This window comes from Burkholderia sp. Ac-20349, from assembly GCF_017104865.1.
In the GTDB taxonomy this organism is placed as follows: Bacteria; Pseudomonadota; Gammaproteobacteria; order Burkholderiales; family Burkholderiaceae; genus Burkholderia; species Burkholderia aenigmatica.
Genome location: NZ_JAAGPM010000048.1, coordinates 1 through 54,650, shown reverse-complemented (window position 1 = coordinate 54,650; position 54,650 = coordinate 1). Strand labels below are relative to the sequence as shown.

General features: G+C 67.6%; 47 protein-coding genes, 1 tRNA gene, 3 pseudogenes and 1 riboswitch. Of the genes and pseudogenes, 32 read left to right on the top strand and 19 right to left on the bottom strand.

Features of this window, described 5'->3' with window-relative positions; translation table 11 throughout:
- Positions 1-197: hypothetical protein (locus G3N61_RS40085; RefSeq protein WP_277405105.1), on the bottom strand; the 197-nt coding region annotated here is incomplete at its 3' end.
- Between G3N61_RS40085 and G3N61_RS17685 the strand changes: the two are divergent.
- The 5 genes and pseudogenes from G3N61_RS17685 to G3N61_RS17665 all read left to right on the top strand — a co-directional run.
- Positions 124-1,545, top strand: a pseudogene (locus G3N61_RS17685) (sensor histidine kinase N-terminal domain-containing protein); the annotation flags it as partial. The gene G3N61_RS40085 and the pseudogene G3N61_RS17685 sit on opposite strands and share 74 nt — an antisense overlap.
- Positions 1,546-1,771: 226 nt before the next feature.
- Entirely contained in the window at positions 1,772-3,430 is a 1,659-nt protein-coding gene (locus G3N61_RS17680; RefSeq protein ID WP_043190737.1) for an MFS transporter, read from the top strand.
- A 138-nt stretch (positions 3,431-3,568) separates the two neighbouring features.
- Positions 3,569-3,645: transfer RNA gene (locus G3N61_RS17675), tRNA-Met, on the top strand.
- A 535-nt stretch (positions 3,646-4,180) separates the two neighbouring features.
- Positions 4,181-6,409, top strand: a complete 2,229-nt coding sequence (locus tag G3N61_RS17670; RefSeq protein WP_205823202.1) for a hypothetical protein — start codon at positions 4,181-4,183, stop codon at positions 6,407-6,409.
- Entirely contained in the window at positions 6,378-7,328 is a 951-nt protein-coding gene (locus G3N61_RS17665; protein WP_205823201.1) for a hypothetical protein, read from the top strand. The genes G3N61_RS17670 and G3N61_RS17665 overlap by 32 nt, the downstream gene beginning before the upstream one ends.
- Positions 7,329-7,413: 85 nt before the next feature.
- Here G3N61_RS17665 and G3N61_RS17660 read toward each other — a convergent pair whose 3' ends face one another.
- On the bottom strand, positions 7,414-8,388 hold the full coding sequence (locus G3N61_RS17660) for a LysR family transcriptional regulator (protein ID WP_043190729.1): 975 nt from the start codon (positions 8,386-8,388) through the stop codon (positions 7,414-7,416).
- Positions 8,389-8,569: 181 nt separating this feature from the next.
- Positions 8,570-9,541 (bottom strand): GlxA family transcriptional regulator, encoded by a 972-nt coding sequence (locus G3N61_RS17655; protein ID WP_205823200.1) that lies wholly within the window; start codon positions 9,539-9,541, stop codon positions 8,570-8,572.
- Between the two features lie 117 nt (positions 9,542-9,658).
- Here G3N61_RS17655 and G3N61_RS17650 point away from each other — a divergent pair, with 117 nt between their 5' ends.
- Positions 9,659-10,342 (top strand): DJ-1/PfpI family protein, encoded by a 684-nt coding sequence (locus tag G3N61_RS17650; protein ID WP_089451221.1) that lies wholly within the window; start codon positions 9,659-9,661, stop codon positions 10,340-10,342.
- A 67-nt stretch (positions 10,343-10,409) separates the two neighbouring features.
- A complete protein-coding gene (locus tag G3N61_RS17645) occupies positions 10,410-10,721 on the top strand; it encodes a cupin domain-containing protein (protein ID WP_205823199.1) in 312 nt (103 codons plus the stop codon).
- 59 nt (positions 10,722-10,780) lie between these two features.
- Here the strand turns inward: G3N61_RS17645 and G3N61_RS39595 are convergent.
- A pseudogene (locus G3N61_RS39595) lies at positions 10,781-11,022 on the bottom strand (PAAR domain-containing protein).
- 400 nt (positions 11,023-11,422) lie between these two features.
- Here G3N61_RS39595 and G3N61_RS17640 point away from each other — a divergent pair.
- Together G3N61_RS17640 and G3N61_RS17635 are read left to right on the top strand one after the other, a co-directional pair.
- Positions 11,423-12,316: a LysR family transcriptional regulator gene (locus tag G3N61_RS17640; RefSeq protein WP_089451223.1), complete on the top strand. Its 894-nt coding sequence runs from the start codon at positions 11,423-11,425 to the stop codon at positions 12,314-12,316.
- Positions 12,317-12,549: 233 nt separating this feature from the next.
- Positions 12,550-15,657, top strand: coding sequence for a transglycosylase domain-containing protein (locus tag G3N61_RS17635; protein ID WP_205823198.1), 3,108 nt, complete (start codon positions 12,550-12,552; stop codon positions 15,655-15,657).
- Between the two features lie 34 nt (positions 15,658-15,691).
- Here the strand turns inward: G3N61_RS17635 and G3N61_RS17630 are convergent, their stop codons facing one another.
- Positions 15,692-16,039, bottom strand: coding sequence for a GFA family protein (locus G3N61_RS17630; protein ID WP_043190717.1), 348 nt, complete (start codon positions 16,037-16,039; stop codon positions 15,692-15,694).
- Positions 16,040-16,193: 154 nt separating this feature from the next.
- Between G3N61_RS17630 and G3N61_RS17625 the strand changes: the two are divergent.
- A pseudogene (locus tag G3N61_RS17625) lies at positions 16,194-16,453 on the top strand (DUF1272 domain-containing protein).
- Between the two features lie 27 nt (positions 16,454-16,480).
- Here G3N61_RS17625 and G3N61_RS17620 read toward each other — a convergent pair.
- Positions 16,481-17,113, bottom strand: coding sequence for an FCD domain-containing protein (locus G3N61_RS17620; protein ID WP_235995892.1), 633 nt, complete (start codon positions 17,111-17,113; stop codon positions 16,481-16,483).
- Between the two features lie 222 nt (positions 17,114-17,335).
- Here G3N61_RS17620 and dgoD point away from each other — a divergent pair, with 222 nt between their 5' ends.
- Positions 17,336-18,484 carry a galactonate dehydratase gene (dgoD, locus tag G3N61_RS17615; protein WP_043190713.1) on the top strand — a complete coding sequence of 383 codons (1,149 nt, stop codon included), beginning with the start codon at positions 17,336-17,338 and terminating at the stop codon, positions 18,482-18,484.
- Positions 18,485-18,643: 159 nt separating this feature from the next.
- Here dgoD and G3N61_RS17610 read toward each other — a convergent pair whose 3' ends face one another.
- Positions 18,644-19,576: a CopD family protein gene (locus G3N61_RS17610; RefSeq protein ID WP_205823197.1), complete on the bottom strand. Its 933-nt coding sequence runs from the start codon at positions 19,574-19,576 to the stop codon at positions 18,644-18,646.
- Between the two features lie 192 nt (positions 19,577-19,768).
- On the bottom strand, positions 19,769-19,957 hold the full coding sequence (locus G3N61_RS17605; protein WP_143331030.1) for a hypothetical protein: 189 nt from the start codon (positions 19,955-19,957) through the stop codon (positions 19,769-19,771).
- Between G3N61_RS17605 and G3N61_RS17600 the strand changes: the two genes are divergently transcribed.
- The 3 genes from G3N61_RS17600 (at position 19,956) to G3N61_RS17590 (ending at position 23,624) form a co-directional block, all read left to right on the top strand.
- On the top strand, positions 19,956-20,720 hold the full coding sequence (locus G3N61_RS17600; RefSeq protein ID WP_043190709.1) for a c-type cytochrome: 765 nt from the start codon (positions 19,956-19,958) through the stop codon (positions 20,718-20,720). The two genes, G3N61_RS17605 and G3N61_RS17600, sit on opposite strands and share 2 nt — an antisense overlap.
- 19 nt (positions 20,721-20,739) lie before the next feature.
- Positions 20,740-22,038: a cytochrome c gene (locus tag G3N61_RS17595; RefSeq protein ID WP_043190707.1), complete on the top strand. Its 1,299-nt coding sequence runs from the start codon at positions 20,740-20,742 to the stop codon at positions 22,036-22,038.
- A gap of 134 nt (positions 22,039-22,172) precedes the next feature.
- The gene (locus G3N61_RS17590) at positions 22,173-23,624 is read left to right on the top strand and encodes a DEAD/DEAH box helicase (RefSeq protein ID WP_043190706.1); all 1,452 of its coding nucleotides are present in this window, start codon (positions 22,173-22,175) and stop codon (positions 23,622-23,624) included.
- Here G3N61_RS17590 and G3N61_RS17585 read toward each other — a convergent pair.
- The 3 genes from G3N61_RS17585 to G3N61_RS17575 all read right to left on the bottom strand — a co-directional run bounded on the left by G3N61_RS17585 (position 23,618) and on the right by G3N61_RS17575 (position 26,989).
- Entirely contained in the window at positions 23,618-24,124 is a 507-nt protein-coding gene (locus G3N61_RS17585; RefSeq protein ID WP_089451228.1) for a hypothetical protein, read from the bottom strand. The two genes, G3N61_RS17590 and G3N61_RS17585, sit on opposite strands and share 7 nt — an antisense overlap.
- Before the next feature lie 70 nt (positions 24,125-24,194).
- Positions 24,195-25,022 (bottom strand): ferritin-like domain-containing protein, encoded by an 828-nt coding sequence (locus G3N61_RS17580; RefSeq protein WP_043190698.1) that lies wholly within the window; start codon positions 25,020-25,022, stop codon positions 24,195-24,197.
- A gap of 326 nt (positions 25,023-25,348) precedes the next feature.
- On the bottom strand, positions 25,349-26,989 hold the full coding sequence (locus tag G3N61_RS17575; protein ID WP_205823196.1) for a gamma-glutamyltransferase family protein: 1,641 nt from the start codon (positions 26,987-26,989) through the stop codon (positions 25,349-25,351).
- A gap of 222 nt (positions 26,990-27,211) precedes the next feature.
- Between G3N61_RS17575 and G3N61_RS17570 the strand changes: the two genes are divergently transcribed.
- The gene (locus tag G3N61_RS17570) at positions 27,212-27,991 is read left to right on the top strand and encodes a DeoR/GlpR family DNA-binding transcription regulator (RefSeq protein WP_006493999.1); all 780 of its coding nucleotides are present in this window, start codon (positions 27,212-27,214) and stop codon (positions 27,989-27,991) included.
- Between the two features lie 303 nt (positions 27,992-28,294).
- Positions 28,295-28,492: a hypothetical protein gene (locus G3N61_RS17565; protein WP_011353109.1), complete on the top strand. Its 198-nt coding sequence runs from the start codon at positions 28,295-28,297 to the stop codon at positions 28,490-28,492.
- A gap of 91 nt (positions 28,493-28,583) precedes the next feature.
- On the opposite strand, the gene G3N61_RS17560 is transcribed toward G3N61_RS17565, so the two are convergent.
- Positions 28,584-28,952: a hypothetical protein gene (locus G3N61_RS17560; protein ID WP_164462622.1), complete on the bottom strand. Its 369-nt coding sequence runs from the start codon at positions 28,950-28,952 to the stop codon at positions 28,584-28,586.
- 162 nt (positions 28,953-29,114) lie between these two features.
- Here G3N61_RS17560 and glpD point away from each other — a divergent pair, with 162 nt between their 5' ends.
- The 3 genes from glpD to G3N61_RS17545 all read left to right on the top strand — a co-directional run bounded on the left by glpD (position 29,115) and on the right by G3N61_RS17545 (position 33,043).
- On the top strand, positions 29,115-30,638 hold the full coding sequence (gene glpD / locus G3N61_RS17555; RefSeq protein ID WP_043190692.1) for a glycerol-3-phosphate dehydrogenase: 1,524 nt from the start codon (positions 29,115-29,117) through the stop codon (positions 30,636-30,638).
- Positions 30,639-30,742: 104 nt separating this feature from the next.
- Positions 30,743-32,245, top strand: coding sequence for a glycerol kinase GlpK (gene glpK / locus G3N61_RS17550; protein WP_043190690.1), 1,503 nt, complete (start codon positions 30,743-30,745; stop codon positions 32,243-32,245).
- A gap of 81 nt (positions 32,246-32,326) precedes the next feature.
- Positions 32,327-33,043 carry an MIP/aquaporin family protein gene (locus tag G3N61_RS17545; protein ID WP_011353113.1) on the top strand — a complete coding sequence of 239 codons (717 nt, stop codon included), beginning with the start codon at positions 32,327-32,329 and terminating at the stop codon, positions 33,041-33,043.
- A 185-nt stretch (positions 33,044-33,228) separates the two neighbouring features.
- Here G3N61_RS17545 and G3N61_RS17540 read toward each other — a convergent pair whose 3' ends face one another.
- The 3 genes from G3N61_RS17540 to G3N61_RS17530 are packed head-to-tail and all read right to left on the bottom strand — an operon-like array spanning position 33,229 to position 35,911.
- Positions 33,229-34,479, bottom strand: coding sequence for an FAD-dependent oxidoreductase (locus G3N61_RS17540; RefSeq protein WP_205823195.1), 1,251 nt, complete (start codon positions 34,477-34,479; stop codon positions 33,229-33,231).
- A 4-nt stretch (positions 34,480-34,483) separates the two neighbouring features.
- Positions 34,484-34,792: a non-heme iron oxygenase ferredoxin subunit gene (locus tag G3N61_RS17535; RefSeq protein ID WP_011353115.1), complete on the bottom strand. Its 309-nt coding sequence runs from the start codon at positions 34,790-34,792 to the stop codon at positions 34,484-34,486.
- 36 nt (positions 34,793-34,828) lie between these two features.
- On the bottom strand, positions 34,829-35,911 hold the full coding sequence (locus tag G3N61_RS17530; protein ID WP_205823194.1) for a fatty acid desaturase family protein: 1,083 nt from the start codon (positions 35,909-35,911) through the stop codon (positions 34,829-34,831).
- Between the two features lie 172 nt (positions 35,912-36,083).
- Here G3N61_RS17530 and G3N61_RS17525 point away from each other — a divergent pair, with 172 nt between their 5' ends.
- The 5 genes from G3N61_RS17525 (at position 36,084) to G3N61_RS17505 (ending at position 41,141) form a co-directional block, all read left to right on the top strand.
- On the top strand, positions 36,084-37,148 hold the full coding sequence (locus G3N61_RS17525) for a LacI family DNA-binding transcriptional regulator (RefSeq protein WP_205823193.1): 1,065 nt from the start codon (positions 36,084-36,086) through the stop codon (positions 37,146-37,148).
- Positions 37,149-37,316: 168 nt separating this feature from the next.
- Positions 37,317-38,339: a xylose isomerase gene (locus G3N61_RS17520; protein WP_205823192.1), complete on the top strand. Its 1,023-nt coding sequence runs from the start codon at positions 37,317-37,319 to the stop codon at positions 38,337-38,339.
- A 38-nt stretch (positions 38,340-38,377) separates the two neighbouring features.
- Entirely contained in the window at positions 38,378-39,205 is an 828-nt protein-coding gene (locus G3N61_RS17515; RefSeq protein ID WP_205823191.1) for a TIM barrel protein, read from the top strand.
- 71 nt (positions 39,206-39,276) lie between these two features.
- Positions 39,277-40,263, top strand: coding sequence for an inositol 2-dehydrogenase (gene iolG, locus G3N61_RS17510; protein WP_205823190.1), 987 nt, complete (start codon positions 39,277-39,279; stop codon positions 40,261-40,263).
- 191 nt (positions 40,264-40,454) lie between these two features.
- Complete coding sequence (locus G3N61_RS17505) at positions 40,455-41,141, top strand: HAD family hydrolase (protein WP_205823189.1); 687 nt, start codon at positions 40,455-40,457, stop codon at positions 41,139-41,141.
- A gap of 100 nt (positions 41,142-41,241) precedes the next feature.
- Here the strand turns inward: G3N61_RS17505 and ribB are convergent, their stop codons facing one another.
- The 3 genes from ribB to G3N61_RS17490 form a co-directional block, all read right to left on the bottom strand.
- Positions 41,242-41,952 carry a 3,4-dihydroxy-2-butanone-4-phosphate synthase gene (ribB, locus tag G3N61_RS17500; protein ID WP_011353122.1) on the bottom strand — a complete coding sequence of 237 codons (711 nt, stop codon included), beginning with the start codon at positions 41,950-41,952 and terminating at the stop codon, positions 41,242-41,244.
- Positions 41,953-42,070: 118 nt separating this feature from the next.
- A riboswitch (FMN riboswitch) is annotated at positions 42,071-42,219 on the bottom strand.
- A gap of 189 nt (positions 42,220-42,408) precedes the next feature.
- On the bottom strand, positions 42,409-43,110 hold the full coding sequence (locus G3N61_RS17495) for an XRE family transcriptional regulator (RefSeq protein WP_205823188.1): 702 nt from the start codon (positions 43,108-43,110) through the stop codon (positions 42,409-42,411).
- 218 nt (positions 43,111-43,328) lie between these two features.
- Positions 43,329-44,504: an MFS transporter gene (locus G3N61_RS17490; RefSeq protein WP_089451239.1), complete on the bottom strand. Its 1,176-nt coding sequence runs from the start codon at positions 44,502-44,504 to the stop codon at positions 43,329-43,331.
- 147 nt (positions 44,505-44,651) lie between these two features.
- On the opposite strand from G3N61_RS17490, the gene G3N61_RS17485 reads away from it, so the two are divergent.
- From G3N61_RS17485 to lnt, 8 genes are all read left to right on the top strand, one after another.
- A complete protein-coding gene (locus G3N61_RS17485; protein WP_043190666.1) occupies positions 44,652-45,584 on the top strand; it encodes a LysR family transcriptional regulator in 933 nt (310 codons plus the stop codon).
- A gap of 254 nt (positions 45,585-45,838) precedes the next feature.
- Positions 45,839-47,212 carry a tRNA (N6-isopentenyl adenosine(37)-C2)-methylthiotransferase MiaB gene (gene miaB, locus G3N61_RS17480; RefSeq protein WP_043190664.1) on the top strand — a complete coding sequence of 458 codons (1,374 nt, stop codon included), beginning with the start codon at positions 45,839-45,841 and terminating at the stop codon, positions 47,210-47,212.
- 29 nt (positions 47,213-47,241) lie between these two features.
- Complete coding sequence (locus G3N61_RS17475; RefSeq protein ID WP_043190661.1) at positions 47,242-48,288, top strand: PhoH family protein; 1,047 nt, start codon at positions 47,242-47,244, stop codon at positions 48,286-48,288.
- Between the two features lie 145 nt (positions 48,289-48,433).
- Positions 48,434-49,210 (top strand): rRNA maturation RNase YbeY, encoded by a 777-nt coding sequence (gene ybeY, locus G3N61_RS17470; protein WP_043190659.1) that lies wholly within the window; start codon positions 48,434-48,436, stop codon positions 49,208-49,210.
- A 12-nt stretch (positions 49,211-49,222) separates the two neighbouring features.
- On the top strand, positions 49,223-49,855 hold the full coding sequence (locus G3N61_RS17465) for a gamma-glutamylcyclotransferase (RefSeq protein WP_089451242.1): 633 nt from the start codon (positions 49,223-49,225) through the stop codon (positions 49,853-49,855).
- Between the two features lie 70 nt (positions 49,856-49,925).
- A complete protein-coding gene (locus G3N61_RS17460) occupies positions 49,926-50,075 on the top strand; it encodes a hypothetical protein (protein WP_205823187.1) in 150 nt (49 codons plus the stop codon).
- A gap of 309 nt (positions 50,076-50,384) precedes the next feature.
- Positions 50,385-51,272: a transporter associated domain-containing protein gene (locus G3N61_RS17455; RefSeq protein ID WP_043190655.1), complete on the top strand. Its 888-nt coding sequence runs from the start codon at positions 50,385-50,387 to the stop codon at positions 51,270-51,272.
- Positions 51,273-51,324: 52 nt separating this feature from the next.
- Positions 51,325-53,013: an apolipoprotein N-acyltransferase gene (gene lnt, locus G3N61_RS17450; RefSeq protein ID WP_205823186.1), complete on the top strand. Its 1,689-nt coding sequence runs from the start codon at positions 51,325-51,327 to the stop codon at positions 53,011-53,013.
- A gap of 87 nt (positions 53,014-53,100) precedes the next feature.
- On the opposite strand, the gene G3N61_RS17445 is transcribed toward lnt, so the two are convergent.
- The coding region (locus G3N61_RS17445) for a tetratricopeptide repeat protein (protein ID WP_205823185.1) at positions 53,101-54,650 on the bottom strand (1,550 nt) is incomplete at its 5' end.

Genomic DNA, 54,650 nt, shown 5'->3' with positions numbered 1-54,650 from the left:
ATGTTCGGCTGATCGTCGCGATCGTCGGACAGGCGGTCGCGCGGATACTTCGGCATCCCCTCCTCGAGCTGCGCGTCGAACAGGTAGAACTCGAGCTCGAACGCGACGACCGGCCGGATGCCGCGCCCGCGCTCGCTGTTCGGCGAGATCCTCGACTGGATGCTCGCGCCGCTGCTGCTGCTGTGGCCGATGAGCATCGCCGTCACCTATCTGGTCGCGAAGACGATCGCGAACGGCCCGTTCGACCGCGCGCTCGAGACCAACGCGTACGTGCTCGCGCGGCAGATCCATCCGGTAAACGGCGTCGCCGAGCTGACGCTGCCGGAGCAGACACGCGACTTCCTGCGCGCGGACAACGTCGACAGCGTTTACTTCCAGGTGCTCGGCACGCGCGGCGAGCTGGTCGCGGGCGAAGCCGACATGCCGCTGCCGCGCGACGAGGATCGCCCGCCGCCAGGCGTCGTCATGTTCCGCGACGACCTGCTGCGCGGCAACGACGTGCGCGTCGCCTATACGACGGTCGCACTGCCGCAACCGGGCAACACGCAGCCCGTGCTCGTGCAGGTCGGCGAAACGCTGGACAAGCGCAACGCACTCGCGAACGACATCATCAAGGGCGTGATCCTGCCGCAATTCGTGATCCTGCCGCTCGCGATCCTGCTGGTCTGGTTCGGGCTGTCGCGCGGCCTCGCGCCGCTCAACGCGCTGCAGGCGCACATCCGCGCGCGGCGGCCCGACGACCTGTCGCCCGTCGAGGCGCAGCGCGCGCCGCCCGAGATCGAGCCGCTCGTCACGTCGTTCAACGACCTGCTCGCGCGTCTCGAACAGAACATGGCGCTGCAAAAGCGCTTCATCGCCGACGCCGCGCACCAGATGAAGACCCCGCTCGCGGGCCTGCGCACGCAGGCCGAGTTCGCGCTGCGCCACCCCGTCCCGCCCGACGTGCAGCGCTCGCTCGAGCAGATCGCGACGAGCTCCGAGCAGGCCGCGCGGCTCGTCACGCAGTTGCTCGCGCTTGCGCGCGCCGAGAACCGCGCGAGCGGGCTGACGTTCGAGCCGGTCGAGATCGCCACGCTCGCGCGGCGCGCGGTGCGCGACTGGGTGCAGGCCGCGCTCGCGAAACGGATGGATCTCGGCTACGAAGGCCCGCCGGACGACACGCCGCTCGACGTCGACGGCAATCCGGTGATGCTGCGCGAGATGCTCGGCAACCTGATCGACAACGCGATCCGCTACACGCCGGACGGCGGCCGCATCACGGTGCGCGTGTGCGCCGAGCCCGCGGCGCGGGTCGTGCATCTCGAAGTCGAGGACACCGGGCCGGGCATCCCGGCCGCCGAACGCGAGCGCGTCGTCGAGCGCTTCTACCGGATCCTCGGCCGCGAAGGCGACGGCAGCGGTCTCGGGCTCGCGATCGTGCGCGAGATCGCCACGCAGCACGGCGGCACGCTGACGCTCGACGATCACGTGTACCAGCACGCACCGCGCCTCGCCGGCACGCTCGTGCGCATCAGCCTGCCGCTGACCGACACCGCCCCGGATTAACCCTGACGCGCGCCGCCGCAGCACGCCGCAACCGCACCAAAACCGGCAATTTGACGGACGTTCGAAGCACGATGGGCACACAAAGCAACCGATTCGACGCGGGTTAACGCGCAGTCGTTTTGCACGCACGAGTCAGTCCGCCGTAAGTTTCCGTACCAATAATCGTCCACAGGCCCGCTCACCCAAGGCGGCCGCATATCTATATCAAGGGACTTGGAGACGACTCATGGCAACGTTAGGCGGGCAAATTTCGCACGCGCCGATGACGGGCGAAGAGAAGAAGGTGATCTTCGCGTCGTCGCTCGGCACCGTGTTCGAGTGGTACGACTTTTACCTGGCCGGCTCGCTCGCGGCCTACATCAGCAAGAGTTTCTTCTCCGGCGTCAATCCGACCGCCGCGTTTATCTTCACACTGCTCGGCTTCGCGGCCGGCTTCGCGGTGCGACCGTTCGGCGCGATCGTGTTCGGCCGGCTCGGCGACATGGTCGGACGCAAGCACACGTTCCTCGTGACGATCGTGATCATGGGTATCTCGACGTTCGTGGTCGGCTTCCTGCCCGGCTACACGTCGATCGGCATTGCCGCGCCCGTGATCTTCATCGCGATGCGGCTGCTGCAGGGTCTCGCGCTCGGCGGCGAATACGGCGGCGCAGCGACCTACGTCGCCGAGCATGCGCCGGCCAACCGTCGCGGCTTCTACACCGCATGGATCCAGACGACCGCCACGCTCGGCCTGTTCCTGTCGCTGCTCGTGATCCTCGGCGTGCGCACGTTCATCGGCGAGGAAGCGTTCGGCAGCTGGGGCTGGCGCGTGCCGTTCGTCGCGTCGATCCTGCTGCTCGCGGTGTCGGTGTGGATCCGGATGCAGCTGAACGAATCGCCGGTGTTCATGCGCATCAAGGCGGAAGGCAAGACGTCGAAAGCGCCGCTGACCGAGGCGTTCGGCCAGTGGAAGAACCTGAAGATCGTGATCCTCGCGCTCGTCGGCCTGACCGCCGGCCAGGCCGTCGTGTGGTACACGGGCCAGTTCTACGCGCTGTTCTTCCTCACCCAGACGCTGAAGGTGGACGGTGCGAGCGCGAACATCCTGATCGCGATCGCGCTCCTGATCGGCACGCCGTTCTTCCTGTTCTTCGGTTCGCTGTCGGACAAGATCGGCCGCAAGCCGATCATCCTCGCGGGCTGCCTGATCGCCGCGCTGACCTACTTCCCGCTGTTCAAGGCGCTCACGCACTACGCGAATCCGCAGCTCGAGATCGCGACGCAGAAGGCGCCGATTTCGGTGATCGCCGATCCGGCCACCTGCTCGTTCCAGTTCAACCCGGTGGGCACGTCGAAGTTCACGAACTCGTGCGACGTCGCAAAGAGTGCGCTCGCGAAGGCCGGCCTGAACTACGAGAACGTCGCGGCACCGGCTGGCACGACGGCCCAGATCAAGGTCGGCGACACGGTGATCCCCGCCTATGAAGGCAAGGCGGCCGACGCGAAGGCGCAGGGTGCAGCGTTCGACAAGACGCTCGCGTCGACGCTGAAGTCGGCCGGCTACCCGGCGAAGGCCGACCCGGCGCAGCTCAACTGGCCGATGACGATCGTGATCCTGACGATCCTCGTGATCTACGTGACGATGGTCTACGGCCCGATCGCCGCGATGCTGGTCGAGATGTTCCCGACGCGGATCCGCTACACGTCGATGTCGCTGCCCTATCACATCGGCAACGGCTGGTTCGGCGGCTTCCTGCCGGCGACCGCGTTCGCGATCGTCGCGGCGAAGGGCAACATCTACTCGGGCCTCTGGTATCCGATCGTGATCGCGCTGGGCACGTTCGTGATCGGCCTGCTGTTCGTCAAGGAGACGAAGGACTCGAATATCTACGCGCAGGATTGAGGTCGGGTGGCGGGCGGGTTCCGGTGAGCGGCAACCCGCCCCGCGACGAGGCCGGCGCGGGCCGACGGCAACCTTTTTCACGGAAGATGAAAAAAGGTGTTGACAGCCAGACCGGCATTCTCCATAATTCATTTCTTCGGCGAATTAGCTCAGTCGGTTAGAGCGACGGAATCATAATCCGCAGGTCCGGGGTTCGAATCCCTGATTCGCCACCAAATGCGAGAGCCGCTGTTTCGAAAGAAACAGCGGCTTTTTCATTTGTTCCGCCAAAAACACACGCCGTCACATCACGTTGACCGTGTGAGCCTCCGCCAGTCGAACGCGACGATCATTCGGCCATCGTCAATCGCACACTTCCGGTCGAAATCGCGATGCGTGACTTGAATGCGCCGACGCGAGCCGTCGCGCTGAATGGCCGCGATTTTTCATCCGAGCGCGTCACGCGCCCCGACACCCTTGCCTGCGCAAGACCGACGCCAACAAGAACGATTGAACACGATCGCAATCGGAGACCCGCGCTTTCAGTTCAACACTCCAGTACCGGCTCATGCTTTCGTGGCCACGATGATCGCGCCATTGCGCTCGAGACCGGAGCGGATACGCAACCGATGCCGGCACCGCTCTCCATAAAAAGACGATCTGCGCGCCGATGCCGGTATGCGGCGATACCGAACGGTGCAAAAGTCGATACCCCGCGCAATCGCACCCAGACCACCGCGGCACGGACACTACACCGCACTTAGAATCGGCATGTCCAAATTTCTGCTGCATCCGGGCATAACGTCAATGAAAAAGCGCCTCGCATGCTTCCTGTCGGTTCTGATCGGCATCGCCATCCCGCTTGCCTGCCACGCCGACCCTCTGCCAGACACCACCGTCGACGGCTTGCACTGGAGATTCGAGCAGCTACACGACACCGGGCACGACGACGATTACGAAGTAGCCGCCCGTCGAAGCGAGCAGGTCCTGATCTGGGACAACGGCAAGAACCGGCAAGCTTATGCGGAAGCCGTGTTCCTGCTGGTCTCCGCCCCCTACGATCAGGTACAGCCGCTGGTGCAACGCGTACTGCAACGGACGAGCCCGGTAACAGCCAGCGCCAATAGCTGGCAGCTGCGGAATTTGCCGGACCCCTGGAGCCGTGTGCTGTTGTCGCGCCGGCCGGACCTGCGCGCAGCCATCGCCGACCACGCGACCCTGCCGAAACTGCAGCTGGCGCTGCAACAAGGCGCGATCACCCGGCAGGAACTGGACTGGCGCATGGATCAGGCTCGGACACGCGTCGACCGGCTGTTCCAGGGCTCGGGCGTGCCTGCGCTGCAGTCCACCTACGCATTCTGGGAAGCCCGCCAGGACCACAGCGATGGCATCACCGGTCAGTACCGGAGCGCGCTGTTCGTCAGGGTGCAGGACGTCAGCGCGATATTCGGGCACCCGGCGACGGTCGTTCAGTTCGGTCGCATCGACTCCCGGCCCAACCCCGACTACAGCCTGTGGAAAGCACTGACACTGCAGGACCTGGACATATTCAGCGGCAACCGGACCCAATCCAGCAGGACTGGCATATCCGTCGTACCGGGCGACGTGTTCACGGCATTGTCCGGCGCGCTGTCCGCACTGCCAGCCAGGCTGGAAATCGCCACGTCGCCCGTTGCATGGCAGTTACCCACGACACCGTCGATGCCGCCCCCCGCAATCAAGCTGGTCGTGCCGGACCCGAGCGCCCCGGTCATCAAGCCTTCGATCATCCGCTGGGACAAGTTCGTGACCGACCCGTCGCAACGCACGTTGCTGTACCCGCACGACATCCTCGGCCTGCCGGATGGCAGCCTGCTGTTCAGTGCCCAGGTGGCCGACAACCGCGGCTGGAACGAGTATGTGTGGCGACTGCACGCGGGCAACGGTGGGTTGCAGGCGGACGAAGTCTGGCACGGCAAGGACGGCCCGCGACGGATGATGATGAACGGCGACGGCAGCGCCGTCTGGTTCGACGGCCAGCCGGATGCCAAGAGCAACCCATGCCTGTACCGATATGACCTCGCGAGCCGCAAGGTCGATCGTCATGAAGTCGTCTGGCCGAGCGAGACCGATTGGCGAGACCATCAGATGAGCGATATGCACTGGATTCTCGACGACGATCTGCCGGTCAATTTCTGGCATGACATCCGGCGTGACGAGAAGAACGAGAACCCGGTCGGTTCCGAATTCCTGACCGTGCAGCGCCCGGCGTCACCGCCGTCGGCCACCGACGATCCATGGCCGTTCGTCACCACGCTGTCGTCGGTACGCCAGTCGCTGATGAACGAGATCAGCAACGGCAGCAATGCCCTGATCTGGCCAGTCCGCTGGCAGCCTTCCGGGAGCTACTGGACGGAGGATTCGCAAGGGCTCGCCGAGCTGGACGCCCGCACCGGCCGCGCGCTGCGTACGATCGCCTTACCCCAGCGCTTCGGCATGCCGAATTCCGTCAGCGCTGCCGGTATCGCGCAATGGGTGCCCAAGCCGCTCGGTTCGCCGCAAGGTCAATGGATCGCGACAGGTTTCGTGCTCCTGCTCGACGACGACGGCAGCATGCCGCCTCCCGTGAAGTATCCCGGCCCGAAACGGGAGCGCTTTGTCGGCATGCACGTGGTGGATCTCAAGAGCGGGCACGTGCTGTCGGCACTGCTGGGCAGTGCCGACAACTTCAAGGCCGCCGCCCGTTCGGCGAACGGACGCTTCCTGGCAATGGGCACGACCTACACCACTGGCGGCTGGAAGCATCGCGTGGCACTCTGGGACGTCGCACAGGGCCGCACCCCCGTGCAGCTCGACACATCGTCGATCCCCAAAGACAGCGAGATCCAGGCGCTGGCGTTTTCATGGAGCGGTTCGGCGCTGTGGGGACTCGGCACGCGCGAACTGATGCTGTGGCAATTGCCCGCCGCGCTGCGCGATCGCGCGACGCGTGGCGCTGCTCCGGATCAGTCCCACAATTGAAGCCGTGCATCGACTGGCTGCCGACTTCCACGATCGGCGAAAATCGGACACGCGTTCGACCGGTCGGGCCGCTGCCCGCTTCTCCATGACCGGATTCAGCAGTGACCCGATCGCCAACGAAAATACCGAGGATCAGATGACGGAACGTAACGAATCGAACCGCGACAAGCCGCGCGGACGCACGAGTCGACGCCGGCTGGTGGCCGGTGTCGCGGTCGCCGCAGTCGCCGCTGCCGCGGTGGCAGGCGTGCGATACCTGTCACCGCCGGGCGGCCTGGGCAAAAGCGAGATCGACGAGATTCTGAAAGCCGCGCTCGCGGACAAGAACACGGCGCCGACTGACGCCTGCGTCAGCCTGAGCGGCGCCGAGCTGCCCGCCGACGTCACTGCGGCGAGCTTGCTGAGAGTGGACGGGACGGTCCGGAAAGACGTGCAGGCGCTCATCGACCGCGGCCTGATCACCGTCAAATTCGACGCGGGCAAAGGCAAGCCAACCATCAGGAATCCGGATTACGAGCTGAGTGACAAGCCTGTGCGCTTGAGCCACATCGAGCTCACCGCGTTCGGGAAGCCATACTACCGATATCAAGAAATCGAGTCGACCGATCCTTCGTCACCCGGCGGGCGCGTCCTGTACATGATCAACCTGTTCTGCGCGCACGTTTCATATGGCGGCGTCGAAAAATTCATGACGCCCTCCAAGAATCCGTTCGACGACAATCCGCATCTGGTGACGTGGGTCAATTTCCTGTGGAAACCGGACAAGCAAGCGACGCCGTGGCTGGCAGACCCGGACCTGCTGGGCGCGCTGTCGTTCTATCCCGAAGACGATGGCTGGGCCCACAAGGGGATTCTCCTCGAGCGGGACGACAACGCGCACTGGGCGCTGGGCAACAATCCGTACACCATCCGCTGGTAGCGGCGGCGTCCCCACGCGTGCCGGCGGCGCGCACCGGAATCCGCGGTGGCCGGCAACACGGCCACCCCGGCAGCACGCCGACGCCTTACGCCGCCACCGCGCCTCTCTGCACCTTCGCCGCCTGCGCCCCCACCCGCCCGCGCCAGTTCTCCCCGCCCTCCAGCGACGGCGTCGACTCGAACACCTCAGCGATCCAGTCGGCGAACACGCGCACCTTCTGCGACAGATGCCGGTTGTGCGGATAGACGATCGAGATCGGCTTCGGCTTCGGATTGCAGTCCGGCAGTACCTCGACCAGCGAGCCGTCGAGCAGGTTCGGCAGCACCATGAACAGCGTCGGCTGGATCATCCCGAACCCTTCGAGCCCGCACGTCACATAGGCATCCGAATCGTTGACCGTGACGCTCCCGTTCATCCGCACCTCGAACGGCTTGCCGTCGATCATGAACACCCACGGAATCGCACGCGCGCCGTGGCTCGAACGAAAATTCACCGCATGATGCTCGGCGAGATCGGCAATCTCGTGCGGCTCGCCGTGACGCGCGAGGTAGTCGGGCGACGCGCAGGTCACGCGCTTCAGCATCCCGATCCGCCGCGCGACCATCGACGAATCCTCGAGCGGCCCGACCCGGATCATGCAGTCGATGCCCTCCTCGACCGGATCCACGTAGCGGTCGGAGAGCCCCAGTTCGAGCGTGATGTCCGGGTAGCGCTGGCGGAAAATCGACAGCGACGGCAACACGACGCGCCGCCCGAGCGAACTCGGCATGTGGACGCGCAGCACGCCGCTCGGCTTGCGGTTGCCGGTCTGGAAACTCGCGTCGGCCTCCGCGATCTCCGAGATGATCTTCATGCAATGCTCGTAGTACGCCGCCCCTTCCGGCGTCAGCGACAGCCGGCGCGTCGTCCGGTGCATCAGGCGCACGCCGAGCAGCGCCTCGAGGTTCTGGATGATGGTCGTCACCGACGCACGCGGCATCGCGAGCGTGTCGGCCGCGCGCGTGAAGCTGTTCGCGTCGACCACGCGGGTAAAAACTTCCATTGCCTGGATTCGGTCCATGCTGCTCCCCCTTCGAATCGCCAACGAAACAGAATAGAGCGCGCGACGGGCGCGGCACAAGCCCCCACCTATTGTTCTACGATCCTGAATAATTTCCGAATTTCGGACTGGAAAGCGATCGATTTCCGTTCAGTCTCTCGCGGCAATCGTTCCGGCCCCGACCCCGGCCGCACGGCGTGCGTTACCGCACGAACCGCTCGCGATACCCCTGCGGCGACACGCCCAGCATGCGCACGAAACAGCGTCGCAGCGTTTCCTCCGAGCCGAAGCCGCAACGCGCGGCGATCCGCTTGACGGGCCAGGCCGTTTCGCCGAGCAGACGCTGTGCGGCCTCGACGCGGATCTGCTCGACCGCGCGCGCGGGTGTGCGGCCGGTTCCCGCGCGGTAGTGGCGCACGAAGCTGCGTTCGCTCATGCGCACGCGCTCGGCCAGCGCGGGCACCGACAGGTCGGCCGTCAGGTGCTCGGCCATCCACGCGTGCAGTTCGCCGAATCGGTCGTCGGTGCGCTGCATCGACAGCATCGTGCTGAACTGCGCCTGTCCGCCCGGACGCTTCAGGAACACGACGAGTTCGCGCGCGACGTCGAGCGCGGTCGCCCGCCCGAGATCCTCCTCGACCAGCGCGAGCGCGAGATCGATGCCGGCCGTCACGCCGGCCGAGGTCCACAGCGCGCCTTCGCGGATGAAGATCGGATCGGACTCGACGCGCACGTTCGGATAGCGCGCCGCGAATTCGTCGCAGCGCGCCCAGTGCGTGACCGCACGCCGCCCGTCGAGCAGGCCAGCCTCGGCGAGCAGGAACGCGCCGGTGCAGACCGATGCCACGCGCCGTGTGCGCGCCGCCTGCTGCCGTACCCAGCGCACCAGCCGCGCATCCTTCGATGCCGCATGCACGCCCTTGCCGCCGGAGACGATCAGCGTATCGGGATGGCGCGCCGCCGAACGCAACGATTCCGCCATCACGACCAGGCCCGACGACGTCTCGACGGGCCCCGCATCGGCCGCGATGACGCGCGGCGCATACGGCGCCGGCTGGCCGCGCTCCAGCGCAAGCTCGTTGACGGACGCAAACACCTGCAGCGGCCCCGACACGTCGAGCAGCTGCGCGCGAGGGAACGCGAGGATCAGGATCGAACGCGGAGCGGCAGGCATGGCGATTGGCTGAAAACGTGGGTGATATGGCAATTTCGCCAAACACTACGCGCCTAGAATCGATCTGTCCATCCCGTGCCCGCAACGGTTCGTTCCCCTTCCACTCGGAGTCTTCGCATGACCCTGCATATCGGCTTTCTCGTGTTTCCGGGCGTCCAGCAACTCGATCTCACCGGCCCGCACGACGTGCTCGCGTCGCTGCCCGACGCCACCGTCCATCTGGTCTGGAAGTCGCGCGACACCGTCGCGTCGAGCAGCGGGCTCGCGCTCGCGCCAACCTGCACGTTCGACGACTGCCCGCCGCTCGACGTGATCTGCATTCCGGGCGGGATCGGGATCAACGCGCTGCTGCTCGATGCCGAGACGATCGCATTCGTGCAGCAGCGCGCGGCTGCCGCGCGCTACGTGACGTCGGTCTGCACGGGTGCGCTGCTGCTCGGCGTGGCCGGCCTGCTGCGCGGGCGGCGCGCGACGACGCACTGGGCATTCCACGCGCTGCTCGAACCGCTCGGCGCGGTGCCCGTGCGCGAGCGCGTCGTGCGCGACGGCAACCTGATCACGGGCGGCGGCGTCACGGCCGGCATCGACTTCGCATTGACGATCGCCGCGGAACTGGCCGGCGACGAAGAAGCGCAGGCAATCCAGCTGCAGCTCGAATACGCGCCCGCCCCGCCGTTCGACGCCGGCTCGCCCGACACCGCGCCGGCGGCGGTCGTGAAGCGCGTCACCGAACGCTCGGCGGCCGGCTTCGCGAAGCGCAAGGAGACGATCGAACAGGCGCTGCGCGCGATGTCGCGCTGAATGCGGATGCCGGGAAATTGACGCGAAGACTGGAAGACGACGCGCATTCGCGCCGGAGAACTCATCGATGAACATCATCCGCAGCGCCACGTTCACCGCGGACCGTGCATGGGGCGCGCTCGACATCGCGAACCTCAACGGCATCACGGTCCGCCTGCACTGGACCGACCAACCGTATCGCTGGCATGTGAACGACGGCGAGGAAGTGTTCGCGGTGCTCGACGGTCGCGTCGAGATGCGGTATCGCGAAGCAGGCGTCGAGCACGCGACGGTGCTCGAAACGGGCGACGTGTTCCACGCGGCGGCCGGCACCGAACACGTCGCGCATCCGCTCGGCGAAGCACGCATCCTCGTGATCGAAACCGCAGGCAGCGCCTGAGATCGGGCGGGCATTCCGCATGCGTTGCACACGCGGAACGCCCGCCTGCACGGCGGGTTCTATCCGGAGATCGTCCCGCTGCGACGCGACGAGTTTGGGCTGCGGCGCGCACCGACACGGGCACAGGTCGTGTTCGAGCGCGACGGCCTTGCCCATCACGGTCACATGCGCTCGCCGCCGTCCGACACGATCGCGCCCTGCGTCTTGCAGGCGGCGCATCTCTCGGCACGCCGGGATAGGCGAGTTCGCGCCCGTCGAACAACACTCGGGCAATCCCGTCGAGACCATGCGCCGACACGATCGCGCGAAGCGCGCTGTGGCGATGGCGGCACGCGCGGGGGCGAAGGGCAATCGCATTGCGCAATGCAGACCGATATAGCCAGAACAATTTTCGTACAATTCCTAAAATTGATTTAGTACAAGTACGAAAATCAACCCGCATAATCCAGCCAGCCCGATTATCTCAATAAATTCCCGGCCAATTATCCCGAAAATCCGGCGCGAGAAATTCATACGAACCCGCCCGCCAAGCAACGCCCACAATGCTTCAACGCGCAACCAAACCTTTCAGAATCCCGCCATCCCCACCTTGAATTTTTACCCGGTTCGATAAAACACAATTGCCTTATGGCGTTTCGTTAATTAAAAAACAGAGGAATACAATTCAATAAAGATAAATTCACTGATCAACATCAAAAAACATGGATGAACTCCAGTCGATGCGTTTGTTCGTCAAGGTCGCCGAAATGCAGAGCTTCGCAAAAGCCGCCGCCGACCTGCACATTTCCAACTCGTCCGCCACCCGCCTGCTCCTGAGCCTGGAAAACCGGCTCGGCGCGCGCCTGCTGAACCGCACGACGCGCAGCCTGTCGCTCACCGACGCCGGACGCCTGTATTTCGAGCAGGTGCGCCGCTTGATCAGCGAGATCGATTGCGTCGAAGAGACGATCGCATCGCTGAACCATGAGCCGATCGGCTCGCTCAAGATCGTCGCGCCCGTGATGTTCGGCATCCAGATGCTCGCCCCGGCGCTCGACACATTCAAGCGCCAGCATCCGAAAGTCGTGCCCGAAGTGACGGTCGTGGACCGGCATGTCGACCTCGTGTCGGAAGGATTCGACGTCGGACTGCTGATCACACAGCGCATCAACGGCGCCAGCACCGTGCGGCGCGTCCTCACGCGATTCGGTCTCGTCATCTGCGCGTCGCACGAATACGTCGACCGGCATGGCCAGCCCGCGCATCCGCGCGATCTCGAGCATCATGCGTGCCTGCTGTTCCAGTCGGACTACGCGGGCGAATCGGTGTCGTTCGACCTCGGCAACATGCGCTTCGCCGTGCGCCCGAACAAGTCGGCAGCGTCGAACAACCTGGGCCTGATCCGGCAATTCGCATTGAGCGGCATGGGCGTCGCGATCCTCCCGCGCTTCCTCGTCGAGGACGACCTCCGCGACGGCCGGCTGCTGCCGCTGCTCGACGGTTATTGCGTCGACGATCTCGAGATGAACATCGCGTATCCGAGCCGCCGGCACTTCCCGCGCAAGACGCGCCTTTTCGTCGATCACGTGATCGAATATTTCACGTGCAAGCACTGAATATCCGACCCCACTTATCCGGCCTGCCGTTCCGGCAGCCCGTCGGGCGCCCAGGAACCGCCGGCCTGAAACCGGTTCGACCGCCACCGGCACCCCCTGGCTGCACCACTGGCGGGCACGGGCGTTGCATCCGCGCATCTCCGTAGTGACCGCTCTTGGCAGCACGCCTTTGAGGACTACACTAATCCTTAATGGGGTGCGGCCGGAGCCCGTGCCTTCAGGGAGACGCCGCCATGAATCGGCCGCTGAATCGTATCCTGCCGCGCGTGACCGGTCTCGCATCGGTCTGGACGTGGATCAAGTGGTCTTTGCTGGCCGCGCTGCTGATCGCCGTGGCGATCGTTGCGCGACTCGTGCAGAGCGAGATCGAAACGTCCCGGCTGCAGGCGCACTACCTGTCCGAGCTCACCCGCGATGTCGGCTACACGGTCGAGACGGGCCCGAGCGATCACATCCGCTTCCCTGCGAACGGCCCGTACGACCAGCGCCTCGGCTACGCGATGATTCCGGCGTTCCAGGAGCGGCTGCTCGCGCGCGGCTTCGTCGTCAGCAAGCAGGCGCGCGATTCGCAGCGGATGCTGTTGCTCGGCGATCGCGGGCTGTTCCTCCCGTTCGAAGAGAAGGACCAGGCGGGCCTGATGCTGTTCGACTCGACCGGCGCGCCGCTGTTCACGACCGCGTTCCCGCAGCGCGTCTACGCCGACTTCGACATGGTGCCGCCCGTGGTCGCGAATTCGCTGCTGTTCATCGAGGATCGCTACCTGCTCGACGCGAACGAGCCGAACCGCAACCCGGCGATCGACTGGGGGCGCTTCGGCCGCGCGGTCGCCGACCAGGCGTTGCACGTCGTCAACCGCCATCAGGCACGCCCGGGCGGCAGCACGCTCGCGACGCAGATCGAGAAGTTCCGCCATTCGCCCGAGGGCCGCACCGCGACGCCGCCCGAGAAGCTGCGGCAGATCGCGTCCGCATCGGTGCGCGCGTACCTGAACGGCCCGCAGACGATGCCCGCGCGCCGCACCATCGTCGTGCGCTACCTGAATTCCGTCCCGCTCGCCGCACGGCCGCATGTCGGTGAAATCACCGGCATCGGCGACGGTCTCGCCGCGTGGTACGGCCGCGACTTCAACGACGTGAACCGGATCCTGTCCGCGCCGACCACCGGCGACAACGTCGACGAACAAGGCAAGACGTTCCGCGAGGTGCTGTCGCTGATCATCGCGCAGCGCGCGCCGTCGTACTTCCTCAACCGCGGCTATCCGGCGCTGCAGAAGCTGACCGACAGCTACCTGCGGCTGCTGTCGAACGGCGGCGTGATTTCGCCCGCGCTGCGCGACGCCGCGCTCACCGCGCAGATCGAACGCAGCGCGCCGCCAGCCGCCGCGCACGTGCAGTCGTTCGTGTCGCGCAAGGCCGTGACGTCCGCGCGCGCGTCGCTGCTGTCGGCACTCGGCATCAGCGACCTGTACCAGCTCGACCAGTTCGACCTGCAGGCGACCAGCACGCTCGACAACGGCGTGCAGCAGGCGGTCGCCGAACGGCTCGCCCAGGCGTCGACGCGTGACGGCGCGCAGAAAGCGGGCCTGTACGGTTTCGAGATGCTCGCGCCGAAGGACGACCCGTCGCACCTCACGTACAGCTTCACGCTGTACGAACACCGCAACGGCGCGAACCTGCTGCGCGTGCAGACCGACAGCGTGAACGAACCGTTCGACGTCAATCGCGGCGGCCGCATCAACCTCGGCTCGACCGCGAAGCTGCGCACGCTGATCACGTACCTGCAGATCGTGTCCGACCTGCATGCGCGCTACGCGAACCTGTCGAACGCGGAGCTGGCCCGCGTGAAGCCCGACCCGATCGACGGGCTGTCGCACTGGGCGCTCGACTATCTGTCGCATACGCGCGACCGCTCGCTGCAGGCAATGCTCGACGCGGCCGTCGAACGCAAGTACTCGGCCAGCCCCGACGTGTTCTACACGGGCGGCGGCGCGCAGGTATTCTCGAACTTCGAAAAATCGGACAACGGCCGCATCCTGACGCTGCACACGGCGTTCGAGCACTCGGTCAACCTCGTGTTCGTGCGGCTGATGCGCGACATCGTCCACTACGAGACGCTGCAGGCGGCCGGCCCGTCGTCGTCGTGGCTCGGCGATCCCGAGCAGCGCCAGCATTACCTGCAGCAGTTCGTCGACGGCGAAAGCCAGGTCTACGTGAAGCGTTACTACACGCGCTATGCGGGCAAGGCGCCCGACGACGCGCTCGCGCTGATGCTGAAGGACGTGCGCAAATCGCCACCGAAGATCGCGACGGTGCTGCGCAGCGTCGCGCCGAACGAATCGCTCGCGTGGTTCGATGCGCAGATGCGCACGCAACTGAAGGGCACGCCGGCCGCGACGCTGTCCGACGACGACCTCGCCAAGCTCTACGCGAAGTACGCGATCGACCGCTTCAACCTCAACGATCGCGGCTATATCGCGAGCGTGCATCCGCTCGCGCTGTGGACGCTCAACTACCTGCGCGCGCACCCGGGCGCATCGCTCGCCGATGTCCAGCGCGACAGCCACGATGCGCGTTTCTACACGTACTCATGGCTGTACAAGACGCGCTACCACGCGACCCAGGACCGCCGCATCCGCCGCATGGTCGAACTGCGTGCGTACGCGGAGATCACGAAGGCGTGGCGCGCGCTCGGCTACCCGTTCGCGGAGGTCACGCCGTCGTATGCGGCCGCGATCGGCGCATCGGGCGACCAGCCCGACGCACTCGCGAAACTGATCGGCCTGATCGCGAACGGCGGCCAGAAGGCGCCGACCGAGACGATCACGCGGCTCGACTTCGCGAAGGGCACGCCGTACGAGACGCGCTTCGTGCGCGCGGCCGCGCAGCCGCAGCCGATGCTGTCGCCGGAGATCGTCAACGTGGCGCACACGCTGCTGCGCGACGTCGTGCTCAACGGCACCGCGCGCCGCCTCGCGGGCGGCTTCACGCTGCCCGACGGCAAGACGCTCGACGTGTACGGCAAGACAGGGACGGGCGACCAGCGCTTCAACGTCTATGCGCGCGGCGCGCGGCTGATCGAGTCGCGCAAGGTCAATCGCAGCGGCACGTTCGTGTTCGTGCTCGGCGACCGGTTCTTCGGGGTCCTGACCGCAACGGCGCATGAACCGTATGCAGCGCGCTACGACTTCACGAGCGCGATGGCCGTGCAGTTGCTGAAGTCGATGGCGCCGGCGCTCGCGCCGCTGATCGAACGCCCGGCCGGCACCGGCACGCGCACCGCGGGCCCCGCCCCGCAGGCGGAAACGCCCGCGCCGGATGCCGCTGCCGCGCAACCGTCCTGACGGCCACGCGACCCTTCATGCGCCGACGCGCCGCTCAGTGCGAGCGGCCGTCGTAGTGCGTGACCGGCAGCGCGTCGAGATCGACATCCTCGAGACAGCGCACGTTGATCGCGGCCATCGCGGTGCCGTTCGGGTGGACGCCTTCGCCGAACGTGTGAATCCCGCAGCGCTTGCAGAAGCGGTGCTTGATCACGTGCTTGTTGAACATGTAGGTCGCCAGGTTCTCGTCGGGCGTGAGCAGCGTCATGCTCGTGCGCGGCACGAACCACATCAGCGCGCCCTTGCGCTGGCAGATCGAGCAGTTGCACGCCATCACGCCCTGCAGGTCGCCTTCCGCCTCGAACTTCACGTCGCCGCAGTGACAGCTTCCGCGATAAAGCATGGTCGTCTCCCGGTGCGGCCCGTGCGCATCGACGGCGCCCCGTCGGGACACCGTTGGCCAGGCCGATCCAAGCGGGTACAGTAGCGCGCACATGCGCTGCACGCAATGTCCGGTGGTGCCCGTCCCGACCCTGCCCGAACCAAGGAACACCGTCATGCTCGAACTGCGCCCCGGCTGCGAATGCTGCGGCAAGGACCTGCCGCCCGATTCGGCCGATGCGCGCATCTGTACGTTTGAATGCACGCGGGCGGCCAGCCGTTCTGCGCGACCTGCGCCGACGACGTGCTGAAGGGCCGCTGCCCGAACTGCGGCGGCGACCTGGTCGTGCGCCCGCGGCGGCCGGCGAGCCTGCTCGCGAAATACCCGGCGTCGACCGAGCGCATCCACAAACCGGGCGGCTGCGCAAACGCCTGACGGCGCCGCACCGCTCGGGCGTGCCCGTCACGACATCTCGATCCGCGCGCGCGTCACCGCGAGCAGCGCCGCCATCGCGCGGCGCGCACCGTCCTCGTCGCGCACGCGGATCGCGTCGCTGACGGCCGTGTGCTCGGCGAGCGACGCGTTGTAGACGTCCGCGCGGCGCGCATTCAGGTGCAGTTGCGCCTCGAGCGTGCGATCGATCAGCGTGCCGAGCGGCACCAGCAGCTCATTGCCGCCGGCCTCGAGCACGCTCAGGTGAAAACGCAGGTCGGCGCGCACCCATTCGTCGACGTTGCGCGCGGCGGCCATCGCGCGCGCCGCGCCGTCGATCGCGTCGAACGTGTCCGGCGTATGCATGCGCGCGGCGAGCGCGGCCGCGTAGGGTTCGACCATCTCGCGCATCTCCTGCAGCTTCAGCGCGAACGCGAGCGGCGGCGCAACGCGCGCGTACCAGTCGAGCAGGTCGGCGTCGAGCAGGTTCCATACGCCGCGCGGCCGCACGCGCGTGCCGATCTTCGGCCGCGATTCGACGAGCCCCTTCGACGTGAGCGTACGCAGCGCCTCGCGCATCACCGTGCGGCTCACGCCGTACATCTCCATCAGGTCGGGTTCCCGCGGCAGCAGCGACTCGGGCGGGTAGTCGCCGCGCAGGATCGCCGTGGCGAGCCGGAAGGCCGTCTGTCCATGCAGGTCGCGTCGAATGATGGTTCTCCGTTATGCCGGTACCCGGGCGGGCCGGCTGCCCGCTATCTCACTATCTGCACAATAGTGCTATTAATACTATTTTTTATCGGGCTACGCTAGGATAACCGCGAAAGCACGCGACCGTGCGCCGCGCCCGACTGCCCGCGCCGGTCAACCCTGGAGACCCGCATCGTGAAAATCACCCGCCTCGAAACCTTCGTCGTCCCGCCGCGCTGGCTGTTCCTCAAGATCGAAACCGACGAGGGCATCGTCGGCTGGGGCGAGCCGATCGTCGAAGGCCGCGCGCACACGGTCGAGGCCGCGGTACAGGAACTGGCCGACTACCTCGTCGGCCGCGATCCGCTGCTGATCGAGGATCACTGGCAGGTGATGTACCGCGCGGGCTTCTACCGCGGCGGCCCGATCATGATGAGCGCGATCGCGGGCGTCGACCAGGCGCTGTGGGACATCAAGGGCAAGCATCACGGCGTGCCCGTGCATGCGCTGCTCGGCGGCCAGGTGCGCGATCGCATCAAGGTGTATTCGTGGATCGGCGGCGACCGGCCGAGCGACGTCGCGAACAATGCGCGCGCGGTGGTCGAGCGCGGCTTCAAGGCCGTGAAGATGAACGGCTCCGAGGAGCTGCAGATCGTCGACACCTACGACAAGGTCGAGCAGGTGATCGCGAACGTCGCAGCGGTGCGCGACGCGGTCGGCCCGCACGTCGGGATCGGCGTCGACTTCCACGGCCGCGTGCACAAGCCGATGGCGAAGGTGCTCGCGAAGGAGCTCGACCCGTACAAGCTGATGTTCATCGAGGAGCCGGTGCTGTCGGAGAACGTCGAGGCGCTGCGCGACATCGTCAACCAGACCAACACGCCGATCGCGCTCGGCGAGCGGCTGTACTCGCGCTGGGACTTCAAGCACATCCTCGCGGGCGGCTACGTGGACATCATCCAGCCCGACGCGTCGCACGCGGGCGGCATCACCGAGTGCCGCAAGATCGCGACGCTCGCGGAGAGCTACGACGTCGCGCTCGCGCTGCACTGCCCGCTCGGCCCGATCGCGCTTGCCGCATGCCTGCAGCTCGACGCGGTCAGCTACAACGCGTTCATCCAGGAACAGAGCCTCGGCATCCACTACAACCAGGGCAACGACCTGCTCGACTACCTGCGCAACCCCGAGGTGTTCCGCTACGAGGATGGCTTCGTCGCGATCCCGCAGGGCCCCGGGCTCGGCATCGACGTGAACGAGGAGAAGGTGCGCGAGATGGCGAAGACGGGCCACCGCTGGCGCAACCCGGTGTGGCGACACGCGGACGGCAGCGTCGCCGAGTGGTGAGCGCGATGCGCAGCGTGCGGCTGCGGCCCGCGCGGTAGGTATCGATGCAAAAACGGCTGCCCGACGGGCAGCCGTTTTTGCATGCGCGCTGCGACGCCCGGCACGTGCCGGGTGCGCGCGGGCGGCCTTGCGGCGCGCCTCTCCGCGCAAGCCTTGCCGTCAGCCGAGGGCTGCGAACCCCGGCACGCTGAACGACAGCACCGCGGCCGCGACGAACACGCCGATCATCGTCAGCGCTTCGAGATGCAGGATGTTGCGGAACGTGTGCGCATCCTCGGTCGATGCGGTGCGGCGCAGGCGCGGCAGCGCCGAGAAGCGGTTCAGGCCGCCGAGCACGAGCGCGAGCGCGACGAGCAGCAGCTTCAGCAGCAACACGCGCCCCCACGTGCTGCCGTCGAGCGGCGCGAGCGAACCGCCGAGCCCGCGAATCGCGTTGAGCACGCCGGTGCCGAGCACGAAGACGACCGCGACGATCGACGTCCGCGACAGGTGCTGGCCGATGCGGATCAGCGCGCCGCGCGCGACCGACGAACCGAGCGCCGGCAGCACCGCGAGCCCGCCCGCGAGCACGAGGCCGCCCCACACGGCCGTCGCGAGCAGGTGCAGCGTCTGTACGCCGACCGCCGCGGACAGCGCGCCCGAATCGGCCGCATGGCCGAGCGACGCCTTGCCGGCCGCGACCACGATCACCGCGAGCCACAGCACCGCATGCGCGACCGGGCCCTCCGGCTTGGCCAGCGCGACGATCGCGAGCACCACGGCGCCGCCGAACGCGACGCTCCACGCGAAGCCCGTATGCGTCTGCGTCAGCATGACGGGAATCGCGGCGAACGCGCCGCCGAGCCCCGCCCCGCTCATCGTCGCGGCCTCGTAGACGAGCCAGCCGAGATCCGCGAGCACCAGCGCCAGCGCCGCCGCGGCCAGCGAATGTTGCGCGCGCAGCCAAGCGGGATGCGACGGCGCGACGACCGGACGGGCGCCGTCCTTGCCGAGCCATGCCTTGAGCAGCGCCGAGCCGACCGCCATCGCGAACGCGGCGTCCATCAGTGCCGCGAGCGCGACCTGACCGATCCACAAGCTGTCGAACTTCATCGCGCACACCCTCCCGACAGCGGCAGGCCGACGGAGCGGCGGCAACGGGACGGACAGCGTGAGGAAGGCAACGGCACGGTAGAAAACGTCATCGATGAATCCGGAAACGGGAGAAATGACTGGACCTGCGGCGGAGGCGGCGCCGCGCGACCCGCGAGTGTACGGTCTTCGATGGTGAAAACGCACGCCGGTTCACACCAGCACGTCGCAATGCGCGTCAAATTGTCGCAAGTCGCAAACGGACAGGAACCGATGACCTTTTGCCAAATAGCCGTCATTACCCATCGATGATAGAATGCCGCGTCGCAGCAGCCCGGCTGCCTTGCCGTCATGCGCCGAGCCGATCGTAGCCCGGACAACAGGTCCCCGTCGAATAAACATGGAGTCTCGTGTGTCTTCAAGACGCCTCTTCCGTCCGCTGCTCGCCGTTCTGATGTTCGGCGGCGCGGGCCTTATGAGCGCTGCCCAAGCGCAGACCAAGCCCACGGAGCAAGCGCAAGCCCAGCAGGCGCCGCTCAAGGCACCCGATACCATGGCCGAGCGCGTGCGCGGCTGTACGGCCTGCCATGGTGTCCATGGCCAAGGCACCGACAACGACTACTTCCCGCGTCTTGCCGGCAAGCCGGCCGAGTACCTGTACAACCAGCTCGTCAACTTCCGTGACGGCCGGCGCAAGTACCCGCCGATGAACTACCTGCTGACGTACCTGAACGACGACTACCTGCGCGAAATGGCCGAGCACTTCTCGGCCGAACGCCCGCCGTACCCGGCGCCGGCGAAGCCGACGCTGCCGGCCGCGACGCTCGCGCGCGGCAAGCAGCTCGTCACGCAAGGCGATCCGTCGCGCAAGCTGCCGGCCTGCGTGGCCTGCCACGGCGCGACGCTGACCGGCATGCAGCCGGCGATCCCGGGCCTGGTCGGCCTGCACGCCGACTACCTGAGCGCGCAGATCGGTGCATGGCGTTCGGGCAACCGTCACGCGAAGGCGCCCGATTGCATGCATGAAGTCGCTTCGAAGCTTTCCGACGAAGACGTGACCGCCGTGACCGCATGGCTCGCCGCGCAACCGGCGCCCGCCAACCCCGTGCCGGCTCCGGCGCGTTCGATGAAGACTCCGCTCGCCTGCGGCAGCGAACCGCAATAAGGCAAGGGAGACAGACACAATGAAACGCAAGTCCCTGTTTGCACTCTCGGCCGTCGCGATCGTCGCGGCTGCCGCCCTCGTGCCGGTCCTGTGGCCGGGCAACGACACGCTGCACGGCGCTTCCGCCGTCGCGGCCACGCCGGCCGACCAGGCCGCGCTGATCAAGAAGGGCGAATACCTCGCGCGCGTCGGCGACTGTATCGCGTGCCACACCGTGCGCGGCGGCAAGTCGTTCGCGGGCGGCCTGCCGATGGCGACGCCGTTCGGCACGATGTACACGCCGAACATCACGCCGGACGACAAGGACGGCATCGGCAAGTGGACGTCGGACGACTTCTACCGCGCGATGCACACCGGCCGTTCGAAGGATGGCAGCCTGCTGTACCCGGGCTTCCCGTTCGCAAGCTACACGAAGGTCACGCGTGCGGATTCCGACGCGATCTACGCGTACCTGCGCTCGGTCGCGCCGGTGTCGGTGCCGAGCCGTCCGCATGAACTGAAGTTCCCGTTCAACAACCGCAACCTGCTGATCGGCTGGCGCACGCTGTTCTTCAAGGAAGGCGAATACAAGCCGGATCCGACCAAGTCGGTCGAATGGAACCGCGGCGCGTACCTCGTCGAAGGCCTCGGCCACTGCTCGATGTGCCACACGTCGATCAACATGATGGGCGGCCCGGTCAGCTCGGCAGCCTTCGCGGGCGGCCTGATTCCGCTGCAGAACTGGTATGCGCCGTCGCTGACGAACGACAAGGAACTCGGCCTCGGCGACTGGCACGTTGAAGAGCTCTCCAACCTGCTGCAGGCCGGCGTGTCGAACAAGGGCGCCGTGTTCGGCCCGATGGCCGACGTCGTGCACAACAGCCTCCAGTACATGAACGACGAAGATACGCGCGCGATGTCGACGTATCTGAAGTCGATCCCGCAGAAGGCTGAAGCGCCGAAGAACATGCAGTACGAGCCGTCGAAGCAGTTCGGCAACGCGCTGTTCGACCAGGGCAAGAAGATCTACGCGGACAACTGCGCGACCTGCCACGCCGCAACCGGCGCAGGCAAGCCGCCGGCGTATCCGCCGCTCGCGGGCAACCATTCGATCGTGATGGAATCGGCAGTCAACCCGATCCGCATGGTGCTGAACGGTGGCTATCCGCCGAGCACGTTCAAGAATCCGCGTCCGTACGGGATGCCGCCGTTCGCACAGTCGCTGTCGAACCAGGAAGTTGCGGCGGTCGTCACGTATATCCGGATGTCGTGGGGCAACAACGGTACGCCGATCTCGCCGCAACAGGTGAGCGACCTGCGTTCCGCGCCGCTCGACTAAGAAGCGGCTGACACAAACGGGGCGCGGCTGCGGGAAACCGCGGCCGCGCCCTTTTGCATTTTGCATTTTGCGATGTCACCTCCCGCGCGGGCCGCGCGAGACGTCGCCGATCATAAAACTGAAGAGTGGTATCTATGTCTTTCGAATCTCTCGGCTTGGCCGAACCGCTGGTCAAGGCGGTCAACGAGCTCGGCTACACGTCGCCGACCCCGATCCAGCAGCAGGCGATCCCGGCCGTCCTCGGCGGCGGCGACCTGCTCGCCGGCGCGCAGACGGGCACCGGCAAGACCGCCGGCTTCACGCTGCCGATCCTGCAACGCCTGCATACGTTCTACGCCGAGCATCGCGGCGCAAAGCGCGCGGTGCGCGCACTGATCCTCACGCCGACGCGCGAACTCGCCGCCCAGGTCGAGGAAAGCGTCCGTGCGTACAGCAAATACCTGAAGCTGCGCTCGACCGTGATGTTCGGCGGCGTCAGCATCAATCCGCAGATCGATGCGCTCAAGCGCGGCGTCGACATCGTCGTCGCGACGCCGGGCCGCCTGCTCGACCACATGCAGCAGAAGACGATCGACCTGTCGGATCTCGACATCCTCGTGCTCGACGAAGCCGACCGGATGCTCGACATGGGCTTCATCCACGACATCAAGCGCGTGCTCGCGAAGCTGCCGCCGCAGCGCCAGAACCTGCTGTTCTCGGCCACCTTCTCCGATGAGATCAAGGCGCTCGCCGACAGCCTGCTCGACTCGCCCGCGCTGATCGAGGTCGCCCGCCGCAACACGACCGCCGAAAGCGTCGCGCAGAAGATCCACCCGGTCGACCGCGATCGCAAGCGCGAACTGCTCACGCACCTGATCCGCGAACACAACTGGTTCCAGGTGCTCGTGTTCACGCGCACGAAGCACGGTGCGAACCGGCTTGCCGAGCAGCTGACGAAGGACGGCATCAGCGCGATGGCGATCCACGGCAACAAGAGCCAGTCGGCCCGCACGCGCGCGCTGGCGGAGTTCAAGAACAGCACGCTGCAGGTGCTCGTCGCGACCGATATCGCCGCGCGCGGGATCGACATCGACCAGTTGCCGCACGTCGTCAACTTCGACCTGCCGAACGTGCCGGAAGACTACGTGCACCGGATCGGCCGCACGGGCCGCGCGGGCGCGACCGGCGAAGCCGTGTCGCTCGTGTGCGTCGACGAAAAGCAACTGCTGCGCGACATCGAGCGGCTGATCAAGCGCGAGATTCCGCAGGAAGTGATCGCGGGCTTCACACCCGATCCGAACGCGAAGCCGGAGCCGATCCAGCAGCGCCGCGGGCAGCAGCAGCCGCGCGGCGGTGGTGGCGGTGGCGGCGGCAATCGCCAGCCGCGCGCAGGCGGCTCAGGCCAGCCGGCCGCGAAACGCGACGGCAACGCGCAACCGAAGGCTTCTCAGCAGAAGGCCGCGAAGCCGCGCACGCAAGGGCAAGGCGGCGCCGGCGGCAGCGGCGGACGTCCGGCCGGTGGCGGCAACAGCGCACGCCCGGCGAGCGGCAATGCCGCGCACCCGAACCGCAACCGTTCGTCGCGCAGCGGCCAGCGCGGTCACTGAAGCCGCGCGGCCGCGCGCCGCAGGTGCTCGACCTGGCGTTGCCAGCGCGCGAGCACCGCGGCGCGCTCCCCTTCCAGCGTGAACGTGACGCCTGTCGCGAGACGCGCATAGCCGACCCGCTGCGCATCGCCGTGCGCGATCGTCGCAGCGAATCCGGCCAGTCCGCCGAAATCTCCTTCGAGCGGCGCCATCCTCAATTGCGCCTGAAAGAACGCGCCGTCCGCGACGAGCGTCAACGCGGCCGTACGCCGTTGCGCGATCGCGCGCGCCGCACGCGATTGCGGCCAGAGCGCCAGCAGCAGCGTGCGCGCATCGTGCGCATAGATCTCGCCGACGCCGAGCAGTGTCGTGCGCAACTGGCCGTCGTCGGTTGCGACGATCAGCGAGGCGGCGACGTCGGCATGACGCTCGAGCGCGGTGCCGTCGAACAGCGAGACGACGGCCGGCGGCCACGCATCGAACGTCCATTGTTCGAGCGCGTGGCGATGGGTATCGGTCATGATGGCGTGGCCCCGGTGGAAAGCGGATGAAGACTCCGCAGCATACGCGCGTCGGGCCGCGCCGCGGCGATCAGCGCAGGAACACGTGCCGCGTGATCTTGGTGAGCGGATAGTGGACGCCCGGCTGGATCTTCGCGGGCAGGTCGAGCGGCTTGAGCAGCATCTTCACGCACATGTCGGCCGACAGGTTGCGCCGCACGAGCTTGCTGATGCGCGCGGCGCGCTCGCGGTTGTACTGGCTGTCGCCGACACGATCCGGATAACGGACCGCGAACACGTGGCGCAGCGCGATCTCGGAATCCTCGTTCTTGATTTCCATCACGCGGCGCGCCAGCGCGCCGAGCACCGCGAGCCGGCCATTGCCTTCGAGCTGGTTGTACTTCTTGAAGAACTTGAAGAAGTGCTTGTAGTGACGCACTTCGTCCGTACGGATGTTGTCGGTGATTTCCTTCAGCACGGGCTCGTCCGAGCATTCGTTGATCGCGCGATAGAGCGTGGCCGTGCCCGTCTCGACGACGCAGCGCGCGACCATCTCGAGCGCGCGGGTCTTCTCGAACGCCTCGACCTTGCAGGTCTTCGAATACTCGGCGAAGAAATTCGCGAACGCGGTGTCCCAGTCGAACTCCGGCCACACGTGCGCGATGTACGCCTTCAGCGCGCGCCCGTGCTGCAATTCTTCGTGCTCCCATGCATTGTTGAGCCATGCGGAGACTTCCGGATCGTCGTTGAAGAACTGGCTCAGATTGCTCGTGTAGAGATCCGAGCCGCTTTCGATGAACGACGACGCGCACAGCAACAGCAACAGATCCTCGTTCGCGGCGGCACGCTGACGATCGATCCGGTTCAGATCGATGTCCTCGATGCGCCACGGCATCACATGCGTCGTTTTGGTGTCCATGGTGGTGCGCTCCCAGTCGTCGCGCGGGGGCCGGCCCATGCCTTCGGCACAGGCGCCAACCGTCCCGCAGGCGGCGTTTTACTTGCGTTATATAGTGGATTGGTCCGGCCGAACCATGCTGGCATCTTAGCCGGACTTTGACGTTCGTGCTCCAAGCACTGACCATACCGGACCAGCGCAGTTCCACGGCGTCTGTTGCCGTTGGTTAGACGAGTCCTTCAAACCGCTTGCGCCCGCTCGCCGATACGGCCGCGGCAAACGAAACGGGCGGCCGTTCGGCCGCCCGTGAAGCGCAGGAAATGCCGGCGAAAGCCGGCGGCAATCCGTCAGAATCCCGCTGCCAGACCGTCGCGCCGGCTGTCGCTCGCGGCCACGTAGCCGCGTTCGCGATCGTCGCGATCGAGACGCCAGATGAACTGCCCCGAACCGAAATCCATGTAAGGATCGTCGATCGACTTGATCGTATGGCCGCGTGCGGCCAGTGCCTCGACGGTCGCGCGATTCATCGTCGCTTCGACGTCCAGCGTGAAGTCGCGGTTGACCTTCCAGCGCGGCGCATCGCAGGCAGCCTGCGGTTGCTGCCCGTAGCCGAGCATCCGCACGACGGTCTGCAGGTGCCCTTGCGGCTGCATGTCGCCACCCATCACGCCGAAGCTCATCACGGCCTCGGTGCGGCCGTCGACCTCCTCGGTGACGAACGCCGGAATGATCGTGTGAAACGGCCGCTTGCCGCCCGCGACGACGTTCGGCGAAGCCGGGTCCATCGAGAAGCCGTGCCCGCGGTTCTGCAGCGCGATGCCGGTGCCGGGCACGACGAGCCCCGAGCCGAAGCCCATGTAGTTCGACTGGATGAAGCTCACCATCATCCCGCGCTCGTCGGCCGCCGACAGGTAGACCGTGCCGCCCGAATGCGGCCGGCCGGCGCCGAAGTGCGTCGCGCGCGCGGGATCGATCAGCTTCGCGCGTTCGGCGAGATACGCGTCGTCGAGCATCTGCTCGGGCGTGACGTCCATCGCGCGCGGATCGGCGACGTAACGATAGACATCGGCGAACGCGAGCTTCATCGCTTCGATCTGCAGATGCTGCGAGTCGACCGAATCGACTGGCCATTCGGTCAGGCCCGCGTGCTCGGCGATCCCGAGTGCGATCAGCGCGGCGATGCCCTGCCCGTTCGGTGGAATCTCGTGGATCGTGTGATGGCCGAAGCGCTTGCCGATCGGTTCGACCCATTCGGGCCGGTAGGCATGCAGGTCGGCGGCGGTCAGCGCGCCACCGCCTTCGCGGGAGAACGCCGCGATGCGCTCGGCGAGCACGCCCTCGTAGAACGCGCGGGCGCCCTCCTTCTGCAGCGTGCGCAACGTCTGCGCATGGCCCGGCAGGCACATGCGCTCACCCACCTGCGGTGCGCGGCCGTGCGGCATGAAGGTGTCCGCGAAACCCGGCAGCCCCTTGAGTTCCGGCACCGCGGCCGCCCACTTGTGCGCAACGATCGGCGGCACCGCATAGCCGCGCTCCGCGATCTCGATCGCCGGTTCGAGCAGGTCCGCGAACGGCAGCGAACCGAATTTCGCATGCAGCGCCTCCCAGCCCGCGATCACGCCCGGCACGGTGACGGTATCCCAGCCGCGCGTCGGCTTGTTCGCGATGCCGTTCGCCGCCTCGCCGTGGCGCTGGCGGAAATAGTCGACGTTCCATGCGGCCGGCGCGACACCCGACGCGTTCAGCCCGGACAGCCGCTCGCCGTCCCACACGAGCGCAAACGCGTCGCCGCCGAGTCCGCACGACACGGGCTCGACGACCGTGAGCGCGGCCGCCGCGGCCAGCGCCGCGTCGACCGCGTTGCCGCCCTTCCACAGCATCCGCAGGCCGGCCTGCGCGGCGAGCGGGTGCGACGTCGACACGACGTTGCGCGCGAACACCGGAATACGGGTCGTCGGATACGGGTTGTGCCAGTTGAAGCCAGTCATCGGTTCCACCTCGTCGAAAGCTGAATGAACGCGCCGGACGCGCACCCGCGTGCGCGCGCAATCCGCCATTGCAGCGCGATCGGCGCAATCGCACAAATTCATTTGTCACATCAATCCATGCGGTTTCCGCATGAATAGTGGGCAACCGTGCCGGCCGGGCCGGCCTAACGCCGTTGCCGCCCTTACAATACCCGCTCCGTCTCACGACACGACCATCGAGCCATGACCCGAGATCCCCGCCTCACCCTCAACGCGCGCCAGCAGGAATTGCTCGAATGGGTGCAGCGCGACGGCTTCGTGACGGTCGACGATCTCGCCGCGCACTTCGCGGTGACGCCGCAGACGATCCGCCGCGACGTGAACTGGCTCGCCGACCTGAACCTGCTGCGCCGCTACCACGGCGGCGCGAGCCTGCCGACCAGCTCGGAGAACGTGTCGTACACGGCGCGCCAGCGGATGTTCCACGACGAGAAGCGGCGCATCGCGGCGCTCGCGGCGTCGCACATTCCCGACCAGGCATCGCTGTTCATCAACCTCGGCACGACCACCGAGGAAGTCGCGCGCGCGCTGAACCGTCACCACGGGCTGCACGTGATCACGAACAACCTGAACGTCGCGTCGATGATGAGCGGCTACCCCGACTGCGAGGTGCTGATCACGGGCGGCATCGTGCGGCCGTGGGACAAGGGGATCGTCGGCGAACTCGCGATCGACTTCATCCGCCAGTTCAAGGTCGACTACGCGATCATCGGCACGTCGGCGATCGAGGCCGACGGCACGCTGCGCGACTTCGACACGCGCGAGGTGCGTGTGGCCGAGGCGATCATGCAGCATGCGCGCACCGTCTATCTCGTGACCGACCATTCGAAGGTCGGCCGCCCCGCGCTGGTGCGCCAGGGGCATTTGAGCCAGGTGCACGCGCTCTTCACCGACAAGCCACTGCCGCCCGAGATGGCCGACACCGTGGCGGCCGCGGGCACCCAGGTGTACGTCGCGGAGTGATGGCTCCGATGCTGCAGCGCACCTGAAACTTCAAGTGAAATCAAGAAGTTGGCGTCGCAAGCAAACCGCTTGCGCGCGGCCGGGCTGTCAAACGGAAAATTAACGGGGCACGATTTGTCGTTGCCTGCGCGCTCGACTAGACTCCAGTTCCCCGGCCCGTTCGGCCGTTCCGCCTGTGCCAGGGCGCGGACGAATGACATGGCCGGCGAATGCAGCTTTTCCCCCCAAGCCATACCCCGCTGGGTATCGCGCGTCGGCTTTTGCGCCGGCCGCGCGGGCTGACTGGTCGCCATGGAGAGAACGATGCTGAGTCCGCATGAATTCGCCACGCTATTGCTTGTGAAGGACGCTCCCGATCAAACCCATATGGATCGGGACGAAATCGACGCACTGCTGGAGCAGCAGCTCGTTCGCCTGGAAGGGCTCGGATCGGGGCGCAAATACTGCGTGACCGAAACCGGCGACGCCGCGCTGCGATCCATCAAATACCGCTATTCGTAAAACCACACCGCTCGTCACCTGACCGCGCCGCCCGCATGCCGGGCCGCGCGGCCATTTCCGCTTCCCGCTCGCCGCCCCGCCGCAGCCTGCTTCAGCCGCCGCGCAGCGTCGGATCGACCGCCGCCCGCCAGCTGATGGCCTGCGCGCGCGCACCGTTGAAGTAGGCGATCCAGCCGGCACGCGCCGCCGCGTCGGGTGCCGCATAGTGCGTCGAAAGTTCGTTTACGAACGCACAATAGTTCGCTTCGGTCAGCCCGCGATACCGTTTCGCCACGTACGCGTCGTACAGCGTCGAATAGACCGGCTGCGCATCCGCGCCCCAGTCCCGCGCCGTGCCGCCACACGACGTCTGCAGGTCGACGAACGACGGCGCCCGCCAGTTGCCGGCAAGCGGCGGCGTGCCGGCACTGCAGCCCGCCAGAAGGACGGCGCACACGCCGGCCCACATCCCAATACGCATGATTCACCTCGCGAAACGGTCGATTCCGCCAGTATCGTCCGGGATCGCGCCGTGCGCTACTGGCCCCGCTTTTTCGAACTTTACTTTTTCGATTTCGTTCGTTAAATTTCGAATTCGAACATTTTCTGTTCACCCATTTCCCTCAGACGATAAGGACAGCAGGTGACCCAACCGAATCGCTACGATCTGCTCGTCGTCGGCGGCGGCATCAACGGCGCGGGCATCGCGCGCGATGCGGCCGGCCGCGGCCTGTCGGTCATGCTCTGCGAGCAGGACGATCTCGCGTCGCACACGTCGTCGTGCAGCACGAAGCTGATTCACGGCGGCCTGCGCTACCTCGAGTACAACGAGTTCGGACTCGTGCGCAAGGCGCTGCAGGAGCGCGAGACGCTGCTGCGCGCGGCGCCGCACATCATGTGGCCGCTGCGCTTCGTGATGCCGCACATGCCGAACCTGCGTCCGGCCTGGCTGATCCGCATCGGCCTGTTCCTTTACGATCACCTCGCGAAACGCGAACTGCTGCCCGGCTCTCGCGGCATCGACATGCGCCGCCATGCGGCCGGTGCGCCGCTGATCGATTCGATCAAGCGCGGCTTCGTCTATTCGGACGGTTGGGTCGACGACGCGCGCCTCGTCGTGCTGAACGCGATGGATGCGAAGGAGCGCGGCGCGGAGATCCTGACGCGCACGAAGCTGGTGTCCGCCGAACGTCGCGGCGACGAATGGGAAGCGCGGCTGCAGCACGCCGACGGTTCGATCCGTGTCGTGCATGCGCGCGCGATCGCGAACGCGGCCGGCCCGTGGGTCGGCGAAGTGCTGAAAGGCGCGCTCGGCCGCGGCGCGCACCACAGCGTGCGGCTCGTGAAGGGCAGCCACATCATCACGCGCCGCCTGTTCGATCACGATCACGCGTACATCTTCCAGAACCCGGACAAGCGGATCATCTTCGCGATTCCGTACGAACACGATTTCACGCTGATCGGCACGACCGACGTCGAATACACGAACGATCCCGCGAAGGTTGCGATCGATCGCGACGAGACGCAGTACCTGTGCGACTCGATCAACCGCTACTTCAAGCGCAAGATCTCGCCGGCCGACGTGCACTGGACCTACTCGGGCGTGCGCCCGCTGCTGGAAGACGAGAACGCCGCGAACGCATCGGCCGTCACGCGCGACTACCGCCTCGAGCTGGACGACGGCGCGGGCGCCCCGCTGCTGTCGGTGTTCGGCGGCAAGATCACCACCTTCCGCAAGCTCGCGGAAGAAGCCGGCGACATGCTGTGCGGCGTGCTCGGCCGCGACGCGAAGACCTGGACGGCCGGCGTCGCACTGCCGGGCGGCGATATCGCGAACGCGAAGTTCGACGCTTTCGCCGATACGTTCGCCAAACGCCATGCGTGGCTGCCCGCCGCGCTCGCCCGCCGCTATGCGCGCGCCTACGGCACGCGCGCGGAGCGCGTGATCGACGGCGCGAAGTCGCTCGCCGATCTCGGCACCGAAATCGCACCGGGCATCCACGACGCCGAACTGCGCTACCTGCGCGATGCCGAATGGGCAACCTGCGCGCAGGACGTGCTGTGGCGCCGCTCGAAGCTTGGCCTGCACGTGGCGCCTGGCACGCTCGACGCGGTGACCGCCGCGGTCGACGCGTGGTTCGCCGCCGCGCACGCGCCGCAGGCCTGATCCGAATGCAGTTGCAGTTGCCGTACCGACGTTGACTCACCGACGCGCCGCCCCACGCGGCGCGCATCACAACTAAGCCAAATCCACGGATGGAGATGAGAGACATGCAGGATCAGTACATCCTCGCGCTTGACCAGGGCACCACGAGTTCCCGCGCGATGCTGTTCGATCGCCAGGGCAATATCGTTTCGATCGCCCAGAAGGAATTCGAGCAGATCTACCCGCAACCCGGCTGGGTCGAGCACGACCCGCAGGAAATCTGGTCGACGCAAGCCGGCGTCGCCGCTGAAGCCGTCACGCGCACGGGCCTGAACGGCACGTCGATCGCCGCGATCGGCATCACCAACCAGCGTGAAACCACGATCGTCTGGGATCGCGAGACGGGCCAGCCCGTGTACAACGCGATCGTCTGGCAGGATCGCCGCACGGCCGACTTCTGCGACTCGCTGAAGGCGCAGGGCTTCGAGGCGAAGGTGCGCGCGAAGACCGGCCTGCCGATCGATTCGTACTTCTCAGGGACCAAGATCCGCTGGATTCTCGACAACGTGCCGGGCGCGCGCGAGAAGGCCAAGCAGGGCAAGCTCGCGTTCGGCACCGTCGACAGCTGGCTCGTGTGGAACTTCACGAAGCACGAACTGCACGTGACCGACGTGACGAACGCGTCGCGCACGATGCTGTTCAACATCCACACGCGCGAGTGGGACAACGAACTGCTCGACATGCTCGACATCCCGCGCAGCATGCTGCCGGAAGTGAAGGCATCGTCGGAAATCTACGGCCACACGAAGACCACCGTGTTCGCGTCGAAGATCCCGCTCGCGGGCATCGCGGGCGACCAGCAGGCGGCGCTGTTCGGCCAGATGTGCACGACGTCCGGCATGGTGAAGAACACCTACGGCACCGGCTGCTTCCTGATGATGAACACCGGCGACAAGCCGATCGAATCGAAGAACAACCTCGTCACGACGATCGCCTGGCAGATCGGCGACAACGTGCAGTACGCGCTGGAAGGCAGCATCTTCATCGCGGGCGCGGTGGTGCAATGGTTGCGCGACGGCGTCGGCATCATCAAGTCGGCCGCTGAGATCGAAGCGCTCGCCGCGAGCGTGCCGCATACCGACGGCGTCTATCTCGTGCCGGCCTTCGCGGGCCTCGGCGCACCGCACTGGAACGCGCGGGCGCGCGGCTCGGTGTTCGGCGTCACGCGCGGCACGACCTCCGCGCACCTCGCACGCGCGGCGCTCGATTCGATCGCGTACCAGTCGCTCGACGTGCTGGCCGCGATGGAAGCCGACTCGGGCATCAGCATCGGCGAGTTGCGCGTCGATGGCGGCGCGAGCGCGAACGACCTGCTGATGCAGTTCCAGGCGGACCTGCTCGGCGTCGACGCGGTGCGTCCGCAGATCACCGAGACGACCGCGCTCGGCGCGGCCTACCTTGCGGGCCTCGCGATCGGCTACTGGAAGAACCTCGACGAAGTGCGCGACCAGTGGCAGCTCGATCGCCGCTTCTCGCCGTCGATGCCGAAGGAGCAGGTCGAACGCTGCATGTCGGGCTGGCAGCGTGCGGTGCGCGCCGCGAAGGCATGGGCCGACGACGCCCAGTAATCCTCAGACATCCAGACGAAATACAACAACACCGGCGGACCGCGCAACGCGCGAGTCCGCGATGACATACGAGAGACAACCATGTCACCTTATATTGCAGAGTTCATCGGCACAGCGATCCTCGTGCTGCTCGGCAACGGCGCGGTCGCAAACGTGCTGCTTGCAAAGACCAAGGGCAAAGGCGCGGACCTGATCGTGATCGTGATGGGCTGGGCGATGGCCGTGTTCGTCGCCGTCTACGTGACCGCGTCGTTCAGCGGCGCACACCTGAACCCGATCGTCACCATCAGTCTCGCGCTCGCGGGCAAGTTCGCGTGGTCGAAAGTCGGCGGCTACATCCTCGCGCAGATGCTCGGCGGGATGGCGGGCGCCTTGCTCGTGTGGCTCGCGTATCGCCAGCACTTCGCGAAGGAAGCCGATGCGGACCTGAAGCTCGCGGTGTTCTGCACGGCACCCGCGATCCGCAGCGTCACGCACAACGTGCTGACCGAAGCGATCTGCACGTTCGTGCTGATCCTCGGCGTGCTGTACCTCGCGTCGCCGCAGGTTGGTCTCGGCGCACTCGACGCACTGCCTGTCGGCCTGCTCGTGCTCGGCATCGGCATCTCGCTCGGCGGCCCGACCGGCTATGCGATGAGCCCCGCACGCGACCTGTCGCCGCGCATCATGCACGCGCTGCTGCCGATCCCCGGCAAGCGCGACAGCGACTGGCGCTATGCATGGGTGCCCGTCGTCGGCCCGCTGCTGGGCGGCGCCGCGGCGGCCGGCCTGTACCTGCGCCTGCACGCGATGGCCTGAACGCGGGCCTGAGACGAAGCGCGTGGCAATCGACCCGCGCGCGCTTCGGCAACAGGCTCGTTCGCCTGACCGCCGGCACGCCGGCATAGCGGCGCGGGTATCGCACCCGTGCCGCTTCTCCCCTCCTTCGCACCGTTCCCACGGTCCGTGGCGCGCGCCAGTTGCACATCGCGCGCATCGTTTCGCTACCTGCCGCCCGCCTCTCCGATCAGCGATTTCAGCTTCACGTTCACGTCCACCACTGCGGTCGGCGTCACGTCAGCCCCACGCTCGACCAGCATCCGCGCAACCCGCATTTCCTTGACGAACCCCGACGCGCGGCCGAACCCGCTCGCCGCGACGAGCCGCGCATCGGCGTCGAAATGGAAATGGATCTCCGCGTCGTCGCCGAGCACGCGCGCGACCGACCGCTCGCCGAGCGCCGGCTCACCGGCCACCTGCAACTGCGCGTCGTATTGATCCGACCAGAACCACGGCATCTCGCGATACGGCTCGTCGGCGCCGAGCATGTTGCGCGCGGCGACGCGCGCCTGGGTCTCGGCGCCGTGCCACGTCTCCTGCCTGACCGGCCGCCCCGACAACGCACTCGGAAACACCGCGACGTCGCCGGCCGCGTAGATGCCGCGCGCCGACGTCTCGAGCCGCGCGTTCACGACGATGCCGCGCTCGACTGCGAGGCCCGCATCGCGCGCCAGCTCGTCGGCCGGCTCGATGCCGATACCGGCGACGACCGTGTCGGCGATCAGCGTGTCGCCGTCGTCGAGCACGACGGCCAGCGCACCGCCCGCCGTGCGCTCGATCGCAACCGGCTTCCGGTTCACGCGAATGGCCACGCCCTGCCGTTCGTGAAGCGCGTGCACGCGCGCCGCGATCGTCTCCGGCACCGCGCGCCCGAGCAGGCGCGTCGCCGCATCGAGCACCGTCACGCGACAGCCGCGCAGTCGCGCCGACGCCGCGACTTCGAGACCGATGAAGCCGCCGCCGATCAGCACGATCCGCGCATCGGGCACGAGCCGCGCGCCGAGTGCCGTTGCGTCGTCGAGCGTGCGCAACGCAAACACGCCGTCGAGCGTCGCGCCCGGAATCGTCAGGCGACGCGCGCGGCCACCGGTCGCGAGCAGCAACGCGTCGTAGCCGAACACGCTGCCATCCGACACGCGCACTTCGCGTGCGCCCGGATCGATGCGCTCGACCGTCGCGACGACCGGCTCGATGCGATCGGCCGCCCACGCGTCCGGATCGCGCAACCGGCACTGCGCCGCGCTGCGCTCGCCGGTCAGCACGCCCTTCGACAACGGCGGCCGCTCGTACGGCAGGTGCGCCTCCGCGCCGATCAGCACGATCCGCCCGCCCCAGCCTGATTCGCGCAGCACCTGCGCCGCGCGGCCGCCCGCGTGGCCCGCGCCGACGATCGCCATCACCCGGTCGTTCGTCATCGCGTCACACCTCGATCAGGATGCGGCCGTCTTCGATCTTCGCGCGGTACGTGCGCAGCTTCTCGCAGGCGGGTGCGGACAGCGGCCGGCCGTCGCGGACGTCGAAGCGCCCGTTGTGCTTCGGGCATTCGATCACGTGGTCGATCACGAGCCCGTCCGCGAGATGCACGTGCTCGTGCGTGCACAGGCCGTCGCTCGCATAGACTTCGCCGTCGATGCGGTAGATCGCGTATGTGTGGCCGGCATGGTCGAAGCGCGCGACGTCTTCGTCGTCGATGTCGTCGAGCGCGCCGGTGTCGATCCATTGCGTCATGTTGCGTGTCTCCTGGGTGGGAAGGGTCGTTGTCGGTCACGCACGCGCGGCATCCGGCACGGGCCGCACGACGTAATCGGTCGGGTCGCGAGTCTGCCGGACCAGCGCCGGCACGATCTCCGCATACGCGGCCAGCGTGCTGCGGTACGGCGGCGGCATGTCCGCCTTCACCGCCTCGTGCAGCTTCGGCAGCGCGTGGAACGGCACCATCGGGAACATGTGGTGCTCGACGTGGTAGTTCATGTTCCAGTACAGGAAGCGGAACACCGGATTCATCATCACGGTCCGGCAGTTGCGGCGGTGATCGAGCACGTTCTCGGGCATCCCCGCGTGCTGCGTGAGGCCGAAATACAGGTATAGCCACGCGCCGTAGAGGCTCGGCAGCCCGATGTAGAGCAGCGGCAGGATCGTGCGCCAGTAGAGCGAAGCACCGGTCACGAGCGCGTACACCGCGAGATGGATGCGAGACTCGCGCACCACCTTCGGCCGTTCCGATTCGGGCACGTAGGTACGCTCGTCGTCGTCGAGCCGGCCGGTGAACGCAATCGCGATCATCTTGCGCAGCTCGCCGGCCACATGCTTCAGCGCGACGACGTTCAGCGCGAGCGAAAGCCAGTCGGTCGGCTTCGGCGCGGCGATTTCCGGATCGCGCCCGACGACCAGCGTATCGGTGTGATGGCGCGCATGGCTCCAGCGCCATGCCGTCGCGCGGCGGAACACCTGGAACGACGCGACCTGGTACAGCACGTCGTTCATCCAGCGCGTGCGGAACGCGGTGCCATGCCCGCATTCGTGCCAGCGCGAGTCGGCCGGGCTGCAGTAGAGCGTGCCGTACACGAAGAACGCGGGGATCGCCCACGCCGAATGCGCGCGCCACGCCAGCCATGCGAGCACGCCACTGATCGCGATCGCCGCGTACCAGAGCAGCGTGTCGCGGATCGCGCGCGCGTCGCCGCGCTGCATCAGCTGCTTCATCAGCGGCCGCGGCACCGCGCACCGGTACCACTCGGCGTTGACGAGCCCGGCCGCGTGCGCGCGCTCGCCGGCACCGCCGATCATCCGGTATTCCTGACGGCGCGCCGCCGTGCGGTCGTGCGCCTGGTCGTCGAGATGAACCACGTGCGTCTCCTTGATTCCTTGTCCGTAGGAAGCGCGGCAAGCGCTTCGGCATGGAATCAAAATTAGGCCCGCGGCCGCCTCCGCTCAATCGAAACGTTGACGAAATTTCGCCATCGCTTTAGCGTTCCTCGCATCGCCACGTCTCGATGGCGACACCACGATGGAGACAACCATGGCAGGCGAATCCGGGCCGCGCTGGCGCAAGCGCACCGCGCGCTTCGACGAGATCGCGGCGCTCGCCGGGGTCAGCACGACCACCGTCGACCGCGTGCTGAACGAGCGCGGCAGCGTGTCGGCGCAGGCGCGCGAACGCGTGGTGGCGGCTGCGCGGCAGCTCGGCGTGCCGCGTCAGCTGCCCGACACGCGGCACGGGCTGATCCATGTCGACGTGCTGCTGCCGGATACCGACGCAGCATTCTTCCGGCGGCTGCAACTGGCGCTGCAGCGCTCGCTGCAGATGCTCGACCGGCGCGTGGTCGTGCACCGGACGATCCTGCCCGCCGCCGACGACGAGCGGGCCGCCGCGCTGATCGAAAAGCCCGCGTACCGACGCGCGGCACTGATCGTGACGGCGCGCGACACGGCCCGTGTACGCGACGCGCTGGCCGGCGCGATCGCGCGCGGCGAGACCGTCGTCACGATGGTCACCGATATCGGCGGCGTCGACCGCGTGCACTTCGCGGGCATCGACAACTACCGGGCCGGGCGCACGGCCGGCTACTACATCGGCCGCCTGGCGGCACGCCCCGGCCGCGTGCTGCTGCTCGGCGGGCGCATGGGCTACCGCGCGCACGCCGACCGGATGGCCGGCTGCCGAGACCAGCTCACCGAAGCGTTCGCCGCCGTCCGCTGCGACGACGACCCGGTCGAAACGCTCGACCAGGACGACCGCTGCTACCGCGCTGTGACGAAGGCGCTGCAGGCGCACGACGACGTGGTCGCGATCTACAACAGCGGCGCCGGTTCGGCCGGCATCGAAGCGGCGCTGCGCAAGGCCGGCGCCACCGGCCGGGTCGTGTGGATCGGCCACGAGATGATCGACCTGCATCGCACCTTCATCGAAGCCGGCGCGATGGACCTCGCGATCGACCAGGATCCGGACGGCCAGGTGATTTCCGCGCTGCAACACGTGCTGCATGCGTGCGGGATCGTCGAACAGCCGCCGCCGGCCGACCCGGTCGAATTCCGCGTGTTCTGTCCGGCGAACGTGAGGACCAGCGCCTACCTGCCAGCCTGAATCCCGCCGCTGGGTGAAGCGTTTGTCGCACCGTCTGTCGCACCGCATGCGCGTTGCGAAAAAATCGACCGCCGCATTGGCGATTTTTCGCCAACGTTTGTCATGCAGCCCGCGCCGCGCATCCGTACATTGGGCAGCCAATCCCATGACAACGGCGGACAGGAGACGATGGCTGAACCGATCCTCATCGGCGTGAACCTCGACGGCGTGCTCGAACACGACGGCCTGCCGTTGCCCGCCCCCGCCGAACGCTTCCGGAGGGTCGCCGACGCCGGTGCATTCGACTACGTCGAAAAGAACCCGGCGCGCGGCGAGGACCTGTCGCCGTATTTCGCGCTGGTCGAACGCCACGCGCTGCCGATTCGCGTGATCGGCGGCATCTGGTGCGCGGGCCGCGACGAAGCACACGTCGCCGAAATCGTCGACGCGGGTGCGCGCTTCGGCAGCACGGTGCTCAACTGCCAGTTGCTCGCGCATCACGCGGACGGTCATCCGCTGTCGGATCGCGAAGTCGCCGATTTCTACCTGCGCACTTACGAGCGCGGCGAGCCGGCCGGTTGCCTGCCGAGCCTCGAAGTGCACGTCGACATGTGGAGCGAGGATTTCACACGCATCGCGCGCGTCGCGCGGCATGTCGAGCAGGCCGGCGCGCCGTTCCGGATCACGCTCGATCATTCGCACCTGCTGTTCAAGATCGGCAATCGCGCCGAACTCGATGCATCGGGCCTGCGCGAAGCGGCCGACGGCGGCCGCCAGATGCTCGACCCTGCGTCGCCCGACGCCCTCTACACCGACTGGATCGCGCGCGGCTGGGTCCGGCATGCGCATGCGCGCAGCGTGATGCCGAACAATCCGGATAACCCTTGGATGCGCCGCGCCGACGGCAGGCCCGGGCGCGGCATCCAGTATCCGTTCGTCGCGCCCGCACCGGGCGCCTATCACGGCGCATGGCGCGCGGCGGCGCTCGACACGTGGAAGGCCGCGCTTCGGCACTTGCTGGAATCGCAGGTCCACGCACAACCGTCGCGACTCGAACAGATCAGCTGCGAGTTCATCCCGTTCCCCGACTACGGCGGCGGCGCGCGCTATTCGATCTTCGACAACAACGTCGCGTGCGCGCACTGGCTGCGCGACACGTGGCATGCCCTCGCCGCGCCGTCGACAGCCGGCCTCGCGCGCACCGGCACCTGATTCGAACCCGCCCCCACTCGAACCCCAAGGACAGAACGATGACGCAAGCCTTCCATTTTTCGCTGAACCGGATGAGCGCGCCGCGCTTGCCGCTCGACCGTTACGTCGCGCTGTGCAAGCGCCTCGGCGTCGACACGATCGAGATCCGCAACGATCTCGACGGCGTCGAGATCGCCGACGGCACGCCGGCCGCCACCGTGCGCGCGACGGCCGAAGCCGGTGGCGTAACGATCCTGACGATCAACGCGTTGCAGCGCTTCGAGCAATGGAGCGCCGAGCGCGCGGACGAGGCGACCGTGCTGGCCGACTACGCGACGCAATGCGGCGCGCGTGCGCTGGTGCTGTGCCCGACCAACAGCCGGAGCGACACGCGCAGCGCGGACGTGCGCCACGCCGATCTCGTGAAAGCGCTGAAGGCGCTCAAGCCGATCCTCGCCGCGCGCGGCCTGCTCGGCTTCATCGAGCCGCTCGGCTTCGAGGAATGCGCGCTGCGCCGCAAGTCGGATGCGGTGAAAGGCATCTACGACGCGGCGGGAGAACAGGTGTTCCGGCTCGTGCACGACACGTTCCACCACCACCTGTCGGGCGAGGACATCTTCTTCCCGAACCTGACGGGCCTCGTCCACATCTCCGGCGTCGAGGAAGACGACCTGCCGGTCGACCGGATGCGCGACGGCCACCGCGTGCTGGTCGGCGGCGCCGACCGGCTCGGCAATATCCGGCAACTGCGCGAACTGCTCGCGCGCGGCTACCGCGGCGCGTTCTCGTTCGAGCCGTTCGCCAACGAAATCGCCGAAGCCGACGACATCGAGGATCGGCTGCGGGCGAGCATCGACTACGTGCGCGGCGAACTGGCGGATCAATGACAGCCGCCACGGCACACGGTCGACTCAAGCCGCGTACCGATGGAAAACCACCAAATCAACAGGAGAACGGAATGATCGAATTCGCGTTGTTCGGCGCGGGACGAATCGGCAAGATCCACGCGGCGAATCTCGCGCGCCATCCGGGCGCGAAGCTGAAGTACGTGGTCGACCGGCACGCGCCGTCGGCCGACACGCTGGCCCACGCGCACGGCGCGCAGGTGGCCGACGTCGAGCGCGCGCTCGGCGATCCGGCTGTCCAGGCCGTGGTGATCGCATCGAGCACCGACACGCATGCGGACCTGATCGTCGCGGCCGCGAATGCGGGCAAGGCCGTGTTCTGCGAGAAGCCCGTCGACCTGACCGTCGAGCGCTCGCGTGCGTGCGCGGACGTCGTCCGGCGCAGCGGCGTGACCTGCATGATCGGCTTCCAGCGCCGCTTCGATCCGACCTTCGCCGCGCTGAAGGCACGTGTCGAGCGCGGCGAGATCGGTGCGCCGGAAATGCTGGTCGTCACGAGCCGCGACCCGGGCGCACCGCCCGTCGACTACATCCGCAGCTCGGGCGGCATCTTCAAGGACATGCTGATCCACGATTTCGACGTGTTCCGCTGGATTCTCGGCGACGAAGCGCAGACGCTGCACGCAACCGGCAGTTGCCTGACCGATCCGGCCGTGCAAGACGCAGGCGACATCGATTCGACTGCCGTGACGATCCGCACGCGGCGCGGGCTGCTGTGCCAGATCAACACGTCGCGGCGCGCCGCGTACGGCTACGACCAGCGTTTCGAACTGCTCGGCAGCAACGGGATGCTGCAGGCCGGCAACGTGCGGCCGACCGAGGTGAGCGCGTGGCTCGCGGGCGGCATCGCGACGGATGTGCCGGAGCCGTTCTTCCTCGAGCGCTACCGGCATGCGTACGCGGCCGAGATCGCGCACTTCGTCGACGCGCTGCGCGACGGCACGCCGGTCAGGACGACGATCGACGACGGGCTCGCCGCGCTCGAACTGGCCGAGGCCGCGATGACGTCGTGGAAAACGGGGCGCGTGATCGAGCTGTAACGCGACCGCTGGCAGGCGGCGGCGCACCGCGCCAGCGGGCCGCCGCCGGACGATCGGTCGCCCCTCTGGACGACACGTTGCGAGCACGCGGCCGCATCGGGAAAATTTGCCGAAGCGTCGCGCGGCGTATGCGTGAAAGCACGTATGATGGCGAATTGATCTGCGTCGCCGACATCCCGCTTTTCACCACCATGCTCGATCACCTCATCTGCGACTGCGACGGCGTGCTCGTCGACAGCGAAGTCATTGCCGACCGCGTGCTGCTCGACACGCTGTCCGCCACGTTTCCGAATCTCGATTTCGAAGCCGCCGCGAAGTCGGCGTTCGGCCAGCAGACGTCGCGCTTCCTGGCGGGAATCGAATCCCGCTTCGGGATCGAGATGCCGGCCAATTTCATCGAGACCATCGAGCACAACATCGAGAGCGCGCTGGCGCAGTCGCTCGCGCCGATCACCGGCGTGCGCGACGCATTGCTGAAGGTGAGCCTGCCGGCGGCCGTCGTGTCGAACAGCCGGCTCGCGCGCGTGCGCAGCTCGCTGAAGCGCGCGTCGCTCACCGAGATCTTCGGCGAGCGCGTGTTCAGCTCCGAGCAGGTGGCGCGGCCGAAGCCCTACCCCGACGTCTACCTGCATGCGGCGCACACGCTCGGCGTCGCGCCGGAACGCTGCATCGTCGTCGAGGACAGCGTGTCGGGGTTGAATGCCGCGCGTGCGGCGGGCATGAAGACGATCGCGTTCGTCGGCGCGAGCCACATCCCCGACAACTACGCGGACGCGCTGCGCGCGATGGGCATCACGCGGATCATGCGCAAGATGGACGAACTGCCGGCCTTCGTCGAAGCCGGCATACGCGGCGAATTCGGGGACGTACAGTCCTGACGGTCGTGCCGGCCCGATCACGCTGATCGGGCCGATCCGGCGTGCGCCGGTTCACGCACGCCGTGCCACGGGCGCGCGAACGCGCCCGCCTTCCCTTCCCTCAGGCCGGTTCGCAGCAGCGCTCGCGCGCAGCGGCCAGCGCCTCGCGGAACTCGACGAGTTCCGCGATCGTCAGCATCGGCAGCCCGTGCTGTTGCGCAAAACGCTCGACATCGTCGCCGCGCGTCATCGTGCCGTCCGGATTCATCAGCTCGCACAGCACGCCGGCCGGCTTCAGGCCCGCGAGGATCGACAGGTCGACCGTGCCTTCGGTATGACCGCGGCGTGCCAGCACGCCGCCCGGTTGCGCACGCAACGGAAACACGTGGCCGGGGCGCACGATGTCGTGCGGCTTCGCCCCTTCGGCGATCGCCGCGCGGATCGTCGTCACGCGATCGGCCGCCGATACGCCCGTATGCACGCCTTCGCGTGCCTCGATCGAAACGGTGAACGCGGTGCCGTTGCGGCTCTCGTTGGTCTGCACCATCGGCGGCAACTCGAGCGCGCGCACCGTGTCGTCGGTCAGGCACAGGCACACGATGCCGCTGCACTCGCGGATCAGCAGCGCCATCGTCTCGGGCGTGATGCGCTCGGCAGCAACGATCAGGTCGGCTTCGTTCTCGCGGTCGTGGTCGTCCTGCAGCACGACCGCACGGCCTGCGCGCATCGCTTCGAGCGCGGCGGCGATGCGCGGCGGCACCGGTTCGGAATCCAGCAACGGGAGATCGGCAAAGGCGTCGGCGGGTGCCGACGAAATGGACATCAAGGACATGTGAAACGCTCCTCGCAAAGACGATTTGGGCGAAAAACGTTTCAGGGCATTGCAAACAGACAGAACGACAACCCGCTTCGCATGCATCGCGAAGCGGCCCTGGCGGACATGACTATCTGCACATCTTCTCTCATCCGGACTGTGACCGTCGGCTCTGGCATTCGACCAGATCTGCTGACCCCGCGCGGATGCGCGGGCGCTCGCGGGCTCGCCGGCTTACGCCAGCCTACCGCCGGTGGGGAATTTCGCCCCGCCCTGAAGACGCACTGATTGCCGGATGGGCCAACCCCATCAACGGCGGGCCAAGCATACAACAGCTGCGCGCGCGGCGCAGCGAACATCACCTAAAACCTTACTGACGACTCCGTCTAACGGCATCGTCCGAACGGCCGACGGACGACCCGCGATCTCGCCCGAACGACGAAAACGCGGCCCGCTTCCGTGCGGCCTGCGCGATCAGCCAGCCGCGTGCGCGGCATGTGCCGCGTGCGCCGCGTCGGGCACGAGCCAGCGCGGCGGCACCTCGGGGCTCACCGTCACGCGAAACGCGCGCGCCTCGCTGTCGCCCGGGTTGCGCAGGCTGTACGGCTGGTCGGCATCGAACACGATCGCGTCGCCGGTCGCGAGCAACTGGCGGCGGTCATGCACGCTGACTTCGAGCGTGCCTTCGCTGACGACGAGGTTGACCGTCGTACCGGGCGCGCGGCGTGCGCCGGCCTCCGTATGCAGCGGCGCGATCCGCAGCTCGTGGAATTCGGCCGCAGCCGGCTCGCCTTCCGGGTACAGCGCGCGCGCCGAGAAGCGGCCGTTCGAGCTGACGACGCGCGACGCGCGCTCGGCCGCCAGATGCTCGAAGCCGTTCACCGCATGGCGGCGCAGGAATGCGGCGACCGATACCTTCAGCGCCGCGGCGATCTTGCAGAGCACCTTGATCGACGGCACGCTGCGCGCCGACTCGATCTGCGCGAGCATCGCGCGCGACACGCCGGACAACCGTGCGAGCGCATCGAGCGACAACTGCCGCTCGGCGCGCAACCGCGCGAGGTTCACGCCGACGACCTGCTCGAGCACGTCGAGCGACGCAGCGGCCCGCGCATCGACGGCATTGCCGGACTCGAAGGAAGACAGGTCGCGCACGAGCGCCAGGGATGAAGACATAGCATTGCCTCCGGGCCGCTTGTGCAGCCCTGCGTATGGGGTAAGCCGGGATCGGAATCGGGTTGCGCCAGCAACGGCGCGTATCGAGACGCTATCACCCGGCCCTGCACCGGCAAACGAAGTTATCTTCACACCGTTATCAGCATCGCGGAGGAATGCGTTTCTCGCGAACCTTTTCCTGCCGCTATCGCGTCGCGCAGGCGCCGCTCATTCGCCGCTCATTGCGCCGCCGGCGCCGCGCCGCGTGCCGGCCCGCGCGCATCGAGCCGCATCGCGAACCACGTGACGACGAGCGCCGCGACCGTCACCGCGACGGCGACCCACGGCAGCGCATCGAGCGCGAGGCCGCGATCCAGCGCAAAGCCGCCGAGCCACGCACCGAGCGCATTGCCGACGTTGAACGCACCGATGTTCAGCGTCGACGCGAGATGCGGCGCGCTCGCGGCCTTTTCGACCATGCGCGCCTGCAGCGGCGGCACCGTCGCGAACGCGGCGATCCCCCACGCGAACACGGTCACGGCCGCCGCGACCGGATAGTGGCTCGTCTTCGCGAACACGACCATCACCGCGATCAGTGCGACGAGGATCGCGATCAGCGACGGCATCAGCGCGCGGTCGGCGAGCTTGCCGCCCAGCGTGTTGCCGATCGTGAGCCCCGCGCCGAACAACACGAGGATCAGCGCGACCGCGCGCGGCGAATAGCCCGACACGGACTGGAGGATCGGCGCGATGTACGTGAACACGACGAACACGCCGCCGAAGCCGAGCACCGTCATCAGCAGCGCGAGCCACACCTGCGGCTCCTTCAGCACGCGCACTTCGTGGCCGAGGCCGACCGGCCCGCTGTCGTGGCGGTTCGGCACGAGCGCGGCGACACCGCCGAGCGCCAGCACGCCGAGCGCGGCGACGATCCAGAACGACGCGCGCCAGCCGAGCAACTGACCGACGAACGTGCCGAACGGCACGCCGAGCACGTTCGCCAGCGTGAGCCCCGTGAACATCAGCGCGATCGCGCTCGCGCGCTTGTCGGTCGGTACGAGCGATGCGGCGACCACCGCGCCGATCCCGAAGAACGACCCGTGCGCGAACGACGTGACGACGCGCGCGACCATCAGCATCGCGTAGCCGGACGCGGTCGCGCACAGCACGTTGCCGACGATGAAGATCGCCATCAGCAACTGCAGCGCGGCCTTGCGCGGCATGCGGCTCGTCAGCACCGCGAGCAGCGGCGCGCCGGCCGCGACGCCGAGCGCGTAGCCGGTCACGAGCAGCCCGGCCGACGGCAGCGACACGGCCAGATCCTGCGCGACTTCGGGCAACAGGCCCATGATGATGAATTCGGTGGTGCCGATGGCGAAGGCGCTGATCGCGAGCGCCAGCAAGGGAATGGGCATGAGGTTCTCCGGGAAGCGGCGGGTGCGGCGCCCGGTCGGTGCCGCACCGCACCAAAATGCGGGATGTGCGCGCATTGTCCCGAATACGCCTATATTTGATAATTGGCGTGGCATTTGAACCATTTTCAAAAATTTCTGGAAAATCCGATGGATCGACTGGGCGATATCCGGCTGTTCGTCGAGGCTGCCGACCTGGGCAGCCTGTCGGCGGCCGGGCGCAAGCTGAACCTCACGCCGGCCGCCGCCAGCGCGCGCCTCGCGAAGCTCGAGGCGAAGGTCGCGACGCGCCTGTTCGAGCGCTCGACGCGGCAGTTGCGGCTCACCGACGAAGGCCGGCTGTACCTGAACTGCTGCCGGCAGGCGCTGCAGGCGCTCGACGACGCGGACGCGATGCTGCAGGAAGGCCGCAACGTGGTCGGCGGCAAGGTGCGGCTGTCGTCGACGTCCGACTTCGGCCGCAACCAGCTGCTCGACTGGCTCGACGAATTCACGACGCTGCACCCCGACGTCACGTTCTCGCTGACGGCGTCCGATTCCGCGTCGAACCTGTGGCAGGATGAAATCGACCTCGCGATCCGCTTCGCCGCGCCGCCCGACGGCGCGCTGATCGCCCGCCGGCTCGCCGCGAACCGGCGCGTGCTGTGCGCAGCGCCGTCGTTCGTCGAGCGGCACGGCATGCCGGCCGATCCACACGATCTGGCCCGCTTTCCGTGCAACGTGATCACGATCGCGTCGGGGCCGATGAACAGCTGGCGCTTCACGCGCGGCGACGAGACGCAGACCCACACGGTGCCGATGTCGACCGCGTTCGAGACCAACGACGGCGGCCTCACCCGCGAATGGACGCTGCGGGGCCACGGCATTGCGCTGAAGTCGCTGTGGGACATCGCCGACGACGTCCGTGCGGGGCGGCTGCGCGTGCTGCTGCCCGACTGGCGGCACCAGGATGCGCCGCTGCACGCGATCTATCACAGCAAACGCTACATGGCGCCGCGCGTGCGCGTGCTGCTCGACTTCCTCGCCGAACGCTTCGCGCGCGAGGAAGCCGCGCTGGAAGACCTGCTGAACGCGTGCCGCTGACGGCCGGCGCACGGCCCGGCCAGGGTCGGAACCCGACGTGCACCGTCGCGCGGCCGCAACCCGCCGGGCGCTCCCGACAGCGTGAAAAGCTATAATGAAAGGCTTTCCCGACGGCTTTTCATGCGCGATGCACGCGAGATGCGTGCAAGGCGGCACGCCCGCCCCTGCGCGGCGCGGCATGCGCCAGGCACGGCCGTCCCGATTCACCCTATAGACGACGCCCCCAGGTCAACCACTGCGAACGGCGAACCCCCATGACCAAGAAAGTTTACGTAAAGACCTTCGGCTGCCAGATGAACGAGTACGACTCGGACAAGATGGTGGACGTGCTGAATGCGGCCGAAGGCCTCGAAAAGACCGATACGCCGGAAGACGCGGACATCATCCTGTTCAACACGTGCTCGGTGCGTGAAAAGGCGCAGGAGAAGGTGTTCTCCGATCTCGGCCGCGTGCGCGAACTGAAGGAAGCGAAGCCGGATCTGCTGATCGGCGTCGGCGGCTGCGTCGCGAGCCAGGAAGGCGCGTCGATCGTGTCCCGCGCACCGTACGTCGACCTGGTATTCGGCCCGCAGACCCTGCACCGCCTGCCGCAGATGATCGACGCGCGCCGCACGAGCGGCCGCTCGCAGGTCGACATCACGTTCCCCGAAATCGAGAAGTTCGACCACCTGCCGCCCGCGCGCGTCGAGGGCCCGAGCGCGTTCGTGTCGATCATGGAAGGCTGCTCGAAATACTGCAGCTACTGCGTGGTGCCGTACACGCGCGGCGATGAAGTGTCGCGCCCGCTCGACGACGTGCTGACCGAAGTGGCCGGCCTCGCCGACCAGGGCGTGCGCGAAGTCACGCTGCTCGGCCAGAACGTGAACGCGTACCGCGGCGCGCTGACGGCCGGCTCGTCGGAAATCGCCGATTTCGCGACGCTGATCGAATACGTCGCCGACATCCCCGGCATCGAGCGGATCCGCTATACGACGTCGCACCCGAAGGAATTCACGCAGCGCCTGATCGACACCTACGCGAAGGTGCCGAAGCTCGTGAGCCACCTGCACCTGCCGGTCCAGCACGGTTCCGACCGCATCCTGATGGCGATGAAGCGCGGCTACACGGTGCTCGAATACAAGTCGGTGATCCGCAAGCTGCGCGCGATCCGCCCGGACCTGTCGCTGTCGACCGACATGATCGTCGGCTTCCCCGGCGAGACCGAGGACGATTTCGACAAGATGATGGCGCTCGTGCACGACATGAGCTACGACACCAGCTTCTCGTTCATCTACAGCCCGCGCCCCGGCACGCCGGCCGCGAACCTGCACGACGACACGCCGCGCGAAGTGAAGCTCAAACGCCTGCAACATCTGCAGGCGACCATCGAGGAAAACGTCGCGCGCATCAGCCAGTCGATGGTCGGGAAGGTCGAGCGGATCCTCGTCGAGGGCCCGTCGCGCAAGGACCCGAACGAACTCGCGGGCCGCACCGAGAACAACCGGGTCGTGAATTTCCCGGCGCCGCTCGCGTCGCACCCGCGCCTGATCGGCCAGATGATCGACGTGAAGATCAACCATGCGTATCCGCATTCGCTGCGCGGCGAGCTCCTGCTCGTCAGCGACGACGCGAGCGCGGCCACCCACTGACTGACGCTCAACAGGAACCCGACGCCACTTTGAAGCCGACCCAAGCACTGGAATTCGTCGCGCCGCGCGACGACAACGCGCGCCTCGCCAACCTCTGCGGCCCGCTCGACGAGAACCTGCGGCAGATCGAACAGGCGCTCGACGTCACGCTGTCGCGGCGCGGCCACCGGATCGCGATCCGCGGTCGCGGCGCCAAGCTCGCGCTCGCCGCGCTCGAGAACTTCTACAACCGCGCGCGCGATGCGCTGTCGGTCGACGACATCCAGCTCGCGCTGGTCGAAGTGCGCCACACGTCCGGCAACGGGCGCCAGGACACGCTCGACGTGCGCTTCCGCGGCGACCCCGACCATCCGTTCGACGACCCCATCGTTCAGCTCGACGCCAGCGAGCCGGACGAGGAGCCTGCACCGAAGCTCTACACGCGGCGCGCCGACCTGCGCGGCCGCACGCCGGCGCAGCGCGAATACCTGAAGCAGATCCTGTCGCACGACGTGACGCTCGGCGTCGGGCCGGCCGGCACCGGCAAGACCTACCTCGCGGTCGCGTGCGCGGTCGACGCGCTCGAGCGCGACCAGGTCAAGCGGATCGTGCTGACACGCCCGGCCGTCGAGGCCGGCGAGCGGCTCGGCTTCCTGCCGGGCGATCTCGCGCAGAAGGTCGACCCGTACCTGCGTCCGCTGTACGACGCGCTGTACGACCTGCTCGGCTTCGACAAGACGGCGAAGATGTTCGAGCGCCAGATGATCGAGATCGCACCGCTCGCGTACATGCGCGGCCGCACGCTGAACCACGCGTTCATCATCCTCGACGAGGCGCAGAACACGACGCCCGAACAGATGAAGATGTTCCTCACGCGGATCGGCTTCGGCTCGAAGGCGGTCGTGACCGGCGACACGAGCCAGGTCGACCTGCCGCGCGGCCACAAGAGCGGCCTCGTCGAGGCACAGCAGGTGCTCAGCGGCGTGCGCGGCATCGCGCTCACGCGCTTCACGAGCGCGGACGTCGTGCGCCATCCGCTCGTCGCGCGCATCGTCGAGGCGTACGACGAGTTCCACGCGCAGCACCAGGACGGCTGACCGGCCGGCGGCGCCTGCGCGCCGCTTGCCTGACAGCCCGGCCCGGCCCGCCAGACGGCGCGCCGGGCTTTTTTTCGCCTGCGCGAATTCGGGTGCGATCGGCCGTTTGGTGTATCCTCAACGCGTCCTAATCGCCGCACGCGTCATGAAATCCTCCCGTTCCCGCAAGTCGGGGCGCGCCCAGTCCGCCGCGCCCGCCTCCCCCCGCCTTTCGCTGTTCGATGCGAAGGGCAAGGCCCGGACCGTCAACGCGCAAGGGCTGCGAATCGACTTCCCGGATGGCCGCAGCCTGATGTTCGACCTGTCGGGCAGTTCGGGAGAAGCCGCCGTTGCGATCGTCGCGCAGCACAACGATCCGGCGATGCGCGCGAAGCTCGCGCTGCAGCCCGAACACTACGACAGCGTGACGCTGCACGTCGGTGCCGAGCCCGCGCCGCGCGAAGACGACACCGAAGACGCGCTGCGCGAGCCGGAGCTCGACCTGTCCGTGCAGTACGGCGACGAGATCACGAGCGACGTGCGCAAGACTTGCCCCAAGCGCAAGCTGATCGCCGAATGGATCGAGCCGGCGCTGTTCGCCAGCGCGCAGCTCACCGTGCGCTTCGTCGGCGAAGAAGAAGGCCGCACGCTGAACGCCGGCTACCGCCACAAGGACTACCCGACCAACGTGCTGACCTTCGCGTACGACGCGGCGCCCGACGGCACCGTGATCGGCGACCTCGTGCTGTGCTGCCCGGTCGTCGAGAAGGAAGCGCACGACCAGGGCAAGTCGCTCACGGCCCATTACGCGCACCTGCTGGTGCACGGCGCGCTGCACGCGCAAGGCTACGACCACGAGACGAGCGACGAGGACGCGGCCGAAATGGAAGCGCTCGAAGTCGATATTCTCGCGAAGCTGGGCTTCCCGAACCCGTACCAGTAAGCCGTCCGCACGATGCGCAACGCCGCGACGCTCCCGCCCGCCTACCCGCCGTCGATCGGCGACGGGCGCCTGCTGACGGAAGACGAGCTCGCGGCCTCGCTCGCGCACACGATGCGCGACTGGGACGGCCAGCAGGATCTCTGGCTGTTCGGCTATGGCTCGCTGATCTGGAACCCGGGGTTGCCGACCATCGCCGCCGTGCGCGGCAAGGTGCACGGCTATCATCGCGGGCTCTACCTGTGGTCGCGCGTGAACCGCGGCACACCCGAACGCCCGGGCCTCGTGCTCGCGCTCGATCGCGGCGGCTCGTGCTCGGGCATCGCGTTCCGGCTCGCCGGCCCGACCGCGCAGCCGCACCTCGAAACGTTGTGGAAGCGCGAGATGCCGATGGGTTCGTACCGGCCCGCGTGGCTGCCGTGCTCGCTCGAGAACGGCGAACGCGTGAACGCGCTCGCGTTCGTGATGCGCCGCGACGCGCCGACCTATACGGGCAAGCTGTCCGATCCCATCGTGAAGGAAGTGTTCGGCTGCGCGGCCGGCCGCTACGGCACGACGCTCGACTACGTGAGCCGCACGGTCGACGCGCTGCGTGCGAGCGGCATCCCCGATCGCGCACTCGAAGGGCTGCTCGCGCGATGCCGGTGACGCGGCACAGCGCCCGGCTTGCCGCCACGCGCTGCCGCGCCGGGTGCGGATTCGAGCGAGGGCATGACCGATGAAACCGTCACGCTGGTCGCGCTGCAAGGTCGGCGCGCTGCTCGTCGCCGCGAGCATCGCGCTGTCCGGCTGCGGAATCCTTGGCTGCGGCGGCGCCGCGACCAACGGTGCGGCCGCCGGCGGCTGCTCGGCCGGCATGCGGTTCTGATCCACGCCCCGGCGGCGAAGCCCGCGTGCGGCAGAATGCCGCCGCTGGCCGCCTCGGCCGGCCGCTTTCCCGCGTCACGGTTCCCGGCCCCTTCCGCACCCGTTTTTTGCCGCCGCTGCCCCGCCGGCCTTTTCTGAGATAGGATGGAACCGAGGACGATGTCGCGCCCGGCGCGACCGTTCCCGAGCGGGGCCCGCGCGCGCTGCCCACCCTGGCCGTGCGGCCGGTGTGACACGGTCGCGTCGTGCCCTTGGTGTATCCTTGCCTACTCCGTGACAGCGCGCTCCGGCATGACCCGGGCGCACCACCATGAACGATTCGTATCCCAGTCGTAAGTCAACCGACAAACCGCAAGAAAAGCGCTCGCTCCTCGAGCGCCTGACCGACTTCATCTCGCCCGAGCCCGAATCCCGCGGCGAGTTGCTGGAAATCCTCCAGGACGCCCACGAACGCAACCTGATCGACGCCGATTCGCTGTCGATGATCGAAGGCGTGTTCCAGGTGTCCGACCTGTGCGCGCGCGACATCATGGTGCCGCGCGCCCAGATGGACGCGATCAACATCGCGGACAAGCCCGAAGATTTCATCCCGTTCGTCCTCGAGAAGGCGCACTCGCGCTACCCCGTGTACGAGGAGAACCGCGACAACGTCATTGGCGTGCTGCTCGCGAAGGATCTGCTGCGTTTCTATGCCGAAGAGGAATTCGACGTGCGCGGGATGCTGCGCCCGGCCGTGTTCATTCCCGAATCGAAGCGCCTGAACGTGCTGCTGCACGACTTCCGCGTGAACCGCAACCACCTCGCGATCGTCGTCGACGAATACGGCGGCGTCGCGGGCCTGATCACGATCGAGGACGTGCTCGAGCAGATCGTCGGCGACATCGAGGACGAATACGACTTCGACGAGGAAGCCGGCAACATCATCTCGGGGCCCGATGGCCGCTACCGCGTGCGCGCGCTCACCGAGATCGAACAGTTCAACGAGACGTTCGGCACCGATTTCCCCGACGACGAAGTCGACACGATCGGCGGGCTGATCACGCATCATTTCGGCCGCGTCCCGCATCGCGGCGAGAAGCTGCAGCTCGGCAACCTCGTGTTCGAGATCCAGCGCGGCGATGCGCGCCAGGTTCACGTACTGCTGGTGCGCCGCAACCCGCTCGCCAGCCGTCGCGCCGAAACCTCGCACGAGGACTGACCGTCGCGCGCCAGCCGCGCATTCCACAACCGCTCGCCCACTTTCGCTTCACATGGACGATCCGATCCTGTCCCGCCCGGCTGGCGGCCTGCTCGCGCCGACACCCGGCCGCGCGCTGCCGCGCTGGCACTACCCGGCCGCGCTGCTCGCCGGCGCAGCCAATACGCTCAGCTTCGCACCGACGCCGCATGGCGGCTGGCTGCAACTCGTCGTATTCGTCTGGTTTTTCGCGCAGCTCACGCGCACCGCGAGCTGGCGCAGCGCCGCGCTCACCGGCGGCGCGTTCGGCTTCGGCAACTTCATCACCGGCATCTGGTGGCTCTACATCAGCATGCACGTGTACGGCGAGATGGCCGCGCCGCTCGCGGGCGGCGCGCTCGTGCTGTTCTCGCTGTACCTGTCGCTGTACCCGGCGTTCTCCGCCGGGCTGTGGTCGTTCTGCGCGGGCCATGCGTGGCATCGCCGCACGCGCGACCCTCGGCCGTTCTCGCCGACCTGGCATGGCGCATTCGCGTTCGCGAGCGCCTGGGCACTCGGCGAATGGCTGCGCGGCACCGTCCTCACCGGCTTCCCGTGGCTCGCCAGCGGCTATCCGCAGGTCGACGGCCCGTTCGCGGGCTTCGCGCCGGTCGCCGGCGTGTACGGGATCGCGTGGGTGCTCGCGCTGTTCGCCGCGCTCGTCGTGCAGGCGCTCGCCGCCGCCCGGCCGTCGCCGCTCGCCGAACCCCGTGCCGGCAATGCGCGCATACGCATCGCCGCGCCGGCCGGCATCGCGCTCGCGCTGATCGCGGCCGGCCTCGGCCTGTCGCAGGTCACGTGGACCGTGCCCGCGAATGCACCGCTCACCGTGCGGCTGCTGCAGGGCAACGTGAAGCAGGACATCAAGTTCGAGGAAGCGGGCATCGACGCGGCGATCAAGATGTACACGCAGATGATCATCGAGAAGCCCGCCGACCTGATCGTCACGCCCGAAACCGCGATCGCGGTGATGATCCAGGAGCTGCCCGAGCCGTTCGCCGTCGCGATCCGCAAGTTCAGCGACACGACGGGCTCGGCCGTGCTGTTCGGCGCGGTCGGCGCGTCGGTGACCGAGGACGGCCACTACGTCGACTATACGAACAGCCTGTACGGCGTGACGCCGAATTCACGCGACATCTACCACTACGACAAGCACCACCTCGTGCCCTTCGGCGAATTCATCCCGTGGGGCTTCCGGTGGTTCGTCGACCTGATGAAGATGCCGCTCGGCGACTTCGCGCGCGGCGCGCCCGTGCAGAAGCCGTTCCTGGTACACAACCAGCCCGTGATGGCCGACATCTGCTACGAGGACTTGTTCGGCGAGGAAATCGCCGCGACGATCCGCGACAACCCGCAGCCGCCGGGCGTGCTCGTCAACGTGACGAACCTCGCGTGGTTCGGCGACACGATCGCGCTCGACCAGCACCTGCAGATCGCGCGGATGCGCTCGCTCGAGACGGGCCGGCCGATGCTGCGCTCGACCAATACGGGGATGACCGCCGCGATCGACGCGCACGGCCGCGTGCTCGGCCAGCTGAAGCCGTTCACGATCGGCTCGCTCGACGTGCGGATCGAAGGCACGAGCGGCTTCACGCCTTACGTGACGAGCGGCAACAACATCGTGCTCGCGGTGTCGCTCGTGCTGCTCGCGTTCGGTTTCACGTTCGGCCCCGGGCTGCGCCGGCGCAACGGCCGGAAGAACGGCGACAGCCAGCCGAAGTGACGCGACGGGCGGCCGCTGCGCAATGCGTGGCGGCCGCCGCCAATGCAACGTGCAACAGCGGCCCGTGGCCGCGAACCGGCCGGCCGCTCAGCCCTGCCGGGCCGACTCCGTCGACTCCGCCGATTGAACCGGCTGCGCGGCCAGACGCCGCAAGTCGCGGCTCACCGCCTCCATCACCGGCGCCCATGCGCCGAACGCCGGTTGCCGGTACAGCGTCGCGGTCGGATACCACGGGCTGTCCTGGCGTTCGAGCAGCCACGGCCAGTGCGGATTCACGTCGAGCAGCACCCAGGTGTGCGCGCCGAGCGCGCCCGACAGGTGCGCGACCGACGTGCAGACGGTGATCACGAGATCCAGCGCGCCGATGAACGCGGCCGTGTCGTCGAAGCTCGTCAGTTCCGCCGTGAGATCCTCGATCGCGAAGCCCGCCGCGCGCGCCGCCGCGACATCCGCGCCCGCCCCCGGCTGCAGCGAATAAAACACGACACCGTCGATCCCGCGGAACGCGTCGGCATAGCGTTCGAGCCCGACGCGCCGGTACGGATTGCGCTGGTGCCCGGCGCTGCCCGTCCACACGAGACCGACCTTCAGCCGGCGGTCGCCCGCCAGCCGCGCGTGCCACGCGTCGCGCGCGGACGGATCGGCCCGCAGGTACGGCACCGACGACGCGAGCGTCGACGCTTCCATGCCGAGCATCAGCGGCAGGCCGATCAGCGGTACTTCGTAATCGAACGCGGGCAGCACGTCGACGGCACCGCCCGCGCTGAACGCATCCGCATGCGCGCCGAGGCTGCGCTGCATCAGCGTGCCCACCAGCGGGAACGTATTCCAGATGAGCCGGCCGCCCTCGCGATGCACGCGCTCGGCGAGCGGCGCGACGAAGCGGCAGAACTGCAGCACATCGCCGAGCCCCTGCTCGCCCCACACCAGCAGCGTCTTGCCGGCGAGCGGCTCGCCCTGCCAGCGCGGGCCCGGCAGCGCCGGACGGCGGCCGCGCAACTCGCCCGCGCCGTCCCAGCGCGCCTCGTGGCCGCGCCAGCCGGCCGCGAAGTTGCCGCGCACGAGCTGGATGATCGCGAGGTTGAAACGGTACGACGCGTCGTCGGGCGCCAGCTCGCACGCGCGCACCGCGTAACGCTCGGCGTCGTCCCAGCGCTGCGCCTCCTTCATCGCCAGCGCGACGTTGTTCATCGCGAGCGCGTTGTCGGGCGCGAGCTCGACGAGCCGCGCGCCGCACGCGAGCGCGCCGTCCAGGTCGTGCGTCGCGAGCCGCGCGACCACGAGGTTGATCCACGCCTGCACGTCGCGCGGATCGGCCTGCACGGCTGCTTCGAGCAGCGCGATCTCCTCCGCGCGGTCGCTGCCCGACAGCCGCAGCGCGATCGCGAGGTTGTTGCGCAGCGATGGCCGCTCGGCATCGAGCGCCAGCGCCGCGCGGTACGGCGCCACGGCGTCCGCGTGACGGCCCGCCATCTGCAGCGCGTAGCCGTGATTGAAATACGCGGTGGCACCCGGCTGCATGCGCGCCGCGCATTCGGCAAGCGCGACCGCGTCGGCCGTGCGCTGCCGCGCGATGAGCGCGCCGGTGAGCTGCGCGAGCGCATCGGGCTCGACCGCATGCAGGTGCGCGGCGGCGG

Excerpts from the sequence above, each read along its gene's own strand:
- G3N61_RS17680 (WP_043190737.1), top strand. The coding sequence starts at position 1,772 with ATGGCAACGTTAGGCGGGCAAATTTCGCACGCGCCGATGACGGGCGAA.
- G3N61_RS17670 (WP_205823202.1), top strand. The coding sequence starts at position 4,181 with ATGTCCAAATTTCTGCTGCATCCGGGCATAACGTCAATGAAAAAGCGC.
- G3N61_RS17660 (WP_043190729.1), bottom strand. The coding sequence starts at position 8,388 with ATGGACCGAATCCAGGCAATGGAAGTTTTTACCCGCGTGGTCGACGCG.
- G3N61_RS17655 (WP_205823200.1), bottom strand. The coding sequence starts at position 9,541 with ATGCCTGCCGCTCCGCGTTCGATCCTGATCCTCGCGTTCCCTCGCGCG.
- G3N61_RS17650 (WP_089451221.1), top strand. The coding sequence starts at position 9,659 with ATGACCCTGCATATCGGCTTTCTCGTGTTTCCGGGCGTCCAGCAACTC.
- G3N61_RS17645 (WP_205823199.1), top strand. The coding sequence starts at position 10,410 with ATGAACATCATCCGCAGCGCCACGTTCACCGCGGACCGTGCATGGGGC.
- G3N61_RS17640 (WP_089451223.1), top strand. The coding sequence starts at position 11,423 with ATGGATGAACTCCAGTCGATGCGTTTGTTCGTCAAGGTCGCCGAAATG.
- G3N61_RS17635 (WP_205823198.1), top strand. The coding sequence starts at position 12,550 with ATGAATCGGCCGCTGAATCGTATCCTGCCGCGCGTGACCGGTCTCGCA.
- G3N61_RS17630 (WP_043190717.1), bottom strand. The coding sequence starts at position 16,039 with ATGCTTTATCGCGGAAGCTGTCACTGCGGCGACGTGAAGTTCGAGGCG.
- G3N61_RS17610 (WP_205823197.1), bottom strand. The coding sequence starts at position 19,576 with ATGAAGTTCGACAGCTTGTGGATCGGTCAGGTCGCGCTCGCGGCACTG.
- G3N61_RS17600 (WP_043190709.1), top strand. The coding sequence starts at position 19,956 with ATGGAGTCTCGTGTGTCTTCAAGACGCCTCTTCCGTCCGCTGCTCGCC.
- G3N61_RS17605 (WP_143331030.1), bottom strand. The coding sequence starts at position 19,957 with ATGTTTATTCGACGGGGACCTGTTGTCCGGGCTACGATCGGCTCGGCG.
- G3N61_RS17595 (WP_043190707.1), top strand. The coding sequence starts at position 20,740 with ATGAAACGCAAGTCCCTGTTTGCACTCTCGGCCGTCGCGATCGTCGCG.
- G3N61_RS17590 (WP_043190706.1), top strand. The coding sequence starts at position 22,173 with ATGTCTTTCGAATCTCTCGGCTTGGCCGAACCGCTGGTCAAGGCGGTC.
- G3N61_RS17585 (WP_089451228.1), bottom strand. The coding sequence starts at position 24,124 with ATGACCGATACCCATCGCCACGCGCTCGAACAATGGACGTTCGATGCG.
- G3N61_RS17580 (WP_043190698.1), bottom strand. The coding sequence starts at position 25,022 with ATGGACACCAAAACGACGCATGTGATGCCGTGGCGCATCGAGGACATC.
- G3N61_RS17575 (WP_205823196.1), bottom strand. The coding sequence starts at position 26,989 with ATGACTGGCTTCAACTGGCACAACCCGTATCCGACGACCCGTATTCCG.
- G3N61_RS17570 (WP_006493999.1), top strand. The coding sequence starts at position 27,212 with ATGACCCGAGATCCCCGCCTCACCCTCAACGCGCGCCAGCAGGAATTG.
- G3N61_RS17565 (WP_011353109.1), top strand. The coding sequence starts at position 28,295 with ATGCTGAGTCCGCATGAATTCGCCACGCTATTGCTTGTGAAGGACGCT.
- G3N61_RS17560 (WP_164462622.1), bottom strand. The coding sequence starts at position 28,952 with ATGCGTATTGGGATGTGGGCCGGCGTGTGCGCCGTCCTTCTGGCGGGC.
- glpK (WP_043190690.1), top strand. The coding sequence starts at position 30,743 with ATGCAGGATCAGTACATCCTCGCGCTTGACCAGGGCACCACGAGTTCC.
- G3N61_RS17545 (WP_011353113.1), top strand. The coding sequence starts at position 32,327 with ATGTCACCTTATATTGCAGAGTTCATCGGCACAGCGATCCTCGTGCTG.
- G3N61_RS17540 (WP_205823195.1), bottom strand. The coding sequence starts at position 34,479 with ATGACGAACGACCGGGTGATGGCGATCGTCGGCGCGGGCCACGCGGGC.
- G3N61_RS17535 (WP_011353115.1), bottom strand. The coding sequence starts at position 34,792 with ATGACGCAATGGATCGACACCGGCGCGCTCGACGACATCGACGACGAA.
- G3N61_RS17525 (WP_205823193.1), top strand. The coding sequence starts at position 36,084 with ATGGCAGGCGAATCCGGGCCGCGCTGGCGCAAGCGCACCGCGCGCTTC.
- G3N61_RS17520 (WP_205823192.1), top strand. The coding sequence starts at position 37,317 with ATGGCTGAACCGATCCTCATCGGCGTGAACCTCGACGGCGTGCTCGAA.
- G3N61_RS17515 (WP_205823191.1), top strand. The coding sequence starts at position 38,378 with ATGACGCAAGCCTTCCATTTTTCGCTGAACCGGATGAGCGCGCCGCGC.
- iolG (WP_205823190.1), top strand. The coding sequence starts at position 39,277 with ATGATCGAATTCGCGTTGTTCGGCGCGGGACGAATCGGCAAGATCCAC.
- G3N61_RS17505 (WP_205823189.1), top strand. The coding sequence starts at position 40,455 with ATGCTCGATCACCTCATCTGCGACTGCGACGGCGTGCTCGTCGACAGC.
- ribB (WP_011353122.1), bottom strand. The coding sequence starts at position 41,952 with ATGTCCTTGATGTCCATTTCGTCGGCACCCGCCGACGCCTTTGCCGAT.
- G3N61_RS17495 (WP_205823188.1), bottom strand. The coding sequence starts at position 43,110 with ATGTCTTCATCCCTGGCGCTCGTGCGCGACCTGTCTTCCTTCGAGTCC.
- G3N61_RS17490 (WP_089451239.1), bottom strand. The coding sequence starts at position 44,504 with ATGCCCATTCCCTTGCTGGCGCTCGCGATCAGCGCCTTCGCCATCGGC.
- G3N61_RS17485 (WP_043190666.1), top strand. The coding sequence starts at position 44,652 with ATGGATCGACTGGGCGATATCCGGCTGTTCGTCGAGGCTGCCGACCTG.
- miaB (WP_043190664.1), top strand. The coding sequence starts at position 45,839 with ATGACCAAGAAAGTTTACGTAAAGACCTTCGGCTGCCAGATGAACGAG.
- ybeY (WP_043190659.1), top strand. The coding sequence starts at position 48,434 with ATGAAATCCTCCCGTTCCCGCAAGTCGGGGCGCGCCCAGTCCGCCGCG.
- G3N61_RS17465 (WP_089451242.1), top strand. The coding sequence starts at position 49,223 with ATGCGCAACGCCGCGACGCTCCCGCCCGCCTACCCGCCGTCGATCGGC.
- G3N61_RS17460 (WP_205823187.1), top strand. The coding sequence starts at position 49,926 with ATGAAACCGTCACGCTGGTCGCGCTGCAAGGTCGGCGCGCTGCTCGTC.
- G3N61_RS17455 (WP_043190655.1), top strand. The coding sequence starts at position 50,385 with ATGAACGATTCGTATCCCAGTCGTAAGTCAACCGACAAACCGCAAGAA.
- lnt (WP_205823186.1), top strand. The coding sequence starts at position 51,325 with ATGGACGATCCGATCCTGTCCCGCCCGGCTGGCGGCCTGCTCGCGCCG.